Here is a 57,671-nt window from a genome sequence, read left to right on the forward strand (position 1 = left end):
GCCCTTCAGAGGTAAGTCGATTCCCATGAACCGCACCGGCCGCACCCTTGCACTGGGCTGCCTGTTGCTTCTTCAGCCCCTGCTCGCGCACGCACAAGCAGGCGGCAACTCGTTGTTAATCCCAGCGATGGGTCGCTGCACCCTCAATACCCAGCCGCAAGACCTGGAACAGGCGCTCGCCGCCTGCCAGAAAGCGTCGGAAGAAGGGGATGCGCAAGCGCAATACGAGTTGGGTGAGTTCTACTACGAAGGCAAAAACACGCCGCGCGACCTCAATCAAGCCCTGAGCTATTTCGAAAAAGCCTCGCTGCAAGGCCACGCCCAGGCACAATTCAAACTCGGCACCATGTTCTTCCACGGCGAAGGCGTGCCGGCCAATAACGTTCAGGCGTACATCCTGCTGAAGATGGCGGCGGTCAACGGCGCCGAAGAGGCCCTGGACACCGCCGACGAAGTCACCGAAAAGATGCCCCGCGAAGAACTGGAGCTTGCTACCCAGGTGCTCGGGCAAATCTTCCGTAAATACTTGATGGAATTGCAGAGCGCCGATGGGCGTACGCCGTTCGCGCCACTGCCCTGACTTCCGTGTTGTTCTGACTGGCCCAATCGCGAGCAAGCTCGCTCCCACATCCGACTGCATTCCCATATGAGAACTCGGTCAACTGTGGGAGCGAGCTTGCTCGCGATTGGGGGCGACCCGGTCTTGAGCCTTACTTCTCAGGCATCGGCATCGGAAACGGCATGACATTGCCGACCGCGCCACGGGCTTCGCTGATTTTCGGTGTTCCCATTCGCTCGACTTCATCGATACGCACGATCGAATGCATCGGCACAAAACTGCGCACTACGCCTTCGAACTGAGCCTTGAGCTTTTCTTCGCTCGGATCGACGACCACTTGCGTGCGCTCGCCAAAGACGAACTCTTCCACTTCCAGAAAGCCCCACAGATCACTTTGATAGATCTGCTTGGCGTACATTTCGAACACCTGGCCCTGATTGAGGAAAATCACCTTGTAGATTGGAGCTTCACGTTTGGTCATGGTGGGCGAAACACATCGGGGGATAAAAATGAGGGCGCGAACTATAGCATAGCCATCGGACGCGCAGCGGTAGGAACCTGGGTACATGTTCCCTATAATGCGCGGTTCTTTGAATCACGTGATGACTCTATTCCATGGCCAAGAAGCTTTACATCGAAACCCACGGTTGCCAGATGAACGAGTACGACAGCTCGCGCATGGTCGATCTGCTGGGCGAACATCAGGCCCTGGAAGTCACCGCTCGCGCTGAAGACGCCGACGTGATCCTGCTCAACACCTGCTCGATTCGTGAACGTGCCCAGGATCGTGTCTACTCCCAGCTCGGCCGCTGGCGCGAACTGAAGCTGGCCAACCCGGACATGGTGATCGCCGTCGGCGGTTGCGTGGCCAGCCAGGAAGGCGCGGCCATTCGCGATCGCGCACCGTACGTCGACGTTGTCTTCGGCCCGCAGACCCTGCACCGCCTGCCGGAAATGATCGACGCCGCGCGCATCAGCAAGCTGCCGCAAGTCGACGTCTCGTTCCCGGAAATCGAAAAGTTCGACCACTTGCCCGAGCCCCGCATCGACGGCCCGAGCGCTTACGTGTCGGTGATGGAAGGTTGCAGCAAGTACTGCACGTTCTGCGTGGTGCCCTACACCCGCGGTGAAGAGGTCAGCCGGCCGTTCGACGACGTGATTGCCGAGATCATTCACCTGGCCGAAAACGGCGTGCGGGAAGTGACGCTGCTGGGGCAGAACGTCAACGGCTATCGCGGCCTCACCCATGACGGGCGCCTGGCCGACCTGGCCGAGCTGATCCGCGTGGTCGCCGCGGTCGATGGCATCGACCGCATCCGCTACACCACGTCGCACCCGCTGGAGTTCTCCGACAGCCTGATCCAGGCCCACGCCGACGTGCCGGAGCTGGTCAAGCACCTGCACTTGCCGGTGCAATCGGGTTCGGACCGCATCCTCGCGGCGATGAAACGCAACCACACCGCGCTTGAATACAAATCCAAACTGCGCAAACTGCGCGCCGCCGTGCCAGGAATCTGCATCAGCTCGGACTTCATCGTCGGCTTCCCCGGCGAGACCGAAAAAGACTTCGAGCAAACCATGAAGCTGATTGCCGACGTCGGCTTCGACTTTTCCTACTCGTTCGTCTACAGCCAGCGCCCGGGCACACCGGCCGCCGATCTGGCCGACGACACTCCGGAAGAGCTGAAGAAAGAACGCCTGAATGCCCTGCAGCATCGCTTGAACCAGCAAGGTTTCGAGATCAGCCGACAAATGGTCGGCTCGATCCAGCGAATCCTGGTGACCGATTACTCGAAAAAAGACCCGGGCGAGCTCCAAGGCCGGACCGAGAATAATCGTATCGTCAACTTCCGCTGCGACAATCCGACCCTGATCGGCCAGTTCGCGGACGTGCACATCGATGCCGCGCAGCCGCACTCGCTGCGGGGCTCGCTGATCCAGTAACACTGCATTCCACTGTGGGAGCGAGCTTGCTCGCGATAGCGTCAGGCCAGACAACTCATATGTTGAATGTCAGGCCGTCATCGCGAGCAAGCTCGCTCCCACAGGGACTGCGTACGACGTTGGTTATTTAAGAGCTTTCGCACCCACGCCACTGGCGCTATCCTTGAACTCATCACCATTGCCCCAGGGCGGCTAAATACGACCTTGAACGCACCCATAGAACCACATCGTTTCATCCTCGAGCCTTTTGAAGCTCGCCGCTTCGCCAATCTGTGCGGGCAATTCGACGAGCATTTGCGCTTGATCGAACAGCGCCTGACCATCGAGATCCGCAATCGCGGAAACCAGTTCGAGCTGATCGGCGAACCCAAACACACCACCTCCGCGGAAAACCTCCTGCGCCGCCTGTACCGGGAAACCAAGGGTACCGAGCTGTCGCCGGACATGGTGCACCTGTTCCTGCAGGAATCGGCCGTCGAGCAGCTGGACAACCACTCCCCCGCCGAACCGTCCGTGGCCCTGCGCACCAAGAAAGGCATGATTCGCCCCCGCGGCTTGAATCAGCTGCGCTACGTGAAGGAAATCCTCGGTAACGATATCAACTTCGGCATCGGCCCGGCCGGTACCGGCAAGACCTACCTGGCTGTCGCCTGCGCGGTGGACGCACTGGAGCGCGAGCAGATTCGCCGCATCCTGCTGGTTCGTCCGGCGGTCGAGGCGGGTGAAAAACTCGGCTTCCTGCCCGGCGACCTGTCGCAAAAAATCGACCCGTACCTGCGCCCGCTCTACGACGCGCTCTACGAAATGCTCGGCTTCGAATACGTCGCCAAGCTGATCGAGCGCCAGGTGATCGAAGTCGCGCCGCTGGCCTACATGCGCGGCCGCACGCTGAACAACAGCTTCATCATTCTCGACGAAAGCCAGAACACCACGGTCGAGCAAATGAAGATGTTCCTGACCCGGATCGGCTTCGGCTCCACGGCCGTCATCACCGGGGACATCACCCAGGTCGACCTGCCACGCGGCACCAAGTCCGGCCTGCACCACGTGATTGAAGTGCTCAAGGATGTGCCGGGGATCAGCTTCACCCACTTCCAGCCCAAGGACGTCGTGCGCCACCCACTGGTACAGCGCATCGTCGAAGCCTACGAGCGCTTCGAAACCAAAGCGGCCGATGATGCCGCCGCCAAGGATAGCCGCCGCGATGCTTGAGCTTGACCTGCAAATCGCTACCGAAGCCTGCGCCCCCAGCGAGGCCGAGTTCCGCCAGTGGTGCGAACTGGCCCTGCGCCAGCGCACCGCCGACTCGGAGATGACCATTCGTCTGGTCGACGAAGCCGAAGGACGCGAGCTGAACCACACCTGGCGGCAAAAGGACTACGCAACTAACGTCTTGTCATTCCCGGCCGACGTGCCGGATGAGTTCCTCGACATCCCGCTGCTGGGCGATCTGGTGATCTGCGTGGCCGTGGTCGAGCGCGAAGCCGCTGAACAGGGCAAGGAGCTCAAGGCCCATTGGGCGCATCTGGTGATTCACGGCTGCTTGCATCTGCTTGGTTACGACCATATTGATGACGAAGAAGCCGAAGAAATGGAAGCACTGGAACGAACGTTGCTTGCAGAACTGGGCTTTCCCGATCCGTACGCGGACGACGAAACCGACGCATTCCCTACCGAAACAACAAAGGATTCAGAGTAATCGCTATGAGCGAAGATCGATCGAGCAACGGGCAGAAGTCATGGCTGGGTAAACTCACCCAGGCTTTTGCCCACGAGCCGAAAAACCGCCAGGAGCTGCTGGAGCTGCTGCGCGATGCACACCAGAACAAACTGCTGGACAGTGAAGCGCTGGCCATCGTCGAAGGCGCCATCCAGGTGGCTGACTTGCAGGTCCGGGACATCATGGTCCCGCGCTCGCAGATGGTCAGCATCAAGGCGACCCAGACACCCCGCGAGTTCCTGCCTGCCGTGGTCGACTCGGCCCACTCCCGCTACCCGGTGATCGGCGAAAGCCATGATGACGTGATGGGCGTGTTGCTGGCCAAGGACTTGCTGCCGTTGATCCTCAGGGAGAACGGCGACAGCTTCAACATCAAGGACCTCCTGCGCCCAGCCACCTTCGTGCCGGAGTCCAAGCGCCTTAACGTGCTGCTGCGCGAGTTTCGCGCCAACCACAACCACATGGCCATCGTCATTGACGAGTACGGTGGCGTGGCAGGCCTGGTGACCATCGAAGACGTGCTGGAACAGATCGTCGGCGACATCGAAGACGAACACGACGTCGAAGAAGACAGCTACATCAAGCCGCTGCCCAGCGGTGATTTCCTGATCAAGGCCCTGACACCGATCGAGAACTTCAACGAGTTTTTCGACAGCGAGTTCTCCGACGACGAATTCGACACCGTTGGCGGCCTGGTGATGAGCGCGTTCGGGCATTTGCCAAAACGTAACGAAATCACTGAAATCGGCCCGTACCGCTTCCGCATCCTGAACGCCGACAGCCGTCGGATTCACTTGCTTCGCCTGACGCCCATTGCTCGCTAAGGATTGAAATGCGCTGGACAACCCGCCCCGGCTGGCCCGGTAACCTGCTGGCCGTGGCGGCCGGTGCAATCACCACACTGGCCCTGGCGCCGTTCGATATCTGGCCCCTGGCACTGCTCGCCGTCGGCCTGTTCTATGCAGGCCTGCGCGAGCTGAGCCCACGTCAGGCACTAGGGCGCGGCTGGTTTTTCGGTTTCGGCCTGTTCGGTGCCGGCACCAGCTGGATCTACTACAGCATTCACCACTTCGGCGGCGCGTCGGTATTGCTGGCCGGTTTCCTGATGCTGCTCTTCACGGCGGCAATTGCCTGGTTCTTTGCCCTGCCCGCCTGGATATGGGCGCGCTGGCTACGCCGAAATGAAGCGCCGCTGGCCGACGCCCTGGCCTTCGCAGCGCTGTGGGTCGGCCAGGAAGCCTTCCGCGGCTGGTTCCTGACAGGCTTCCCGTGGCTGTATTCCGGGTACAGCCAGCTCGATGGCCCACTGGCCGGGCTCGCGCCTGTCGGCGGGATGTGGCTGATTTCCTTCACCCTGGCCCTGACAGCTGCATTGATCTACAACGGCTTTCGCCTGGTTCGCACGGGGCGCAAAGGCTTCATCGCAGCCGGTGCATTGCTGCTGGTCGGGCCATGGCTGCTCGGCATGGCCCTCAAACATCATGCCTGGACCAGCCCTTCAGGCCCGCCACTGAGCGTCGCCGCCGTTCAGGGCAACATCGAACAAAGCATGAAGTGGGACCCGACGCAGCTCAACGCGCAACTGGCGCTGTATCGCGACATGAGTTTCAGCTCCAGGCGAGTCGACCTTCTCATCTGGCCGGAAACGGCGATCCCGGTGCTCAAGGAGTCCGCCGAGGGCTACCTGAACATGATGGGCAGCTTCGCGGCCGAGCGTAAATCGGCGCTGATTACCGGCGTCCCGGTCCGCATGGAGGTCCACCACGAGAAGCGCTTCTTCAATGGCATCACCGTTGTCGGCGAAGGCGACGGCACCTACCTCAAGCAAAAACTGGTGCCGTTTGGTGAATATGTTCCGCTGGAGGATCTGTTGCGCGGGCTGATCGCCTTCTTCGATCTGCCGATGTCGGACTTCGCCCGCGGACCATCTGACCAGCCGCTGCTGCAAGCCAAGGGTTATCAGATCGCGCCGTACATCTGTTATGAAGTGGTGTACCCGGAATTCGCCGCCAGCCTCGCCGCCCGCAGCGACCTGTTGCTGACCATCAGCAACGACACCTGGTTCGGCACCTCCATCGGTCCGCTGCAACACCTGCAGATGGCGCAGATGCGTGCGCTGGAGGCCGGCCGCTGGATGATCCGCGCCACCAACAACGGCGTCTCCGGCCTGATCAACCCGTTCGGTCAGATTACCGATCAGATCCCGCAGTTCGAACGCGGCATCCTGTATGGCGAAGTGGTGCCGATGCACAACCTCACGCCGTACCTGGAATGGCGTTCGTGGCCATTGCTCATTCTCTGCGTGTTGTTGTTTGGCTGGGCGCTGGTTGCGAGCCGGATGGCGAAGACTGTCTGAAATCATTTGTGGCGAGGGAGCTTGCTCCCTCGCCACAGGGATTAGCGCTCAACGATAGAACAACGAATAACCGATCTGCCCCACCGCCTCGTTCATCAACTGCCCGTTCTGCCAGATCGCCTTGTACTCCGGCATCCAGCCTCCCAGTGGCCGCGCATTGTCGCCGCTCAGAAACCCTACCGGCGCCGGCACCACCTCAAACCCGGCCTTGCGGAAGCTCCAGACCGCTCGTGGCATATGCCCGGCATGAGTCACGAGCACCACACGTTTGATGCCCTGTGGTAGCAACACCTGGGCGCTGAACTGCGCATTTTCCCAGGTCGTGCGGCTGTGCCCTTCCTGCCAGCGCACGGTCACGCCAAAATCGTCGCGCAAGGAATCAGCCATCATCTGCGCTTCGCTTGGCGGAGTGCCGTAATGCAAGCCGCCGCTGGTCAGTACCGGCAGGCCGGAAGCCTTGGTCAGTCGCGCGGCAAAGCGCTGGCGCTCCAGGCCTACACCCGTGGGCTGGTCGGCACCCCAGGCCACGTCACCGCGCTCGCGCCCGGAACCAAGGACGACGATGGCGTCCGCGCGCTGCCCCAGCACTGCCCATTCGTCGCGGGCCAGCGGTGGCTCGCGCTCGAGCAGGCGGGCACTCCACTGCACCACCACCGGCAGGCTCATCAGCCAAAGACCACCCAGCCCCAGTGCAAAGCACACACCGGCGAGCCTTGGCCTTGAGCGGCGCAACCACCAGGCAAGCAAAAGCAGCAGCAATAGAATGCCGGGGGGCAAAAGAAGTTGTTTTACAAAGTAACGAAAAGGCATCGAGCATCTCCTGGAGATGCCCGAAGCCTAAGTGGGTTAGCGCAATGCGACAATCAATACAGAAGAACTATGCTTCAAAAAACCATTGAGCACGGCTCTGCGTCTTATTTGAACTGCAAAGACCGGACCTTTACCGCGTCTCTGCCGGGAACCTTGTCCTTGAGCCAGATGATCTTGGCCGAACGTGGTGCGTCGAGTTGCTTTATCGCCTCTGACAAGCATCCGTGCGTCTCACGCTCACTGCGATCCAGATACGCCTTGATCAATGCAAACTCTGCGGAGCTCAGGCCACGCAGTTCCAGTTCCAGAGGGCGTACGTCGCGCAACCGGCCAGCAGTTCTTGCCGCTTCCAAGGCCAGGGCCAAACGATCGATCAGCCTTTCGTACAGCTCCGGTTTTGTAGCTTTTTGCTGTGACTCAACCATCCCTCACCTCATTGGAAGATAAGACCTACTCCCCAGTTAGAGCTTAGCTTCCATGAACAAACCGGCTGAGCGCCGCGACCAACGGCCCTCGCGGCGGTTTTTGCGGGACGCGCGGCAGCAATCAGGGTTTCCCTCGGTAGAGCGCGGTCATGTATGCTACGGCGCTTCCTGTAACTCCACTTCCAGCTCGGCTGGACATCGAAAACGCCAATGCGGCGTGATCAGCGTCCAGCGTTGCATTGAAGAGGATTAGGCCACCCCTATTCAGTTCAAAAGTAGCCATGCACGAACAATATCAGCCCCGTGAAATCGAAGCCGCCGCCCAGTCGTTCTGGAACGAGCAAAAGTCCTTTGAAGTCAGCGAACAGCCAGGCAAGGAGACTTACTACTGCCTGTCGATGTTCCCTTACCCCAGCGGCAAGCTACACATGGGGCACGTGCGCAACTACACCATCGGCGACGTGATCTCCCGCTACCAGCGCATGCAAGGCAAGAACGTTCTGCAACCCATGGGTTGGGACGCCTTCGGCATGCCGGCGGAAAACGCCGCGATGAAGAACAACGTAGCGCCCGCCAAGTGGACCTACGAAAACATTGCCTACATGAAATCCCAGCTGCGCAGCCTGGGCCTGGCGGTGGACTGGTCGCGTGAAGTGACCACCTGCAAGCCCGATTACTACCGCTGGGAACAATGGCTGTTCACCCGCCTGTTCGAAAAAGGCGTGATCTACAAAAAAAGCGGCACCGTGAACTGGGACCCGGTCGACCAGACCGTCCTGGCCAACGAACAGGTGATCGACGGTCGCGGCTGGCGTTCCGGCGCGCTGATCGAAAAGCGCGAAATCCCGATGTACTACTTCAAGATCACCGCCTACGCGGATGAACTGCTGGAGAGCCTGGACGAACTGACTGGCTGGCCTGAACAGGTCAAGACCATGCAGCGCAACTGGATCGGCAAGTCCCGCGGCATGGAAGTGCAGTTCCCGTACAACGTCGATTCCATCGGCGAAGCGGGCGCGCTGAAAGTCTTCACCACCCGTCCGGACACCCTGATGGGCGCGACCTACGTCGCCGTCGCCGCCGAGCACCACCTGGCTACCCTGGCCGCACAGAACAACCCTGAGCTGCAAGCGTTCATCGCTGAATGCAAGGGCGGCAGCGTTGCGGAAGCCGACGTTGCGACTCAAGAGAAAAAAGGCCTGCCGACCGGCCTGTTCGTTGAGCACCCACTGACCGGTGAAAAGCTACCGGTATGGGTCGCCAACTACGTGCTGATGCATTACGGCGACGGCGCGGTCATGGCTGTTCCTGCCCACGACGAGCGCGATTTCGAATTCGCCCACAAATACAACCTGCCGGTCAAATCCGTGGTGCGCACCAGCTCCGGTGACAGCAACCCGGCGCCATGGCAAGACGCCTACGGCGAGTACGGCACGCTGATCAATTCCGGCGAGTTCGACGGCCTGGACTTCGCGGGCGCCTTCGACGCTATCGAAGTCGCGCTGATCAAGAAAGAACTGGGCGCCTCGCGTACCCAGTTCCGTCTGCGCGACTGGGGCATCAGCCGCCAGCGCTACTGGGGCTGCCCGATCCCGATCATCCACTGCGGCACCTGCGGTGACGTGCCGGTACCGGAAGATCAACTGCCTGTCGTGCTGCCGGAAGACGTCGTACCCGATGGCGCCGGTTCGCCACTGGCGCGCATGCCCGAGTTCTACGAGTGCAGCTGCCCTAAATGCGGCCAGCCTGCCAAGCGTGAAACCGACACCATGGACACCTTCGTCGAGTCCTCGTGGTACTACGCCCGCTACGCCTCGCCGCACTTTGAAGGCGGCCTGGTGGAAAAATCGGCGGCCGACCACTGGCTGCCGGTGGATCAGTACATCGGCGGTATCGAACACGCGATTCTTCACCTGCTCTATGCGCGCTTCTTCCACAAGCTGATGCGCGACGAAGGCCTGGTGAGCTCCAACGAGCCGTTCAAGAACCTGCTGACCCAAGGCATGGTGATCGCCGAGACTTACTATCGCCGCGAAGCCAATGGCGCTTACACCTGGTTCAACCCGGCGGACGTCGAGCTTGAGCGTGACAGCAAGGCCAAGGTCATCAGCGCCAAGTTGAAAGCAGACGGCTTGCCGGTGGAAATCGGTGGCACCGAGAAGATGGCCAAGTCGAAAAACAACGGCGTCGACCCACAGTCGATGATCGACCAGTTCGGCGCAGACACCTGCCGCCTGTTCATGATGTTCGCCTCGCCACCTGACATGAGCGCGGAATGGTCCGACTCCGGCGTCGAAGGTTCGCACCGTTTCCTCAAGCGCGTCTGGCGCCTGGCTCAAGCCCACGTCACTCAGGGCCTGCCGGGCAAACTGGACGTCGCCAGCCTGAATGACGAGCAGAAAGCCGTTCGTCGCTCGATCCACCTGGCCATCAAGCAGGCCAGCCAGGACGTCGGCCAGAACCACAAGTTCAACACCGCCATCGCTCAGGTGATGACGCTGATGAACGTACTGGAAAAAGCCGCACAAGCCACCGACCAGGATCGCGCACTGATTCACGAAGGCCTGGAAACCGTGACTCTGTTGCTGGCTCCGATCACGCCGCACATCAGCCACGAGCTGTGGAATCAACTGGGTCACGCCGATCCTGTGATCGACGCCGGTTGGCCGGTGGTGGATGACAGTGCGTTGGTACAGGACAGCCTGCAACTGGTGATTCAGGTCAACGGCAAGCTGCGTGGCCACATCGAAATGCCGGCCAGCGCCAGCCGTGAAGAAGTCGAAGCCGCCGCCCGTGCCAACGAGAACGTGCTGCGCTTCGTCGACGGTCTGACCATTCGTAAAGTGATCGTAGTGCCCGGGAAACTGGTCAATATCGTCGCCAGCTAATTGGATCAGGCGCCAGGTGAGCCTGGCGCCGAGTAAAACCTTTCGGGCCGCTTGATCGGCCCACATGGTTTCAAGGGGAGCAACAAGATGATCAAACGCAATCTGCTGGTGATGGGCCTCGCGGTTCTGCTGAGCGCCTGCGGTTTCCAGCTGCGCGGCACCGGCACCAATGAACTGGCGATCAAGGAACTCGACCTGAGCGCCCGTAACGCTTATGGCCCAACCGTTACCCAGTTGCGTCAGGTACTGATTGGCAGCGGCGTCAAGGTCTATACCGGCGCTCCTTACAAGCTGGTACTGACCAATGAACAGGAAAGCCAGCGCATCCTCACCTACGCAGGTGCCGGTCGTGCCGGCGAGTACCAAGTCACCACCGTGTTGAGCTACGACATCCGTGGTCGCGGCGATCTGCCCCTGTTGAGCGACAAGCTTGAAGTGCAGAAGATCTATATGCACGACGGCAACAACTTGGTGGGCTCTGACCAAGAAGCTGAAACGGCCCGGACAGAAGGCCGCCGGGAGTTGGTTCAACGCATGATGCTGCGCCTGGAACAACTGAGCCCCACCCAACTGGACCAGTTGCAGCAGACTGCCGAAGCCAGGGCCAAGGCTGACGCCGCGGCGCTGGAAGCGGCAAAGAAGGCTGAAGCGGATACCCCGCGTCAGTCGCCTGTCGAACTGCCACAGCAGTAAGACTTACGGGGCGCCTGTGCGCCCCGTTCGCCATCTCTTATGAAGCTCGCCCCCGCCCAACTCGCCAAACACCTGCAAGGCGCCCTTGCGCCGGTCTATATCATCAGCGGCGATGACCCGTTGTTGTGCCAGGAGGCGGCCGATGCTGTTCGCACTGCCGCCCGCCAGCAGGGATTCGATGAACGCCAGGTGTTTGCCGCCGACGCCAGTTTCGACTGGGGGACGCTGCTGCAAGCCGGTGCCAGCATGTCGCTGTTCGCCGAAAAGCGCCTGCTGGAACTGCGCCTGCCGTCCGGCAAACCCGGCGACAAGGGCGCTGCCGCGCTGATCGAGTACTGCTCGCGCCCGGCCGACGACACCGTGCTGCTGATCAGCTTGCCGAAACTCGATGGCAGCGCACAGAAAACCAAGTGGGGCAAGGCGCTGGTCGAAGGACAACAGACCCAGTTCGTGCAGATCTGGCCGGTCGATGTCGCCCAACTGCCAAACTGGATCCGCCAACGTTTGTCCCAGGTCGGGCTTTCCGCCAGCCAGGACGCCGTTGAGCTGATCGCGGCACGGGTCGAGGGCAACTTGCTGGCCGCCGCCCAGGAAATCGAAAAGCTCAAACTGATGGCCGAAGGGGGTCAGATCACCGTTGAAACCGTGCAGGCTGCGGTGGCCGACAGTGCGCGCTTCGACGTCTTTGGCCTGACCGATGCGGTTCTCAATGGTGAAGCAGCCCATGCCTTGCGCATGCTCGAAGGGTTGCGCGGCGAAGGCGTCGAGCCGCCGGTGATTCTCTGGGCCCTGGCCCGAGAGTTGCGCCTGCTGGCCAATATTTCGCTGCAATACAGTCAGGGCACGCCACTGGACAAGGCTTTCAGCCAGGCCAAACCTCCGGTCTGGGACAAACGAAAACCCTTGATGAACAAAGCCCTGCAACGCTACTCGGCGCAACGCTGGGCGCAATTGCTGCTCGAAGCACAGCGCATCGACGCGCAGATCAAGGGCCAGGCGGCCGGTTCGCCGTGGATGAGCCTGAGCCGGCTGACGTTGTTGATGGCCGGGCAACGCTTAACCCTACCCGCTGAGTAACCCCCCCCTGTACGAGCGAGCTTGCTCGCGATGGTCGTTAACGATAACGCAGACTTTCTGATTTAACGCAGCGCCCTCAAGTGCTTCGCGAGCAAGCTCGCTCCTACAAAGAACGGCGCTTTTTCCGACAGCCACCGGGACTAGACAGCCCCTCAACTTCGGCCGATGATTTGCCCCGCAAAAACCACTCACTTGCGAGGCACCATCATGAGCAAAAAGCCATCAAAGCATGGCCCCAACAAGGCCAAATCCATCATCGCCCAGCCATTGTTCCGCAGCCGCCAGGAGCGCCCCACCAAGGGCAAAGGCAGCTACCGCCGCGAAGCCTTCCAGTCTGACAGCTGGGAGGCTTCTTACTTTCTGGCTGCGTAAAGCAGAACCCCCCTTCAACATGTTAAGGTCTGTACCTGATTCGTATTCCCTGGACCCGTGCATGCCTTTTTGTCTTCCCCATCGTTGGCACTTACGCCAATTGATCGCTGCCTCCAGCCTTGTTTTGCTTGTCGCCTGTGCGGAAAAACCGACCGCAGCCGACGCTCAGCCGCTTCAGACACTTCCTGTCGCTACCGCCCCGGCGGTTGTTCCGCCGGTGGTTCCGACGGGTGAGAACCTCGACATCCAGCCTACCCAGACATTTGCCGAATGGCAGGCGGGTTTCCGCAAGGATGCCCTGGCCGCCGGTATCCGCGCCGATCTGTTTGATCGCGCTTTCGCCAATGTCAGCTTCGACCCCAGTGTGATTCGTGCCGATCGCAGCCAACCGGAATTCGCAAAACCGGTGTGGGAATACCTCGATGGCGCGTTGTCGCCGCTGCGGGTACGCAAAGGCCAGTCACTGATCGACCAGTACGCCGACATCCTGCAAGGCATCGAGCAGCGTTATGGCGTTGATCGTCAGGCGCTGGTGGCCGTGTGGGGCATGGAAAGCAATTTTGGCCAGTTCCAGGGCAGCAAGTCGGTGATCAACTCGCTGGCGACCCTGGCCTACGAAGGCCGCCGTCCCGGCTTCGCCCACGCGCAATTGATCGCGGCCCTGCAAATCCTGCAACAAGGCGACATCGAACCCGAAAAGATGCTCGGTTCCTGGGCCGGCGCCATGGGCCAGACCCAGTTCATCCCGACCACCTACAACACCCACGCCGTCGATTTCGACGGCGACGGCCGTCGCGATATCTGGAGCAGTTCGGCTGATGCCCTGGCCTCGACCGCGCATTACCTGCAAAGCTCCGGCTGGCAGAGAGGTCAGCCGTGGGGCTTTGAAGTCCAGCTGCCGAGCGGCTTCAACTACGTACTGGCCGATGGCACGATTCGCAAGAGTGTTGCCGAGTGGCGCCAACTGGGCGTTACGCTGCCCAACGGTGGCCAGGTCCCGGCAGGCTCGGAGCAACTGTCTGCGGCACTGCTATTGCCGGCTGGCTACCGCGGCCCGGCGTTCCTTGTGCTCGACAACTTTCGTGCGATTCTCAAGTACAACAATTCGTCGTCCTATGCCCTGGGGGTGAGCCTGTTGTCCGAACGCTTCAATGGCGCAGGCTTGATCAGCGGTACGTGGCCAAAGGATGACCTGCCTCTGAGCCGTACCGAGCGGATCGAGCTGCAAAGCCTATTGAGCGCGCAAAACTATGACGCCGGCACCGCCGACGGGATCATCGGCGCCAACACCCGCAAGGCTATCCGCAGCGCCCAACAGTCGTTTGGCTGGCCGGCAGATGGGTATCCGACGCACAAGTTGCTCGAAGGACTGCGTAACCGCTAAAAGCATCGCGGGCAAGCCCGCTCCCACAGGTTCAGGGGCGTTCACATGATTTGTGTACGACGCGGACACTGTGGGAGCGGGCTTGCCCGCGAAGACTGACTGACAGGCGATAAAAATCTAGCGCCTGGCCACCACATCCTGCTCCAGCATCAATTCCTTGTTTCCGGCATCCAGCCTGACCAGCGCCCCCATGGGTAACGTCAGGTTCGGGTCGCAATGGCCGCTGCGCCACCCGGACAGCACCGGAATCTTCAATGGCTCGAAGATCTGCTTGAGCAACCTGTCCAGCGCCGCCACCTCAACCCCCGCCACATCCCCGACCAACACGCCGCGCAGCTTGTGCAACGTGCCTGCCAGCCGCAGATGGGTGAGCAACCGGTCGATGCGATACAGCGGCTCGTTGATATCCTCGATCAACAGAATGACGCCCTCGGCGTCAATCTCGTAGGGCGTGCCCATGGTCGCGGCGATCATGGCCAGATTGCCACCGAGCAAGCGCCCGTGAGCCACGCCGGGCTCGATCGTGGTCAGCGGGTAGGCCACCGGATGCGCCAGCACTGTTCCCGCCCTCACCTTCCCTCGCAGCATGTTGAAGAACGAAGACTCGGTAGGTATTTGCTTCTCACCCAGCAGGTCGGCATTGAGCAACGGACCATGAAAGGTCACGAAGCCGGCATAACGACTGATCGCCAAATGCAGCGCAGTGATATCGCTGTAGCCGACGAACGGCTTGGCGTTGTCACGCAGCAAATCAAAATCGATGCGGTCGAGCAGCCGGGGCGTGCCATAACCACCGCGCAGGCAGATGATCGCATCCACCTCGCTGTCGGCGAACGCTGCATGCAGATCGTCGAGTCGCACCTCGTCACTGCCGGCCAGGTAGCCGTTTTTTTCGTAGACCCCGGGAAACACTTTCAGTGAATAACCCCGGGCACGCATCCATTGCACCGCCTTGTCGGTGTCCAGCGGCGCGGGACCGGCGGGTGCGATAACGCCGATCATGCCTTCCGACGGCAGTGCCGGGACGGGAGCATGAGGGCAAAGGGTGAGGGTCGGTCGAGCGGTCATCCGTGAATCTCCCTGCGTGAAAACATCAGCACACAGTAGTCAGGAACGGGGACAAACAGAAGAGGAACCGTTGCCCCGCAGGTTGCAGGAAAAGGCAGCCGTTGTCGTAGGTCAGGCAAAAAAACGCCCGCAAGGCTTTGAAACCTTGCGGGCGTTTTATGCTTCACAGTCGATCAGGACGACATCAGCTCGGCCTTGACCAGCTTCGCCTGCTCGTCGGCGTGGTACGAGGAGCGAACCAATGGACCGGAAGCGACGTTCTTGAAGCCCATCTTGTAACCTTCCTCGGCGAACCAGGCGAAGGTGTCCGGGTGCACGAAGCGCTGGACTGGCAAGTGGCTTCGCGACGGTTGCAGGTACTGGCCCAGGGTCAGCATGTCGATGTCGTGCTCGCGCATGCGCTTCATGACTTCGATGACTTCTTCGTCGGTCTCGCCCAGACCCAGCATCAGGCCGGACTTGGTCGGAATGTGCGGCATCATCTGCTTGAAGCGTTGCAGCAGGGTCAGCGACCACTGATAGTCCGAACCTGGACGTGCAGCCTTGTACAGACGTGGCACGGTTTCCAGGTTGTGGTTGAACACATCCGGCGGCTCGGCGGCGGTGATTTCCAGCGCGATGTCCATGCGGCCACGGTAGTCCGGGACCAGGGTTTCGAGCTGCACGTTCGGCGACAGCTTGCGGATTTCGCGGATGCAGTCGGCAAAGTGCTGGGCACCGCCGTCACGCAGGTCGTCGCGGTCCACCGAAGTGATCACCACGTACTTCAGGCGCAGGTCGGCGATGGCAATGGCCAGGCTTTCCGGCTCGTTGACGTCCAGCGGCTTTGGACGGCCGTGGCCGACGTCGCAGAACGGGCAGCGACGGGTGCAGATGTCACCCATGATCATGAAGGTCGCGGTGCCGCCGGAGAAGCACTCGCCCAGGTTCGGGCAGGACGCCTCTTCGCACACGCTGTGCAACTTGTGTTTGCGCAACAGGGCCTTGATGCGGTCGACTTCCGGCGAAACCGGGATGCGGACGCGAATCCAGTCCGGCTTCTTCGGCAGTTCGGTGGTCGGAATGATCTTCACCGGGATGCGTGCAACCTTTTCGGCGCCGCGCAGCTTGACGCCGGCTTCAACCTTGGGACGCGGGGCCGGGCGCTCGGTGACATCGAGCGTCGGGATCATGGTTTGCACTGCATCAGTAGTCATATCAGTCGATTCCGCCCGTCAGGGTCGTCTGCTCAGCATAGTCGAGGTGTTTGACGAGCTGCGCGCGCAGCCGGGCACTTACCTCGGCAAATTCAATCGATCCTGCGTGATCGCTCAGCTGGGTCATCGCCAGCCCGGCGTAGCCGCAGGGATTAATCCGTCGAAACGGTTCCAGGTTCATGTCCACGTTCAAGGCCAGGCCATGAAAGGAACAGCCGTGGCGGATCCGAAGACCCAGGGAGGCGATTTTCGCCCCGTCGACGTAGACACCCGGCGCATCGGGCTTGGCCACGGCGGTGACACCGTAACTGGCCAGCAGCTCGATCAGGCATTGCTCCATCCGGCTGACCAGATCGCGCACGCCAAACCCGAGCTTGCGCACGTCCAGCAGCAGATAAGCCACCAGTTGGCCGGGGCCGTGGTAGGTCACCTGACCACCACGGTCGACCTGCACCACCGGAATATCACCGGGAAGCAGCAGATGCTCGGCCTTGCCGGCCTGGCCCTGGGTGAACACCGCAGGGTGTTCGACCAGCCAGATCTCGTCGGCGGCATCGTTGCCGCGTTCGTTGGTGAAGCGTTGCATGGCATGCCAGACCGGCTCGTAAGCCATCTGGCCGAGTTCGCGAAAGCCCAGCACACCGGACATCACAGCACCATGTGCACGAAACCGGTTGCCCGCAGTTCGCTGTTGATGTTGTACAGCTGGTCCTGGTCGGTCGCAACGATGTGCAACTGAATGGTGGTGTATTTGCCGTTGCTGCTCTGGCGCTCATCAACACGCTCATCGTTGATCGTTGCATATTTGCGGACGATGTCGATGATTCTGTCCTTGTTGCCCACGCCGGTGTCGCTGATCACCTTAACCGGGTAATCATTGGCAGGGAACTCGATCTTTGGCGCCTTTACTTCGGTATCGGTCATGGCGTAACGGCCTCGTAAGCGTAAGCCGTGGCGACGGGCATGGCTGCGCGCCAGATCAGCGCGGAGCCATGCAGGTGCACACTAAATTCAGTTGAACAAGCCGTAGAAGAATAGACGGATGCTATCCCACATGCGGCGGAAGATACCACCTTCCTCGACAGCGTCCAGAGCGATCAGATCGGCGCTGTGCACCACCTTGTCGTCCAGTTTCACTTCGACTTTACCGATCACGTCGCCCTTGGCGATTGGCGCGATCAGTTGCGGGTTCATGGTCATGCTGGCAGCGAGCTTTTTCAGCTGGCCTTTTGGCAGGGTCATGGTCAGGTCTTGCGCCAGGCCAGCCTTGATCTGGTTGGTGGAGCCTTTCCAGACTGGAGCCTGAGCCAGCTCGGTGCCCTTCTGATAGAAGGTCTGGGTTTCGAAGAAACGGAAACCGTAGGTCAGCAGCTTCTGGGTTTCGGCGGCACGGGCCACTTCGCTGTTGGTGCCGAAGACCACGGCGATCAGACGCATGCCATCACGTACGGCCGAAGACACCATGCAATAGCCGGCTTCGTCGGTATGACCGGTTTTCAGGCCGTCGACGGTCTTGTCGCGCCACAGCAGCAGGTTGCGGTTCGGTTGCTTGATGCCGTTCCAGAAGAACTCTTTCTGCGAGTAGATCGCGTAGTGAGCCGGGTCTTCGTGGATGATCGCGCGAGCCAGTACGGCCATGTCGTGAGCCGACGAGTAGTGCTCAGGGTTCGGCAGACCGGTCGGGTTCATGAAGTGGCTGTTGGTCATGCCCAGGTCGCCAACGGTTTTGTTCATCATGTCGGCGAACGCGTCTTCGCTACCGGCGATGTGCTCGGAGAGCGCAACGCTGGCGTCGTTGCCCGACTGGATGATGATGCCGTGCAACAGGTCGCTGACAGTCACCTGCGAGCCGACCTTGATGAACATCCGCGAACCGCCGGTACGCCAGGCGTTTTCGCTGACGGTCACCGGATCGTTTTCGCCGATCTGGCCACGACGGATTTCCAGAGTCGCGATGTACGCGGTCATCAGCTTGGTCAGGCTGGCCGGCGGCAGACGCTGGTCACCGTTGTTCTCGACCAGCACGTTGCCGCTGCTGGCATCCATGAGCACATAGGCCTTGGCGGCCAGTTGTGGTGGCGAAGGCATCATCTCGACCGCGAACGCGGCGGGTGAGAGAAGCAGCGGGACTAGCAGGAACAGGCGTTTGGCAAAGGTGGTGATGTTCATCCGTCTCTCGAAATCGCTAATGGAAACTTGCCCAAGGGCAAAACTAATCAAATGACTTTCTAACGAGTCATCGCGTGTTCAGTTGCTCACTCAGTCACCCTTGCCGGGCTTTTGTTCTTCAACGAGTCAACAACCTGGTTCGCCCCCCAATACCGCAGACGAACCGTCAATCAAGCTCTACGTATTACTCCGTGACCACACTCGGCGAACCGAGATTGGCCAGGCGCACACTGTTCTGCACCTGCTGGATTTCACCCGGCGAACCGATTGGCCCCATGCGCACCCGATGCAGGGTCTGCTGATTGCGCACGATCGAGCTGATGAACACCGGAGCGCTCACCATCCCGCTGAGCTTCGATCTCAGGAGTTCTGCAGCGTCCGGGTTGGCGAACGCGCCCACCTGCAGATACTGGCCAGAGGCTGCTACAGAAGCGTTTTTTTTTGCATCGAGCTGCACGGGCACCACCGCGGCGGCGTGTTGCTGCGGCGGAGGCGTCCATTGCTCGACGGTGCCGGCCGAAGCCGTGATCACCGGGGCGCTATTCTGCGCGACTTTCGGTTCGTTGAGCATTAATGGTGCCGGACGGCCCTTGGCAGCCCACCATTGCTGCGGATCGATGCCTTCGACCTTGACCCGCGCGGTGCCGGTTTCGGCGTAACCGAGTTTCTTGGCGGCCGCGTAGGACAAGTCGATGATCCGGTCCGAATAGAACGGCCCGCGATCGTTGACGCGCAGGATCACCGACTTGTTGTTATCCAGATTGGTCACCCGAACGTAACTTGGCAGTGGCAGAGTCTTGTGGGCAGCGCTCATGCCGTACAGGTCATACACTTCGCCGTTGGCGGTGTTCTGACCGTGAAACTTGGTGCCGTACCAGGACGCCGTGCCCGACTGCACGTAGGTCTTTGACTCCTGCAGCGGAAAGTAGGTTTTGCCCAGTACCGAGTAGGGAGCGGCCTTGTACGGGCCGGTGTGCAGGGTCGGCGTGGCGTCCGGGATACGCGAAACATCGACATCCCACCATGGCGCGCCATCCTTGTGGGCGCGGTTTATGTCCAGCCCCGGCGTCGTGCGCACAGCGGTGCTGCTGGTCTTCTGGGCCGGCGCACGGCTGGTCGAACAACTGGCGACCAGCATTGCCAACGCGGCGAATGCCATCAGCTTCAGGGGTTTATTGATAGGCAATGCCCGCATTACTTGACGCCCCGTGCTTGGACCAGCTGCTCAGACAGTTGATGTACGGCCATGGCGTACATCACGCTGCGGTTATATCGCGTGATCGCGTAAAAATTCTTCAGGCCCATCCAGTACTCGGAGCCATTGTCGCCTTCCAGGCGGAAAGCAGTAACCGGCATATCATCGCGCAGCGCATCATGACTTGACCACCCCAGGGCTCGCAACTCCCCGACGGTTTTCGTCGGTTCGATACCGGTGGTCAAACCTTCGTCGACCTGATCGCCACGGACATCGCCGCGACTGACTACCGGTTCGCCGGCGACCCAGCCATGGCGCTTGAAGTAACTGGCAACACTGCCAATGGCATCATCCGGATTGGTCCAGATGTTGATATGGCCATCACCGTCGAAATCCACTGCATAAGCGCGGAAACTGCTCGGCATGAACTGCGGCAATCCCATTGCGCCAGCGTAGGAGCCTTTGAGCGTCAGCGGATCGACCTGCTCTTCGCGGGCCAGTAGCAGGAACTCACGCAACTCCTTGCGGAAAAACTCGGCACGGGGAGGATAGTCGAAACCCAGGGTCGACAAGGCATCGATCACCCGGAAATTTCCGGTATTACGGCCGAAAAAGGTTTCAACACCGATGATCGAGACAATCACCTGGGCCGGCACGCCGTATTCCTGCTCGGCACGAGCCAACACCGCTTCGTGCTGACGCCAGAAATCCACACCCCGGGCTATGCGCGCATCGGTGATGAACATCGGGCGATACTCGCTCCACTGCTTGACCCGTTCGGCAGGTTTGGAGATGGCGTCCAGAATCGACTGCTTGCGCTCGGCTTCGCGGAACACACCCATCAATTGTTCACCGGCGAAACCGTAGTCGCGGGTCATTTCACCGACGAATTCGGCCACCTGGGGTGAGCCTTCGTAGTCGCCGGCCAACGCGTCCGGCATGGTGCCAAGGATGCTTACCAGGCTGACCCATGGCGCGTATCGAGTCGCCCAGCCACGCATTACTTGCATTGAAAATTTCACCTTATTCAAACCTGCGCGATCCACTTGCGATGGGTATGGATCGACATCAAAACCCCAAACGCTGACAGTAGCGTCACCAGCGAAGTTCCTCCGTAGCTAATGAACGGCAACGGCACCCCCACCACCGGCAACAGGCCACTGACCATACCGATGTTGACGAAAACATAAACAAAAAACGTCATGGTCAGGCTGCCCGCGAGCAACTTGCCGAACAATGTCTGCGCCTGGGCGGTAATCACCAGGCCGCGGCCGATCAACAGCAGGTAGATCAGCAACAGCGCGCAGATCCCCACCAGGCCGAACTCTTCACCCAATACGGCAATGATGAAGTCGGTATGGCTTTCCGGCAGGAAGTCCAGGTGCGACTGGGTGCCCAGCAACCAGCCCTTGCCGAACACCCCACCGGAGCCGATGGCGGCCTTGGACTGGATGATGTTCCAACCGGTGCCTAGCGGGTCACTTTCCGGGTCGAGGAACGTGAGGACGCGCTGCTTCTGGTAATCGTGCATAACGAAATACCACATGGCCACGGACACCGGCACGGCGGCAGCGAGCACGCTGAGGATCCAGCGCCAGCGCAGGCCACCCATGAACAGCACGAAGGCGCCCCCCGCCAGAATCAGCAATGAAGTGCCAAGGTCGGGCTGACGCACGATCAGGATGAATGGCAAGCCGATCAGGAACAGGCTCACCCCCACATGCTTGAGTTGTGGCGGCAAGGTGCGCTTGGACAGGTACCAGGCGATGGTCGCCGGCATCAGGATCTTCATGAACTCCGAAGGCTGGAAGCGGATCACCCCGGGAATGTTGATCCAGCGAGTAGCGCCCATGGCGTTGTGACCCATGACGTCGACGACTACCAGCAACAGCACGCCGATCACATAACCCACCGGGACCCAGCGGGCCATGAAGCGTGGCTCGAACTGGGCGATGACGATCATCGACACCAGGCCAATGCCGAAAGAAGTGGCTTGTTTGGCCAGCAGATCCCAGCTTTTGCCACTGGCCGAATAGAGTACGAACAGGCTGCCGGCCGCCAGGGTCAGCAGCAGGATCAGCAACGGGCCGTCGATGTGCAGGCGTTGCAGCAGCGTCGCACGGCGACGCATCACATCCTCACTGGAGAGCATGCGATCGAAGTTATTCATCACGGGCGGTAGCCTCTGCACTGATAGGGCTGGCGTATTCGGGCTTCAACCGACCGTCCTGGTCCAGGAGCCAGGCATCCATGATTTGGCGCACCACTGGCGCGGCGACGCCGGAGCCGGACTCGCCGTTCTCGACCATCACCGACACCACGATTTTCGGGTCGTCGGCCGGCGCGAAACCGACGAACAGGGCGTGGTCGCGATGGCGCTCCTGAACCTTGGAACGGTCATACTTCTCACCCTGTTTGATCGCGACCACCTGGGCCGTACCCGACTTGCCGGCGATCCGGTATTGCGCGCCGATCGAGGCTTTGCGCGCCGTACCACGGGCACCATGCATAACCTGCTGCATGCCGTGGTTGACCCTGGTCCAGTCCGAGGGGTCGCGCAGGATGATGTCCGGCATCGGATTCTCATCCACCGGCTTCACGCCCTCGATGGTCTTGGCCAGGTGCGGACGGTTCCAGACGCCTTTGTTGGCGACCAGAGCGGTGGCCTGGGCCAGTTGCAACGGGGTCGACTGCATATAGCCCTGGCCGATCCCCAGAATCAGCGTTTCGCCCGGGAACCACGCCTGCCGGCGGGTCGCACGTTTCCATTCGCGGGACGGCATCAGCCCCGGCGACTCTTCGAACATGTCCAGGGAGACTTTCTGGCCGATGCCGAACTTGGTCATGTATGCCGACAGCCGATCGATCCCCAGCTTGTGGGCCAGGTCATAGAAGTAGGTGTCGTTGGAACGCATGATCGCCGTATCGAGGTCGACGAAACCGTCACCGGTGCGATTCCAGTTACGGTATTTGTGATCGTAGTTGGGCAGCATGTAGTAACCCGGGTCGAACACTCGCGACGACGCCGTCACCACGCCCGCGTCCAGACCGGCAATCGCCACCGCGGGCTTGATGGTCGAACCCGGCGGGTACAGGCCACGCAGCACGCGGTTGAACAGCGGCCGGTCGATGGAGTCGCGCAGCTCGGAATAGGCCTTGAAGCTGATGCCGGTGACGAACAGGTTCGGGTCGAAACTCGGTTGGCTGACCATCGCCAGCACTTCGCCGGTTTTCGGGTCCAGCGCTACTACCGCGCCACGACGACCACCGAGCGCAGCTTCGGCGGCTTCCTGCAATTTGATGTCCAGGCTCAGGACGATGTCCTTGCCGGGAATCGGATCGGTACGCTTGAGCACGCGCAGTACGCGGCCCCTGGCGTTGGTCTCGACTTCCTCGTAACCCACCTGGCCGTGCAATTCAGGCTCGTAGAAACGCTCGATGCCGGTTTTGCCGATGTGGTGGGTGCCGCTGTAATTGACCGGGTCCAGCGACTTGAGCTCTTTCTCGTTGATCCGCCCCATGTAGCCCACCGAGTGAGCAAAGTGCGCCCCTTGGGGATAGTGACGAACCAACTGCGCGACCACTTCCACGCCCGGCAGGCGGAACTGGTTAACGGCGATCCGGGCGATCTGCTCTTCGCTCAGCTCAAACAGGATCGGCACCGGCTCGAACGGCCGGCGCCCCTGACGCATGCGCTTCTCGAAGATCACCCGGTCCTCGGGCGTCAGTTCCAGCACTTCGACGATCACGTCGAGCACCTGCTGCCAGTCGCCGGAACGCTCGCGGGTCATGCTCAGGCTGAAACTCGGCCGGTTATCGGCAATAACCACGCCGTTGCGGTCGAAAATCAGCCCGCGAGTCGGTGGAATCGGCTGCACGTGGACGCGGTTGTTTTCCGACAGGGTCGAGTGGTACTCGTACTGGATCACCTGCAGGAAATACAGACGCGCGATCAGCACCGCAATCAGCGCCACCACTGCAATGGCCCCGAACACGACGCGACCACGCACCAGACGGGCGTCTTTTTCGTGGTCCTTGATGCGGATCGGCTGGGACATGAGGGCAGAACTACTTGTGGTAAGGGTGACCGGACAACACGGTCCAGGCACGGTACATCTGTTCGCCGATCAGGATCCGCACCAGCGGGTGCGGCAAGGTCAGCGGCGACAACGACCAGCGCTGGTCGGCCCGGGCACAGACTTCCGGCGCCAGCCCTTCGGGGCCACCGACCATGAAGTTGACAGTGCGCGAGTCCAGCCGCCAGCGATCGAGCTCGACCGCCAGTTGCTCGGTACTCCAGGGCTTGCCATGGACTTCGAGAGTGACAATCCGCTCGTTCGGCCCGACCTTGGCCAGCATGGCTTCGCCTTCCTGACGGATGAAACGGGCCACGTCGGCGTTCTTGCCACGGGTATTGAGCGGAATTTCCACCAGTTCCAGCGCCAGCTCGGACGGAAGACGCTTGGCATATTCATGCCAGCCCTCTTCCACCCACTTGGGCATGCGTGAACCGACGGCGATCAGTCGCAGTCGCACAGCGGTCCCTTATTCCTGGTCTTTGTTGAGCTTGTTGAAGTGCTCGTGACCAACTTCAGGGCTGTGGTGCTTGCCATCGGCCGCACGGCTCTGCTCGGCACCTTTCCACAGGCGCTCCAGGTCGTAGAACTGACGGGCGTTGGAGGTCATCATGTGAACGATCACGTCGTCCATGTCCAACAGCACCCAGTCGCTGTCGCCCTTGCCTTCTTCACCCAGCGGCTTGATACCCAGGGCTTTGACGGCCTCGCGAACCTTGTCCAGCATCGCGCCGATCTGGCGGTTGGAGGTACCGGTGGCGATGATCATGTAGTCAGTGATGCTCTGCTTGTCGCGAACATCAATCACCAGCACGTCCTGGGCCTTGACATCTTCAAGGGCGGCTACGGCGATCTTGACCAGCTCGTCGCCTTTAGGCGGCTCGGCGGCGAGGACCTTTTCCGGCAGCGGGGCACTCTTGAATGTGCCTTTGCGTTTTACTTTGCTTTCGTTGTTGCTCGTCATATAAAACTCGTTTTGCTCGTTTGTTCGGGCGCTTCAATACACGTTGTTGCCACGTGCCTTGAGGCACTCCCATTCAGTTCGACGCACGGTAGAGTCCGTGCGCATCGATGTAGGCCAGGACCGCGTCGGGCACCAGGAAACGTACCGACTTACCGCTGGCCAGCAGTTGACGGATCTGGGTGGCGGATACCGCGAGCGGTGTCTGCCAGACGAATGCAATCTGTCCGCTCGGCCCTTTGAGGGCCAGCGGGTCGCTCACCGAGCGCGCTGCCAGCAGGTTGCGCAAGGCATCCGGCGGTTCGCTGTCGGCATCCGGGCGTTGCAACACCAGGATATGGCAATGCTGGAGCAACTCTTCCCAGCGGTGCCAAGTGGGCAGGCCGCAAAAAGCGTCCCAGCCCAAAAGCAGAAAAACCTGGTCGGATACGGCCAGTTCGGCGCGCATCAGTTCCAGGGTATCAATGGTGTAGGACGGTTTGTCCCGCTGCAATTCGCGGGCGTCCACCACCAACGGCGCCACACCGGCCACCGCGCACTCGACCATCGCCAGACGGTCTTTTGCCGACACCTGCGGCTTGTCCCGATGGGGCGGCCTGGCACTGGGTGTCAGGCGCAACTCATCGAGCGCAAGTGTTTCGGCGACTTCCAGCGCACCGCGCAAATGGCCGATGTGCACCGGGTCGAACGTTCCGCCCAGCACGCCAATGCGGCGAGGGGCTGGCTCGCTGACGGTGACCGGGGCTGACGGGTCGAAGTCGCCCAAGTCAGACCGGCTCCTGTCCGCGCAACTGCCCGTCGCCGACCACGATGTACTTCTCGCAGGTCAGTCCCTCGAGGCCCACCGGGCCGCGGGCGTGCAGCTTATCAGTAGAAATGCCGATCTCGGCACCCAATCCGTATTCGAAGCCATCGGCGAAGCATGTCGGGGTATTGATCATCACCGACGAGGAGTCGACCTCAGCCACGAAACGCCGGGTGTCGCCCTGGTGTTCGCTGACAATCGAATCGGTGTGATGGGAACCGTAATGATTGATGTGCTCGATGGCCTGTCCCAGTCCGTCGACCACGCGGATCGACAAAATCGCCGCCAGGTACTCGGTGCTCCAGTCTTCTTCGGTAGCGGCCACGGCGTCGATGATTGCCCGGGTACGCTCGCAGCCGCGCAGTTCGACGCCTTTTTCGCGGAACTGTACCGCCATCGCCGGCAGGAACTCCCTGGCGACGGTTTGATCGACCAGCAGCGTTTCCATGGCACCGCAGATGCCATAACGGTAAGTCTTGGCATTGAACGCGATGCGCTGGGCCTTGGCCAGATCGGCGTGTTCACTCACGTAAACGTGGCAGATGCCGTCCAGGTGCTTGATCACCGGGACACGGGCATCACGGCTGACGCGCTCGATCAGGCCACGACCGCCGCGCGGCACGATGACATCAACGTATTCAGGCATGGTGATCAGCGCGCCGACGGCAGCACGATCGGTGGTTTCGACCACTTGCACCACCGCGGCCGGCAGATCGGCCTCGGCCAGGCCACGCTGAATGCAGGCGGCGATGGCGCGATTGGAATGAATGGCCTCGGAACCGCCACGCAGGATGGTCGCGTTACCGGACTTCAGGCACAGACTGGCCGCATCGATGGTCACGTTCGGTCGCGACTCGTAGATGATTCCGATCACGCCCAGTGGCACGCGCATCTTGCCGACCTGAATACCGGAGGGGCGGAAACTCATGTCACGGATAGCGCCGACCGGGTCCGGCAGGGCCGCCACCTGACGCAGGCCGACGATCATGCCGTCGATACGCGCCGGGGTCAGTGCCAGGCGCTCAAGCAGGGCCGGCTCAAGACCATTGGCGCGACCGGCAGCCAAATCCTGTTCATTGGCCGCCGTCAGCTCGGCGCGGGCAGCGTCCAGCGCGTTGGCGGCGGCCTGCAGGGCGCGGTTTTTCTGCGCGGTACTGGCACGGCCGATCACGCGGGAAGCTTCGCGGGCGGCGCGACCCAGGCGGGTCATGTAGTCAAGAACGGACTCAGTCATGGTCTGGCGTGGTCTTTGATTAGGTCTTGGTAAAGAGTAAAGCGACAGATTATAGCTGTCGCGCCCACCGACTAACAGCGGTGACGGGCGGATGGTCGAAATGGAGGGCAAATTGCCGATGTTCAGCCGGGATTAAGCTGCAAATTGTTATCATCACGACTCATTCAGCCCTGACAAATGCCGGTCATCATGTCCAATCTGACTGTTCGAGCGTCCGCCGCGAGCCTGCCCACGGGTCTCCCGGACGCGTTTTTCGACCGTGACGCGCAAATTCTGGCCCGGGATTTACTGGGCAAAGTCATTCGCCATCGAGTGGGCGACCTGTGGCTCAGCGCCCGAATTATCGAGACCGAGGCCTACTACTGCGCGGAAAAAGGCAGCCACGCATCCCTCGGCTATACAGAAAAGCGTAAGGCTTTGTTTCTGGATGGTGGCCACATCTATATGTATTACGCTCGGGGCGGCGACTCACTGAACTTCAGTGCTCAGGGGCCGGGAAACGCGGTACTGATCAAATCCGCCTACCCGTGGGTCGATCAATTGAGCGGGCCGGCCAGCCTGGCGCAGATGCTACTGAACAATCCCGATTCCCAGGGCCACCCTCGCCCGTCACAAAAACTCTGTGCCGGGCAAACCCTGCTCTGCAAGGCGCTGGGCCTGAAAGTGCCGGTATGGGACGCCAAACGCTTCGACCATGAAGTGCTGCTGGTAGAACACGTCGGGCAGACGCCTGCCCACATCATCCAGACCACGCGTCTGGGCATTCCCCACGGGCGCGATGAACACCTGATGTACCGCTTCGTCGATGCGGCCTACGCGGCTTATTGCACGCGCAACCCGCTACGACGGGGACAGGTCGAAGGTCGCGATTATTTTGTACTGTCCTGAGACCGATCCGGATTTTGAAACTGAAGGAATCTTCTGTAGGAGCGAGCCTGCTCGCGATGAGGTCAGCACAATCAACATCACCGTTGACTCAAAGTGCGCTATCGCGAGCAGGCTCGCGCCTACAAGTAGAAAATTGAACATTTGATGGAGTGGTTTTTATGGGCCCATGGCTCGATAGCGTGACCGGATGGTTGGCGGCCAACCCGCAATGGCTGGCGGCAGCGGTATTCATCGTGGCCTTTGTGGAATGCCTGGCGATTGCCGGGCTGATCGTTCCCGGCACGGTGCTGCTGTTCGCCGTGGCGGTACTGGCAGGCAGTGGCGCACTGACGCTCAGTGAGACGCTCTTGCTGGGTTTCGTCGCTGGGGTGCTGGGTGACGTCATTTCGTATTTTCTGGGACGGCACTTCCATCAGAACATCCGGCGCCTGCCGGGCTTGCGCCATCATCCGGAATGGATCGCCGGAGCCGAGTCATACTTCCAGCGCTACGGCATCGCCAGCCTGCTGGTTGGGCGCTTTATCGGCCCCTTGCGGCCAATGCTGCCGATGGTGGCCGGAATGTGCGACATGCCTTTCCCGCGCTTCTTCGCTGTCAGCCTGTTGGCCGGCGCGGGTTGGTCGTTGGCTTATCTGATGCCTGGCTGGGCCACGGGCGCGGCAATCCGCTTGCCATTGCCCGAAGGCTTCTGGCTCCAGGCCGGAGTTGTTGTCGGCAGCATTGCTGTGATGGTCGGCTTGAGCGCAACCAGTAGCCTGCGCCGGCATCGCAATGCCACGATGTTCATCACCGGCATGAGTTTTCTGATTCTGGCAGGGTTGTTTATCGGCTATTCGCATCTGAGCGCGCTCGATCAGGGCGTGATGACACTGGTGCAAGAGCATCGCAATCCGATGCTCGATGAAGTAGCCGTAGTCTTCACACTGATCGGCGAATTCCGCAACATGCTGGTGTTCAGTGCTTTGCTCGTAGCGCTATTGGTAATCGCCAGGCAATGGCCGCAAGCGATCTTCGCCTGCAGCACCCTGCTCTGCACGGCACTGGCCAACACCGCGACCAAACACTTCTTCGCTCGCGTACGTCCGGAAGTCCTGAGCGATCCACTGACCAGTTACAGCATGCCAAGTGGTCACGCCTCGGGTTCTTTCGCGCTGTTTCTAACCCTCGCCGTACTTGCCGGGCGTGGACAACCGCCACGGATGCGATTGACCTGGTTACTACTGGGTTGCATTCCAGCCTTGGCGATTGCCCTCTCCAGGGTTTACCTCGGCGCACATTGGCCGACGGATGTATTGGCAGGTGCAATGCTGGCGGCCTGTGTCTGCGCAGCCAGCCTCTGGCTGAATCAACGTCAGGCACCACTGAACGCAATGCCGCCCAAGGTCTGGTGGCTGCTGCTACCGGCGTTAGTGGCCCTGTTCGGTTTCTTCGTATTGCGGCACTTGCCCCATACGATGTTGCGGTATGCCTACTAAAAAGAGTGCAGTTTTATCTCGGTCTCTCATAAAAAAAGAACCCCGACCAATATGACGGGGTTCTTTTTGAATGCGTTCAGCTAATTGCAATCAGGCACGTTGACGTTTACGCATTTCCAGAATCAGTGCATCAGCGAGCCGGCTTGCTGCAATTGCAGTATCCTCGAAGGGCTGACCAAAACTTGCATGTTTGAGCAGGTAACCTACAGCGGCCGCTTCCCATGCCGCCCACTCATTGGTGAAAATAGTCATCATTGAAATCCTTTTGATATTTTGAAGTGACCCGCTTTATGCGGGCAACCCCAAACTAATCAAAACACCGGTACCCAGCAATGCTGGCAATCGAGTGCAATGTTTGCCAAATGCTGCTCAGGTAAACAGCTCCCCCTGCAACTCATCCAGTAACGCCTGAATCGCACTCAGTCGCTGCTGCGGATCATCTAATTGCAGCAGGTCGAACTAGCCCGCTCGAAGATCGCGATTACTTTGTGTTGAGCTGACTGAGTCGGACCTGAAGTAAATCGAATCCTGTGGGGCGGGCCTGCCCGCGAAGGCGGAGAGTCAGGCGATATCAGTATCGACTGAAAGAGCCTCTTCGCGGGCAAGCCGCTCCCACAGGGTGTTATGGAGTTCTTGAAGCCTGCGTTCATCCCTTGGCGCAAATGGAACATCAGCCCACAAAACGTCATTCAAGGAATCGCTTTACCATCAACTACCAAACAACCATATTACGACTTAGCTTCCGAATGGAAAGCTTGGCAGTTCCGAACCTTCCGTGCCGCGATACTTCGCAACGGCTGAATCGGCATTTTTGGCAACGCGGCCGGCAATGACAACATAGTCTTCAAGTTTCCAATGAACCTCAGTCGAAAACTTGATCATAGCGTCCCCTACATAACTATCCCAAAGCCGCTGCTCATAATTATCACGATCACCATTCAGGCCCGAACGACGCACCAGGATCAACGCATTGGCCGCATTGGCTGCAGAGTCCGCGGCAAACTGAACTTCGCCCTGCGGTGATTGCGCAGAAACATAGTTGACCATAATTCGAGAAAAGCACAACTCCCACAAAGCACGCTCGGCACCAGTAAAATTCTTCACAATAACAGCTCCTTATATATGTAACGCCCGCCTCATGCAGACGCAGCAAATATAATCACCACCGCGTGAACACTCAATACAAACCATCACTTTTAGTTATTAGAAATAAATACAGACTCAGCCGACTGAACCTAAAATAAACCTCAAAAACAATGCCATTAAAAATAACATACAGCCAAGCCATCGGAAGTTCGCCAAAATCACTCAGGCAAACAACTCCCCCTGCAACTCATCCAGCAACGCCTGAATCGCATCCAGTCGTTGCTGCGGATCATCAAGTTGCAGCAGGTCGATCTTGTCCAGTTCCGCGAAAGGCAACAGGTACGCCAATTGATTGGCCAGTGATTGTTGCCCGGTCGCCTCAGTGCCCATGTTCAACGCTTCGACCATCGGGTGCTCAGCCAAGGCCTTGAGCAACGCAACCAGGTCGGCATCTTCGTCCTGCAAGGGTTGCTCGGGTTCGTCTTCCAGCCACTCGACCTCGGCGACGGTCAACTGATCGCGCTGGACTTCCGTTCGTAATACATGGAAACGCCGTCCGCCCTGAACCCGAATCCCCAGCAGGCCGTTGTCCTGTTGCTTGAAATCGGTGATCAGCGCCTCACACCCGACCAAGGCGTAACCCGCCGGGGCGATCCCGACTTCCTCACCCTCGAGGATGCACACCACGCCGAAACCGCCGCCCTGCTTCATGCAGCGGCCGATCATGTCCAGATAGCGCGCCTCGAAGATCTGCAAGTCGAGGATGCAGCCTGGAAACAGCACTGTATTGAGCGGAAAAAGCGGCAGACTCATAGACATTTCCTTACACCACCATCGACACCGCCAACGGCAGGAGCACCGCCGTGGCCACACCCATCAGGCTCATCGCCAGCGCCGCGAAGGCGCCGCACTCTTCACTTTCCTGCATCGCCACTGCCGTGCCGACCGCGTGGGCCGTCATGCCCAGTGCCATACCCCTGGCTTCCGGGCTATGCACGCCCAGCCGGGTCAACAACGCCGGGCCGAAAATCGCGCCGATCACACCCGTAATCAAGACGAACACTGCTGCCAGCGCCGCGACACCACCGATCTGCTCGGCCACCAACATAGCGATAGGCGAAGTCACCGATTTCGGCGCCATGGTCATCAGGATCATGTGCTCGGCACCGAACGACCAGCCCAGCAACACGCCCATCCCCGTGGCCACCACCCCGCCTATCACCAGCGTAGTAAATATCGGCCAGAACAACTGCCGAATCCGTCGCAGGTTGAGATAAAGCGGCACCGCCAGTGCGACAGTGGCCGGGCCGAGCAGGATGCTGAGAATCTCGGTGCTCTTGCGGTACTCGGCATAGGTCAGGCCGCAGCCCACCAGCACGCCGATCACCAACAACATGGAGACCAACACCGGCTGCAAAAAGATCCAGCGGGTTTTCTCGAATGCCGCCAGGACGAGTTGATAGGCGCCAAGAGTAATGCCGATACCAAACAGGGGATGATGAATCACCGACGTCCAGGCGCCGTGCCAGTCGAAGATCATTGGCTGTCCTCGGAGTGAGCGTGCCCCTTGACCATACGATGCATCAGCACCCCGGCGAAAGCCATGGAAAGCAGCAGCGACAATACCAGCGCACCGACAATGGCCCAGAAATCCGCCGCGATGTCAGCGGCGTAGACCATCACGCCCACAGCCGGCGGCACCAGCAACAGGGGCAGGTAACGCAACAGGCTACTGGCCGCCAGGTTCAGCGGCTCGCCAACCTGCCCGCGACAGATGAGGTACACCAGCAACAGCAGCAACCCCACAATCGGCCCCGGCAGCACCGGCAAGAACAAATGATTGAGCGCAGTGCCGAGCAATTGGAACAGCACCAGCCACGTCAGGCCCCGTAACAACATCAAAGTTCTCCCGCAAAATCCATCACCCGCATTGGCCGGGCATTATAAGCATGCTCGCGCTATAGACCGGCATTCGCCAAAAGCATTGTCAGTTGACCGCTGCGTTTGGCCATGTTGATCTAAAGTAGTAAGCCGGGAGGTCAGATCCCCGCAAGCCAAAACTATAAAACCGATGAACCCAAGGAGAGTCTCAATGCCCTATGTTCCAGTTGCGGAGCTCAAAGATTATGTCGGCAAGGAACTTGGACGTTCCGAATGGCTCACTATCGATCAGGACCGCATCAACCTGTTCGCCGAAGCCACAGGGGATTTTCAGTTCATCCACGTCGACCCGGTCAAGGCCGCGCAAACGCCATTTGGCAGCACCATCGCTCACGGCTTCCTGTCGTTGTCGCTGATCCCGAAACTGATGGAAGACATCCTCGTCATGCCCGAAGGCTTGAAGATGGTGGTCAACTACGGACTCGACAGCGTGCGCTTCATCCAGCCGGTCAAGGTCAACTCGAAAGTGCGCCTGAAAGTCGACCTGACCGAAGTCATCGAGAAGAAACCCGGCCAATGGCTGCTCAAGGCCACCACCACCCTGGAAATCGAAGGTTCGGACAAACCGGCGTACATCGCCGAACCCCTGTCTCTGTGCTTCGTATAAACCTTGCCGGATGCGAAGCAGCTCATGCTGTTTCGCGCCCTCACGCGGTACCTCACCCTATATTAAGGACACATAGCTGCGGCATACTCCCTCGCCTAATTGCCCGGAATCCGCTATGCGCCCACTTGCACTCCTTGCCTTGACCTTGATGCTCACCGCTTGCGGCGACGGCGAATCGCCATTTCCTCCTGACGCCCGCCTGCCGGACGGCGGACGTTATCGCGGTGACCTGGTCAATGGCTTGCTGCAAGGCAAGGGGCGTATCGACTACCCGAACGGCAGCTGGTACGCCGGCGAATTCGACAAGGGCCAGTGGCAGGGCCAGGGCGAATGGCATGGCAGCAATGGCGAAGTCTATCGCGGTCAGTTCAATCAGGGACTGTTCGACGGCCAGGGGGCATTGACCACCAACGCCAGCAGCTACAGCGGCGGCTTCAAGGCCGGCCGGCGCAACGGCGAAGGTACCCTCAAAGAAAACGGCATGAGCTATCGCGGAGAGTTCAAGGCCGATCAATACGCTGGCCTGGGTCGCCTCGAACTCGAAGACGGCAGTTCCTATCAGGGCCAGTTCGCCCACGGTAAACCCAATGGCGAAGGCCAGCGCGGCGACGGTAACGGCAATCAGTTCACCGGGCACTTCGTCGACGGCCAGCTGGAAGGCAACGGGACTTTCAACAGCGCCGACGGCGACATCTATGTCGGCAGCTTCAAGAACAATCAACTGCACGGCAAGGGCCGCTACGAAAACGCCGACGGCGATGTCTGGCTGGGACAGTTCAAGGAAGGCTCGCTGAACGGCAAGGGCGAGTTGATCGGCACTGACGGCAGCCACTACATCGGCCAGTTCAATGACTGGCGTTTTTCCGGCCAGGGCCGCCTGAACCTGTCCGACGGCAGCTTTTACACCGGCCAGTTCGACAACGACAGTTACCAAGGGCGCGGCACATTGGTGTTGACCGATGGCACCGTACTTAGCGGCACCTGGATCAACGGCCAGCGCGTACGCGACACCGAGGGCAAATTATTGCCCGACACCCTGGAACTCGGCCTGCTGGCTCAGGGCCGCCTGCTCGACGCAGCGCTGGCCAACGTTCCACACTCGACGCCGGCGGTGGAGCTGTATTCGTTGACCCTGGGGGGTGATGGCAAGCAAAGCGTGTTTCTGCGCGAATCCGACTACGTCGCCAACATGCTCACCACCCGTTTTCGCACCCTTGGTCAGATCCGCCTGGTGAACCATCGTGACCACCTCGCCGACCGCCCGATGGCTACCCGGGAAAACCTGCGCCGGGCTGCCCTGACGCTGGCCGAACGCAGCGGTCCGGAAGACCTGATTTTCATCTACCTGACCAGCCACGGCACCAGCGAACACGAACTGGTGCTTGACCAGCCACGCATGGAATTGGCCGATCTGCCAGCCGACGAATTGGCCGCTGTTCTCGCCCCCCTGAAAAACCGCGACAAGATCATCGTGATTTCGTCCTGCTACTCCGGCGGTTTCATTCCCGCCCTCAAGGATGAGCGGACCCTGATCATGACGGCCTCGCGGGCCGACCGAGTGTCCTTCGGTTGCTCGGAGGAAGCCAACTTCACTTATTTCGGAGATGCCCTGTTCGCCCAGGCCCTGAACCAGACCGATGACCTGGAACAAGCCTTCAAACTGGCCAAGGCCAACGTCGCCGAACGTGAGCTGGCGGACGGTTTCGAAGCGTCCGAACCACAGATCTGGGCACCGAAAACCGTCCTCTCGCATTGGCAACTCCTGCGCAAACAGCAGGCACGAAAAGCGCTGCAAAGTGCGTCCATCGAAAGCAAGGATGCAAACAGCAACTAAGCTGAATAGTATCAAGGGAGAAACACTATGTACTTGACGCCTCAGCACGTATTGCTTGCCGGAGCCACCGGCCTGACCGGTGAACATCTGCTTGATCGCCTGCTTAACGAGCCGACGATTACACGGGTATTGGCCCCCTCACGCAGGCCATTGGCCGAGCACCCGCACCTTGAAAACCCCGTCGGCGACCCGGCGGAGTTTCTGCCGCAGCTGAACGGCCGTGTCGACATCGCCTACTGCTGCCTGGGCACCACCATCAAACAGGCAGGCTCGGAACAGGCGTTCCGCGCGGTGGACCTGGACATGGTCGTGGCCTTTGCCAAACGCGCACGGGAGATGGGCGCACGACACCTGATCGTGATCAGTGCCTTGGGAGCCGATCGCAGATCCTCGATTCTCTACAACCGGGTCAAAGGCGAGATGGAGTACGCACTGCGCGCGCAGGACTGGCCGCAGCTGACCATCTGCCGCCCTTCGCTGTTGCTGGGTGATCGCACCGAGCCGCGACTGGGCGAGAAAGTCGCCGGCCCGTTATCTCGGCTGATTCCTGGCAAATACCATGGTATCGAAGCCTGCCAACTGGCTCGCGCGATGTGGCGCCTGGCGCTGGAAGAGCAGGACGGGATCAGGATTGTCGAGTCGGATGAGCTGAGGAAGTTGGGCAAGTAAACCGCGAACCTGTGGCGATGGGGCTTGCCCCCCTCGCCACAACGCTCTCTTACAATCCACCCGTCGCCTGAAAACTCACCCCTATCACCGTCAGCAACGACAGCGGCAACAGCAGCGTGTCGAGCAACGCACTGGCCGGCAGATCAACACCCGGATAGCTCGGTGCTTCGGCGCCGAACCGGTCCATCGCACAGCACCCACCGTTCATTGCGTACAAATCCAGGCGAGTCCCGGCGTACACCACCGGCGCCCCCGGCTTGGCCGCATCGAGGGTGCGCGCCGTGGCGCACCCGGCCAATTGCAGCGCCAGCACCATCACCAGTAGCTTATTCATCGCTGGTCAGATGATGCTCGCCCCAGCGCGGCAACATGTCCTGAGGAATATTGAGCACGTTAAGGATCCGCGCCACGACAAAGTCGATCAGGTCATCGATGGTTTGCGGTTGATGATAGAAGCCCGGCGAGGCCGGCAGAATCGTCACGCCCATGTTCGACAACTTGAGCATGTTCTCCAGATGGATGCTCGAATACGGCGCTTCACGGGGCACCAGGATCAACTGCCGACGTTCTTTGAGCGTCACGTCGGCGGCACGCTCGATCAGGTTGTTGCAGGCACCGGTGGCAATAGCCGACAGAGTGCCGGTGGAACACGGCACCACCACCATCGCCGCCGGCGAACCGGAGCCCGAAGCCACCGGCGACATCCAGTCTTCCTTGCCATACACGCGAATCTGCCCGGCGGCAGCCCCCGTGTATTCGGTGAGGAACGCCTGCATCATCTGCGGCTTGGCCGGCAGCGTGACGTCGGTTTCGGTGGCCATCACCAATTGCGCCGCCTTGGAAATCAGGAAGTGCACTTCACGATCTTCCCGCACCAGGCAGTCGAGCAGGCGCAAACCGTACTGAGCACCGGAAGCGCCGGTCATCGCCAGGGTGATGCGGTCCGGGCCGTTGTTCATTTGAGCGCCTCGGCGAGTTTGCCGTGCAGGCCGCCGAAGCCGCCGTTGCTCATGATCACCACGTGAGTGCCTGGTTGCGCCTGACTCTTCACGCGTTCGATGATGCCTTCCAGGGAGTCGCTGACAATCGACGGCACGGTGCACAGCGCCGCCGTGGCCGCCAAGTCCCAGCCGAGGTTGGCCGGGGCGTACCAGATCACCTGATCGGCATCGACCACGCTTTCCGGCAATCCGTCGCGGTGCGCGCCAAGCTTCATGGAGTTGGAACGCGGCTCGATGATCGCGATCAACGGCGCATCGCCGATGCGTTTGCGCAGGCCATCCAGCGTGGTGGCAATGGCGGTCGGGTGGTGAGCGAAGTCGTCATAAATGGTGACGCCACCCACTTCCGCGACTTTTTCCATCCGGCGCTTCACGCTTTTGAAGGCGCTCAACGCGGCGATGCCCATGGACGGCACGACGCCGACGTGGCGCGCCGCGGCCAGGGTAGCCAGTGCGTTGGCGACGTTGTGCTGACCGGTCATGTCCCACTCGACCACGCCTTGGGAAACACCTTCAAACATCACCTCGAAGGCCGAGCCGTCTTCGCTGAGCAACTTGACCTGCCACTGGCCGCCGGCACCCGTGGTCTGCACCGGAGTCCAGCAGCCCATCTCGATGACACGCTGCAGCGCCGGCTCGGTGGTCGGATGAATCACCAGGCCTTCGCTCGGAATGGTCCGCACCAAGTGATGGAACTGCCGCTCGATGGCCGGCAGGTCCGGGAAGATGTCCGCGTGATCGAATTCGAGATTGTTCAGGATTGCCGTGCGCGGGCGGTAGTGCACGAACTTGGAGCGCTTGTCGAAAAAGGCGCTGTCGTATTCGTCGGCTTCGATGACGAAGAACGGCGTGCCACCCAGGCGCGCCGACACCGAGAAATTCTGCGGCACGCCACCGATCAGGAAGCCCGGACTCATGCCCGCGTGTTCCAGCACCCAGGCCAACATGCTGCTGGTGGTGGTCTTGCCGTGCGTACCGGCAACCGCCAGTACCCAGCGACCTTGCAGCACGTGATCGGCCAGCCATTGTGGGCCGGAGACGTAGGGCAGGCCTTTGTTCAGCACGTACTCCACAGCCGGGTTGCCCCGGGACATGGCGTTGCCGATCACCACCAGATCAGGGGCCGGATCGAGTTGCGCCGGGTCGTAGCCTTGGGTCAATTCAATGCCCTGGGCTTCCAGCTGAGTGCTCATCGGCGGATAGACGTTGGCATCGGAGCCCGTCACGTGATGGCCCAGCTCTTTGGCCAGAACCGCCATTGACCCCATGAAAGTGCCGCAGATACCAAGAATATGAATGTGCATAGTCGACCTCGTAAAACTTGGTCGCAGGTTAGCTTAGGGAGGGGAAAATCGCACCTGATGTTTCAGAGTTGAGGGCGCCTTCGCGAGCAAGCCCTCTCCCACAGGGACCGCGTGTACCCTGTGGGAGCGGGCTTGCTCGCGAATGGTTCAACGCGGTTTACCGGGCGATACCGTGCTTGCGCAGCTTGCGATAAAGGGTATTGCGACTGACCCCCAACTGCTCCGCTGTGTGCGTCATATGCCAGCGCGTCTGCTCCAGCGCCGTGAGTAGCGCCAGCCGCTCGGCATCTTCCAGCGGATGCTCCGAAGCTTCTTCAATCGTCGACACTACCGGCCGCGCCTGGCGAATCATCGCCGGCAAATCCTCCAGGCCGATCCGCCCGTCCTCACACAGTGCTGCCAACGTACGCAGCACATTTCGCAACTGCCGCACGTTACCCGGCCAGGCGAACCCCAATAAGGCCTCCCGCGCCGGCCCGTCGATCAATACGGTTTCTCCGCCCGCCTCCTCGGCCAGCAAAAAGTCGAGCAACCGGGATTTGTCGCTACGATCACGCAAGGCTGGCAACGCGACTTCCAGCCCGTTGAGCCGGTAATACAAATCCTCACGGAAGCTGCCGTCCTGCACACGATCCAGCAACTTACGGTGAGTGGCACTGATGATCCGCACATTCACCGATTCCGGCTCGCCGCCGATCGGCACCACTTGCCGGTCTTCGAGCACCCTCAGCAAGCGCGTCTGCAAGGCCAGTGGCATGTCACCGATTTCATCGAGGAACAAGGTCCCGCCATCGGCTTGTTGCAACTTGCCGCGCATCCCCTCCTTGCGTGCACCGGTAAAGCTGCCGCCGCGATATCCGAACAGCTCGCTTTCGATCAGGCTTTCGGGAATGGCCGCGCAATTGAGGGCGACAAAGGCTTTCTCCGCCCGCTGGCTGGCGTGGTGCACCGCTTTGGCAAAGGCCTCCTTGCCGGACCCGGTTTCACCGTTGATCAGCAGCGGTACGTCGCGCTCGTAGACGCGCAAGGCTTTGCGGAAGTCCGCCTGCAACGTTGCGTCATCCAGGCAAATGCCCGACAGGCGCGGTGCTTGTGCAACCTTGGCCGCTGGCACCAACGGAGTTGGCAGCGGCCGCCGTGCCTCACCGCGCAATACCGCAAACAGCTTGCGACCATCACGGGTGCGCAACGGCCAACTGGCGGCGGCATTGGTGCTCGCGCGACCGAGCAACTCATCGAGCGAGCAATCGAAAAACGCCTCCACCGGCTTACCCAGCAAGCCGCCGCGAATATGTCCCAGCAGGTTCAGCGCACTCTGGTTGACCGCGCAAATGCGCCCTTCCCCGTCGAACGCCAGCAGCCCTTCGCTGAACAAACCGACGGACTCGGCTTGCAAGTGAAAACGCAACAACCATTGGTTGTCGAAGCAGCGCAGGAAGTAGCAGCTCTCGATCATCTTCGCCGACAGGTTGACCAGTGCCATGGTGTGGAACTGGCTTTGCCGCGACACATCGCGCCGCGCCGACGACACGTCGAGCACCGCCAGCAATTCGCCATGGGGATCGAAGACCGGGCTCGCCGAGCAGGTCAGGCCGGTGTGGCGGCCGCGAAAGTGTTCGTCCTGATGGATGGTCAGCGACTGACGCTCCACCAGACAGGTGCCGATACCGTTAGTGCCTTCGCAGGCCTCGCTCCAGTCGGCCCCGAGCCAAAGGCCGGCGCGCTCGAAGATCTGTCGTTCGGCGGGCGCGGTGACGCAGTTGAGGATCACACCGCGGGCGTCGGTCAGCAGCACTGCATGGCCGGCGCCGGAGAGCTGTTGATGCAGGCTGGTCATTTCATTGCCGGCGATGTGCAGCACTTGCTGCAAGCGCTCCCGGCTTTCCAGGACACGGCCATGTTCCAGCACCGTCGGCGCGATGCTCAGGGCCGGATCGAGGTGATAGTCCTCAAGGCAGCGCAGCCAGGAACGGGCGATGGACGGATCGCTACCCGGACCGTGCAGGTGGGTCTTGCCCTGGGTCACCGTCAATACTTGCTGGGCATGGCGACTCAAATGGTTGTCGTGCATTTCTTATTATTCTCCCCGGGGCTCGGCGACCCGTGCATGAGGTGATGCCGAGCATCCTCCAGCCCGGCCCGCATTGCAATGCCTGCAAGACCGGTTGGTCACAAGCTGTGCCACAAAGGGTACAAAGTGTCACCCAGGCTGTACCGAAAGCGTCACAGGCGCTACCCGCCCGTCCGACAAAAACCTCGCAAGGCCTTGATTTACCTGACATGCAAGGCACTGGCCCGCCCCTTGCTCTACGCTTAAAGCAAGCGCACATGCGCGACTCCCTATAAGCACAAAAGCAAGGAGAGACCACCATGCGTTACGCTCACCCCGGTACTGAAGGCGCTATCGTTTCGTTCAAAGCCAAATACGGTAACTACATCGGCGGCGAGTTCGTCGCGCCTGTCAAAGGTCAGTACTTCACCAATACCTCGCCAGTGAATGGCCAACCGATTGCCGAATTCCCCCGCTCCACGGCCGAAGACATCGACAAGGCCCTGGACGCTGCCCACGCGGCGGCCGATGCCTGGGGCGCCACGTCCGCCCAGGCACGCTCGCTGGTGCTGCTGAAAATCGCCGACCGCATCGAACAGAACCTCGAACTGCTGGCAATCACCGAATCCTGGGATAACGGCAAAGCCGTTCGCGAAACCCTCAACGCCGACATCCCTCTGGCCGCCGACCACTTCCGCTACTTCGCCGGTTGCATCCGCGCCCAGGAAGGCAGCGCCGCCGAAATCGACGGCAACACCGTGGCCTATCACATCCATGAACCGCTGGGCGTGGTCGGGCAGATCATTCCGTGGAACTTCCCGATCCTGATGGCCGCCTGGAAACTCGCCCCGGCGCTGGCTGCCGGCAACTGCGTGGTGCTCAAACCCGCCGAGCAAACCCCGCTGGGCATCACCGTGCTGGTCGAACTGATCGGCGACCTGCTGCCACCGGGCGTGCTGAACATCGTGCAAGGCTTCGGCAAAGAAGCCGGCGAAGCCCTGGCCACCAGCAAACGCATCGCCAAGATTGCCTTCACCGGCTCGACCCCGGTCGGCTCGCACATCATGAAATGCGCGGCCGAAAACATCATTCCGTCCACCGTGGAGCTGGGTGGCAAGTCGCCGAACATCTTCTTCGAAGACATCATGAAAGCCGAACCGTCCTTCATCGAGAAGGCCGCCGAAGGCTTGGTGCTGGCATTCTTCAACCAGGGCGAAGTCTGCACCTGCCCTTCCCGGGCGCTGGTGCAAGAGTCGATCTACGACGAGTTCATGGCCGTCGTGATGAAAAAAGTCCTGCAAATCAAACGTGGCGACCCGCTGGACACCGACACCATGGTCGGCGCCCAGGCGTCCGAACAGCAATTCGACAAAATCCTTTCGTACCTGGAAATCGCCAAGGGCGAAGGCGCCGAGTTGCTGACCGGCGGCAAGGTGGAAAAACTCGAGGGCAACCTGGCGAGCGGGTATTACATCCAGCCGACGCTGCTCAAGGGCACCAACAAAATGCGCGTGTTCCAGGAAGAAATCTTCGGTCCGGTGGTGAGCATCACCACCTTCAAGGACGAAGCCGAAGCCCTGGCCATCGCCAACGACACCGAGTTCGGCCTGGGTGCCGGCCTCTGGACCCGCGACATCAACCGCGCCTACCGCATGGGCCGCGCCATCAAGGCCGGTCGGGTGTGGACCAACTGCTACCACCTGTACCCGGCGCACGCCGCGTTCGGCGGGTACAAGAAGTCCGGTGTCGGTCGTGAAACCCACAAGATGATGCTCGACCACTATCAGCAGACCAAAAACCTGCTGGTGAGCTACGACATCAATCCGCTGGGCTTCTTCTAAAACCGGGGGCGACACAGTTAACTCTGTGTCGCCCTTTCTACCGCCTTCGCGAGCAAGCCCGCTCCCACAGGTTTTTGTGGTGAATCCAGCTGTTGAGACCTGACACAGAACCCTGTGGGAGCGAGCTTGCTCGCGATAGCGACTTAAATGACACAACACAAAAGGCTGGCCGCTCTGGCACGGGCCTTGCGTACCCGTCATTCAGGAATTGCACCCAACCCGTCGCACCCGAAAGTCCAAAAGATCGAACAATAAAAATTAGAGAGGACTTATGACTATTTCTTCCACACAGCTCAAACCCACACTCGGCACCCTGCATTTATGGGGCATTGCCGTCGGCCTGGTGATTTCCGGCGAGTACTTCGGCTGGAGTTACGGCTGGGGCACCGCAGGCACATTGGGTTTTCTCGTCACCGCGTTGATGGTGGCGACGATGTACACCTGCTTCATCTTCAGTTTTACCGAACTGACGACGGCGATTCCCCACGCTGGCGGACCGTTTGCCTACAGCCGCCGGGCCTTTGGTGAGAAAGGCGGGTTGATCGCCGGCATCGCCACCCTGATCGAATTCGTCTTTGCGCCACCGGCCATCGCCATGGCCATCGGTGCCTACCTCAATGTGCAATACCCGGAACTGGACCCGAAGATCGCCGCCGTTGGCGCCTATTTCGTGTTCATGGGCCTGAATATCCTAGGTGTCAGCATCGCGGCCACCTTCGAGTTGGTGGTCACCGTGCTGGCAGTCGCTGAGTTGCTTGTATTCATGGGCGTGGTCGCCCCAGGCTTCAGCTTCAGCAACTTCGTGCTCAATGGCTGGTCGGGTTCGAACGAGTTCACGATGGGCTCGATTCCCGGGATTTTTGCGGCGATCCCCTTTGCGATCTGGTTCTTCCTCGCCATCGAAGGCGCGGCCATGGCCGCCGAGGAAGCCAAGGACCCGAAACGCACGATCCCCAGAGCCTATGTCAGCGGCATTCTGACCCTGGTGTTCCTGGCCATCGGCGTGATGGTGATGGCCGGCGGCGTCGGCGACTGGCGTCAACTGTCGAACATCAACGATCCGCTGCCCCAGGCGATGAAAGCCGTGGTCGGCGATAATTCGACCTGGATGCACATGCTGGTATGGATCGGTCTGTTCGGTCTGGTGGCAAGTTTCCACGGGATCATTCTTGGCTATTCCCGGCAGTTCTTCGCCCTGGCTCGCGCCGGTTACTTGCCCAAGGGGCTGGCCAAACTCTCGCGCTTCCAGACGCCGCATCGGGCGATTCTGGCCGGCGGCGTGATCGGCATCGCGGCGATCTACAGCGACGGTCTGGTCAACCTGCAAGGCATGAGCCTGACGGCTGCGATGATCACCATGTCGGTATTCGGCGCCATCGTGATGTACATCATCAGTATGCTGAGCCTGTTCAAGCTGCGTAAGACCGAACCGAACCTGGAGCGCACCTTCCGCGCGCCGGGCTATCCGATCGTGCCGGGGATCGCGCTGTTCCTGGCGGTGGTGTGCCTGGTGGCGATGGCCTGGTTCAACACCTTGATCGGCCTGGTTTTCCTCGGCTTTATGGTTGCCGGGTACCTGTACTTCCAGTTGACTGCCAAGCAACGTTCCGAGGCACCGGCAGACGCTATGCTCGAAGGTATCTGAATGCACCGGCACCGGGATTTTTGCCGGTGCCTGCCTTATCAAAGTGCACAGAGGCTCCATGTGGGAGCGAGCTTGCTCGCGATAGCGGATATTCATTCGACACATGCGTTGGATTTAAAACCGTCATCGCGAGCAAGCTCGCTCCCACAGGGATTGACAGTGTTAGCTAGAGAACAGGAGGACTCCGCCCCATGGCCGTATATGCCCATTCCGTCGGCGCCCAGACCTATCGCTTCGACAGCCTCAAGGATGTGATGGCCAAGGCCAGCCCAGCGCGTTCCGGGGATTTTCTGGCCGGTGTCGCGGCCCTCAATGACGGCGAGCGCGTCGCGGCACAGATGACTTTGGCCGATATTCCGCTATCCCACTTCCTGCAAGATGTTTTGATTCCCTATGAGTCCGATGAAGTCACCCGCCTGATCATCGACACCCACGACAAACAAGCCTTCTCGGTCGTCAGCCACCTTACCGTCGGCGGCTTTCGCGATTGGCTGCTCAGCGATGCCGCCGACGAGCAGGTTCTGCGCGCCCTCGCCCCCGGCCTGACCCCGGAAATGGTTGCCGCCGTGTCGAAGATCATGCGCGTGCAGGATCTGGTGCTGGTGGCGCAGAAAATCCGTGTGGTCACGAAATTCCGCGGCACCCTCGGCCTGCGTGGGCGACTGTCCACGCGCCTGCAACCGAACCACCCCACCGACGAACCGGCCGGTATCGCCGCAAGCATTCTCGACGGCCTGCTGCACGGCAACGGCGATGCCATGATCGGCATCAACCCGGCCACCGACAGCATCGCCTCGATTTGCGCCATGCTGGAAATGCTCGACGCGATCATCCAGCGCTACGAAATCCCGACCCAGGCGTGCGTGCTGACCCATGTCACCACGTCGATCGAAGCGATCAATCGCGGCGTCCCATTGGACCTGGTGTTCCAGTCGATCGCCGGCACCGAAGCGGCCAACGCCAGTTTCGGCATCAACCTCAGTATATTGCAGGAAGGTTACGACGCAGGTTTGAGCCTCAATCGCGGCACGCTGGGCCAGAACCTGATGTACTTCGAAACCGGCCAGGGCAGTGCCCTGTCGGCCAACGCCCATCACGGCGTTGATCAGCAAACCTGCGAAACCCGGGCCTACGCCGTGGCGCGGCATTTCAAACCGTTTCTGGTGAACACCGTCGTCGGCTTCATCGGCCCGGAATACCTGTACAACGGCAAACAGATCATCCGCGCCGGCCTCGAAGACCACTTCTGCGGCAAATTGCTCGGTGTGCCCATGGGTTGCGACATCTGCTACACCAACCACGCCGAAGCCGACCAGGACGACATGGACACCCTGCTGACCCTGCTGGGCGTCGCCGGGATCAACTTCATCATGGGCATCCCCGGCTCCGACGACATCATGCTCAACTACCAGACCACTTCGTTCCACGATGCGCTCTACACCCGACAGACCCTGGGGTTGAAGCCCGCACCGGAATTCGAACAGTGGCTGGCGAGAATGGGCATCTTCACTCAAGCCGATGGCAGGGTTCTCTTCGGCGACAGCCTGCCGCCAGCCTTCCGGCAGGCCTTGGCGCAACTGGGATGAGCATTGACATGGATAAATTACCCTTCGATCCACACAACCCTTGGCTGGAGCTACGACGCCTGACGCCGGCGCGAATTGCCCTGGGCCGCACCGGCACCAGCATTCCCACCCGCGCACAACTGGACTTCCAATACGCCCACGCTCAAGCGCGGGATGCAGTGCACTTGCCGTTTGACCATGCCTCCCTCAGCGCGCAATTGGCCGAACGTGATCGCGAGTGCCTTTTGCTGCACAGTGCGGCGACGGATCGCAACACGTACCTGCAACGCCCCGACCTTGGGCGAAAACTCAGTGATGCCTCGGCGCAGGCCCTGCGTGATTACGCGGTGGCTCATCCGGGAGGCGTGGACCTGGTGATCGTGGTCGCCGACGGCCTGTCGGCATTGGCCGTTCATCGCCATACCCTGCCGTTTCTGGCGCGCTTCGAAGAGCAAATGACCGGCGACGGCTGGACTGTTGCGCCAGTCGTACTCGTAGAACAGGGCCGGGTGGCCGTCGCCGATGAGATCGGTGAGTTGCTTGGCGCAAAAATGACCGTGATCCTCATCGGCGAACGCCCTGGCCTCAGCTCCCCGGACAGCCTGGGATTATATTTCACCTACAATCCCAAGGTCGGCCTTACCGATGCCTACCGTAATTGCATCTCCAATGTCCGGCTCGAAGGCCTGAGCTACGGCATGGCGGCACACCGATTGCTGTATTTGATGCGCGAAGCCTGCCGGCGGCAGTTGTCAGGGGTCAATCTGAAGGACGAAGCGCAGGTTCAGACACTGGACTCGGACACGGGAGGCGACATGAAAGGAAATTTCCTGCTCGGACCGCCGAATGCCTGAACCGCTTGCGCATTGCACATTCGTACCAGTTTCAGGCAGGATCGTTGCGCGGCCGCCAAGGGTTTCCCATCGCCGTCAGAGACGTAAGACAGCCACTTGAAGACGAGACCTACCATGCGGATTATTCAAGCGACCCTCGAACACCTGGACCTGCTGACACCCTTGTTCGTCAAATATCGCGAGTTTTATGGTTCCCTGCCGTATCCGGACTCGTCCCGGGCGTTCCTCGAGAAACGCCTGCGTCGCAAGGAGTCGGTGATCTACCTGGCGCTGTCCGATGATGACAGCAACAAACTGATGGGTTTCTGCCAGCTGTACCCGAGCTTCTCTTCGCTTTCGCTCAAGCGTGTATGGATCCTCAACGATATTTATGTCGCCGAAGACGCCCGCCGCCAGCTGGTGGCCGACAACCTGATCCGCACCGCAAAAAAAATGGCCAAGGAAACCAATGCCGTGCGCATGCGTGTTTCCACCAGCAGCAACAACGAAGTCGCGCAGAAAACCTACGAGTCCATCGGATTCAAGGAAGACACCGAATTCAAGAACTACGTGCTGCCGATCAGCGACGAACTCTGAATCACCTGCACCCTGCTCGCGATGGCATCGACTGGATTACACTGGTCCAACGAAGTAACGGCATCGTGAGCAGGCTCGCTCCCACCTGTTCGTTATCAAACATCAGCCCTGTCATGACATTCCCCGCTACAATCTCGACGCGATTTTCACCACTCGCCTCGTATAATCCCGATATTCCCGGCTTGTAAGAAAAACTACCCCTATCCGTAGTCTTACGCGAAGTCATCCGCACAGGTCTGCTGAGTCGGGCCGTCACCACAGGTGCTTTCCATGGATTTCAACCCGATCGACATTGTCCTGCATCTCGACGTCTACCTCGACATGCTTGTAACCAACTACGGGGCATGGATCTACGCCATTCTGTTCATGGTGATCTTCTGTGAAACCGGCCTTGTGGTCATGCCCTTCCTGCCGGGCGACTCCCTGCTGTTCATCGCTGGCGCCGTGGCGGCCGGTGGCGGCATGGATCCGGTACTGCTCGCCGGCCTGCTGATGCTGGCGGCGATCCTGGGCGACAGCACCAACTACATCATCGGACGAACGGCAGGTGAAAAGCTGTTCAGCAATCCGGACTCGAAGATCTTCCGTCGTGACTACCTGCAACAAACCCACGACTTCTACGACAAGCACGGCGGCAAAACCGTGACCCTGGCGCGCTTCCTGCCGATCATCCGTACTTTTGCACCGTTCGTCGCCGGCGTGGGGAGAATGCCTTATCCGCGTTTCTTTGCCTTCAGCGTGCTGGGCACCATCCTATGGGTCGGCGGCCTGGTGACGCTCGGTTACTTCTTCGGCAACGTGCCGTTCATCAAGAAGAACCTGTCGCTACTGGTAGTCGGCATCATCTTGCTCTCGCTGGTGCCGATGATCATTGGCATGGTGCGTAACCGCCTTGCCGGTTCGAATTCCAAAGCCGAATCGCGCTGACACGATGTGGTCCCTGAGCGCCTGGCGTCGCAGGCGCACCCTGGCAAAACACCCGATTGCCGACGACATGTGGCAACGGGTGCGCCATCACTTGAGTTTTCTCGACGGCATCAGCGCCGCCGAAGACCAATGGCTGCGCGAAGCCTGCGTACTGTTCCTCGAAGACAAGCACCTGAGCGCCCTGCCCGGCGTCGAACTGCATCAGGAACAACGCCTGCTGCTCGCCGCCCAGGCGCAATTGCCGCTGCTGCACCTCGGCGACCTGAACTGGTATCAGGGCTTCCACGAAATCATCCTCTACCCAGACGACTTCCTCAGCCCCCAGCGCCATCGCGATGCCAGCGGTGTCGAACACGAATGGGACGGTGAGCACAGTGGTGAAGCCTGGCAGCAAGGCCCGATCATCCTCGCCTGGCCCGGCGTAATGGCCAGCGGAGGCTGGGAAGGCTACAACCTGGTGATCCACGAACTGGCGCACAAGCTCGACATGCTCAACGGCGTCGCCAACGGCCTGCCGCCGCTGCATGCCGACATGCGCGTCAGCGACTGGGCCAACGTCATGCAAGAGGCCTACGACGACCTCGACCGGCAACTGGAACGTAATCCCGATGCCGAAACCGCCATCGATCCGTATGCCGCCGAAAATCCTGCCGAGTTCTTCGCCGTCACCAGCGAATACTTCTTCAGCGCCCCGGATTTGCTGCACGAGGCTTATCCACAGGTGTACCAGCAGTTGAAGCTGTTCTATCGCCAGGATCCGCTGGCGAGGTTGAAGCAACTTCAGGCGCATGACCCTGTCTATCAGGCACACCAGTGAGCGCCATACGACTTCTGGTCCATGGCGTCGACACAGGAATATGCCTATAATCGCCGCCACTTTTTGGTCAATCCGGCCAAGTGTTTTTGGTCAACTAACGGGGGCAACGCCCAATGAGCTACAGCAAGATTCCGGCTGGCAAAGACCTGCCGAACGACATCTACGTCGCGATCGAGATCCCGGCCAACCACGCGCCGATCAAATACGAAATCGACAAAGACAGCGATTGCCTGTTCGTTGACCGTTTCATGGCCACCCCAATGTTCTACCCGGCCAACTACGGTTACATCCCGAACACCCTGGCTGACGACGGTGATCCCCTCGACGTGCTGGTCGTAACCCCTTACCCGGTTGCTCCAGGTTCGGTAATCCGCGCCCGTCCGGTCGGCATCCTGAACATGACCGACGACGGCGGCGGCGATGCCAAAGTCATCGCAGTCCCACACGACAAGCTGTCCCAGCTGTACGTCGACGTGAAGGAATACACCGACCTGCCAGCGCTGCTGATCCAGCAGATCGAGCACTTCTTCGCGAACTACAAAGATCTCGAAAAAGGCAAATGGGTGAAGATCGAAGGCTGGGCCGGCGCAGACGCCGCCCGCGAAGCGATCACCAAGTCGGTTGCTGCCTACAAAGGCTAAGCCCGGCTGCAGGCTTTTAGCTGCAAGTGGCAAGAAAAACCCCGGATGATCCGGGGTTTTTTGTGGGTGCCAGATAAGCACACCAAACACTACGTTTAAACAGGCATTCCCATGGTTTTTGTCTGTTTAAAATTCCCCAAGTGCGTCTTACATCCGGTCGTAAATTTCCCGCGAAATTTGAACGAGGCGTTTATTCAATCCCTTGTTAGCCGCCAGTAGACTCGCGTTCATGAAAAAGAACACTAGCGGCCCACGCTTCAAAGCGCTCCTCGAAGCAGCGAACATCACGACCACCGGATTTGCCGAATTCCTGGATACGGCTCCGCAAAATGTACATAACTGGTACACCCGCGGTGTGCCTGCCCATTGCATGGAAGAAGTCGCCAGAAAACTCTCCGTCAGCAGCGACTGGCTGAAAACCGGCGAAGGCTCGAAAGACGCCCAACACCTGCGCCTGCTCGACGAGTCCGGCAACACCTTCGACGCCCAGACCATCCGCGGTGTCTACACGGTCATAGAGCCTGTCGACGTCGAACTGCCATTCCTCAAAGAAGCTGTCACCGCCCCGGGATCCAACAAAACCCATGTCATAGAAGACCCCGAGAAATCCATCCGCCTGCCCCGCAGCCACCTCGACTCCCTGGAAATCAACCACGCCGACGCCATCTGCACCCTGATGAGCGGCAATAGCATGGGTGAGAAAATCGAGGATGGTTCGACCCTGGCGATTGACCGTGGCCTGACCCAAATTGTCGATGGCGAGATCTACGCCATCGAACACGACGGCATGCTGCGCATCAAGTACCTGCACCGACTACCGGGCAACTCCCTGCGACTGCGCAGCCACAACCGCGCCGAATACCCGGATGAAATCTTCAGGGCCGCACAGATCGAAGAGCAGAACATCAGGGTGCTGGGCTGGGTGTTCTGGTGGTCGACCCTGAACAAACGACGGCCGACGGTGCCCTTTCTTTAAGCGCTCCGGAACGCCCATCGGCCACCCACCCGGGTGGCCAAAGGCTCTGCCCGGCACTTCCCGCTGGGAATTTCCGTCAAACCTGCGTATGCTGCGCCCCACATTTGTGCATCGACCCGCCCTGCGGCTCAGATGCACTGGCCTGGCAGATGACTTTCTCACCAGGTCCCACAGCCGGACGCAAGATCCGGGTGTACGTTTTGAAGGCTGGCGCGGTTTACCAAAAATGATCCAAGCCAGTCCCCGAGAAGCCGGCCACAAGCCGGCTTTTTAATGCCTGAAAGCCACGTAGAATGCGGGCTTTATGCAACAATCCATCTTTGACCCACACTTTGACCCACACCCAGACGCAGGGTTAGCCGCAGCCAGGCAGCGTGAACCTTTCGTCCTCCTGACAAATCGCGGCCTGTAAAACGTGCCCTCGCGAGCAAGGGTCACGTTGATAGCTTGAGCACTAAATTTCAAAGCAAATTGATACAGCTCCGCTCCGCCGCTGAGTCTCTACAAAGACAATGTAGAGCCCAGTGATATCGCGCGCTTGATAAAACGCATTCGAAACCTCAATCGAAAAATGTCTAGCTGATCGCCACGCTAAAAGATAATCGACAAAAAAGGGAGTCGACTGGAAGAACTGGGGCGTCTGGGAAATGGCAGAAACTCCAGTCTCCTTCTGAGTCTCAGGTCGTGAGAACGGCTGCGACGTCTGATAAAGTCACCGCATGCAGAATCAGGGACTATGGGCCATGGACAAGAAATCGCTTACCGAACGGGACATCTGCACCAAGTTCATCACTCCGGCCATCCAGCAGGCCGGCTGGGACATCCAGAAGCAAGTGCGTGAAGAGGTCAGCTTCACCAAGGGCCGCATCATCGTCCGTGGCAAGCTGCATAGCCGTGGCGAGTCCCGTCGCGCCGACTTCATCCTTTATCACCAGGCCAATCTACCAATTGCAGTCATCGAGGCGAAAGACAACAAGCACTCCGTCGGCTCTGGCATGCAGCAGGCCCTTGGTTATGCCGAAGCGCTGGACGTGCCTTTCGTGTTCTCCAGTAATGGTGATGGTTTTCTGTTCCATGATCACAGCGGTACTGGCGATCAAGTTGAAACCGAACTGAGCCTCGAGCAGTTCCCTAGCCCCGATGAGCTATGGCAGCGCTACTGCCAATGGAAAGGCTTGAACGGTGAGGCCCGCCATAAGGTCGAGTCGCCCTACTACGATGACGGCTCCGGGCGCATGCCTCGTTATTACCAGACCAATGCGATCAACCGTACCGTCGAGGCCGTGGCCAAGGGGCAGTCACGTATCCTGCTAGTGATGGCCACTGGCACCGGCAAGACCTACACCGCCTTTCAGATCATCTGGCGGCTGTGGAAGTCCAAGCAGAAAAAAAGAATCCTCTTTCTGGCCGACCGCAACATCCTGGTCGACCAGACCAAGAACAACGACTTCAAACCCTTCGGCCAGGCGATGACTAAGATTGCCAAACGCCAGATAGATACCTCTTACGAGATTTACCTGTCGCTCTATCAGGCCGTGACGGGCACTGAAGAGGAAATGAACGTCTACAAGCAGTTCTCCCGCGACTTCTTCGACCTGATCGTGATCGACGAATGCCACCGTGGCAGTGCCGCCGAGGACTCCGCCTGGCGCGAGATTCTCGACTACTTCTCCAGTGCCACCCATGTCGGCCTCACCGCCACACCGAAGGAAACCAAAGAAGTGTCCAGCATCACCTACTTCGGTGAGCCGGTGTACAGCTACACCCTCAAGCAGGGCATCGAAGACGGCTTCCTCGCCCCCTATAAAGTGGTGCGCATCGACTTCGACAAGGACCTCCAAGGCTGGCGGCCACCCAAGGGCATGCTCGACAAAAATGGCGAGCTGATCGAAGACCGCATCTACAACCTCAAGGACATGGACCGCACCCTGGTCATCGAGGCGCGCACCCAACTGGTAGCGCAAAAGGTCACCGAATTTCTCAAGGCCACCGATCCATTCCAGAAGACCATCGTCTTCTGCGACGACATCAACCACGCCGAGCGCATGCGCCAGGCGCTGGTCAACCTCAATCCGGAACGCATTGCAGAGAACCGCAAGTACGTCATGCGCATTACAGGGGATGATCAGGAAGGCAAAGCCGAACTAGACAACTTCATCAACCCGGAAGAGCGTTACCCAGTCATTGCCACCACCAGTAAATTGATGACCACCGGCGTCGATGCCCAGACCTGCAAGCTAATCGTGCTCGACCAACACATCAAGTCGATGACCGAGTTCAAGCAGATCATCGGGCGTGGCACCCGCATTAACGAAGACTTCGGCAAGTACTGGTTCACCATCATGGACTTCAAGAAGGCCACCGAGTTGTTTGCCGACCCGGCTTTCGATGGCGACCCTGTGGTGATCTATGCCCCGGAAGGTGAAGACTCTCCCGTGCCACCTGATGGCCTAGCGACGGATGAAGATGGCATCACCGCTGGCAGCACGGCAGAGACCGACGACCTGGAGTTCACCGGTGATGATGAAAAAAAGCGCATCAAATACGTCATCGACAATATCCCGATATACGTCATCGCCGAACGTGTGCAGTACTACGGCCCGGATGGCCGGCTGATTACTGAATCCCTGCACGACTACACCCGTGCCTGCGTGCAAAAGCAGTTCGGTTCACTGGACGACTTTCTGCGGCGCTGGAACGATGCCGATCAGAAGAAGGTCATCATTGAGGAAATGGCCGCCCAAGGTGTGATGTGGGAAGCCTTGGCAGAGGAAGTGGAAAAGAAACAGGGCAAGGCCCTCGACCCGTTCGACCTCGTCTGCCATGTGGCCTTCGACCAGCCAGCGCTGTCCCGTAAGGAACGCGCCGAGCAAGTGATAAAACGAAACTACTTCGGCAAGTATTCAGGCGCCGCACGCCAAGTGATTGAGGCCTTGCTCGATAAATATGCCGACACCGGCATCGTGCATATCGAAGACATCAAGATCCTCCAGCTCGACCCCTTCAGCCAGATCGGTGCGCCAATCGAATTGGTCAAGGCGTTTGGTGGCAAGGCCGGTTACAACAAAGCCATTCATGAACTGGAAGATGAGCTTTACGCCAGTTAAGCTGCCCACCCCTGCATTTTCGGCGCAGGTAGCAACCTACTGCCTGCGCCTTGAACCCTCTGTTTTGCAGTAAGCCAGCGAGATTCTTATGTCCATCAGCAGCATCATCAAATCCATCCAGGACATTATGCGCAAAGACGTGGGTGTCGATGGCGACGCCCAGCGCATCGGCCAGTTGGTCTGGCTGCTGTTCCTGAAAATCTTCGATGACCGCGAGATGGAATGGGAGTTGATGGACGACCACTATCGCTCGCCGATCCCCGATAGCTGCCGCTGGCGCACCTGGGCCGCCGATCCGGAAGGCATGACTGGTGACACGTTGAAGGATTTCGTCGACAACAACCTGTTCCCGCAGCTGCAAAGTCTCCACGAATACAGCACCACGCCATCCGCCTTCGTGGTGCGTAGCGTGTTCGAGGATGCCTACAACTACATGAAGTCGGGCCAGTTGCTGCGCCAGGTGATCAACAAGATTCAGGAAGGAGTAGATTTCAACAAGGCCCAGGAACGCCACGAATTCGGCAACCTCTACGAGCAACTATTGCGCGATCTGCAGAACGCTGGCAATGCCGGCGAGTTCTACACCCCGCGCCCGGTCACCGAATTCATGGTACGCATGGTCGACCCCAAACTGGACGAAAAGGTCATGGACCCGGCCTGCGGCACCGGCGGATTTCTTACCTGCGCCATTGAGCACAAACGCAGCCGCTATGTAAAAACCGCCGAAGACGAGCGCACCCTGCAGGCCAGCATTTTTGGCATAGAGAAAAAGCCGCTGCCGCACTTGTTGGCCACCACCAACATGATCCTCCACGGCATCGAGGTGCCCAGCCAGATCCGCCACGACAACACCCTGAGTAAACCGCTGATCAGCTGGGGGCCGAGTGAGCGCGTACATTGCATCGTCGCCAACCCGCCGTTCGGTGGAATGGAAGAAGACGGCATCGAAACTAACTTCCCCGCCGCCTTCCGTACCCGCGAAACCGCCGACCTGTTCCTGGTGCTCATCATGCAGCTGCTCAAGGATGGTGGTCGTGCCGCTGTGGTGTTGCCCGATGGCTTCTTCTTCGGTGAAGGCATCAAAAGCCGTATCAAAGAAAAGCTGCTGACCGAGTGCAACCTGCACACCATCGTTCGCTTGCCCAATGGAGTGTTCAACCCCTACACCGGCATCAAGACTAACCTGCTGTTCTTCACCAAAGGCACACCGACTAAGCACGTGTGGTTTTACGAACATCAGTACCCGGCTGGGGTGAAGAACTACTCCAAGACTCGCCCTATGCGGGTTGAAGAATTTGCCGTGGAAGAAGCTTGGTGGGGCAGCGAGGCCGATGGTTTTACTGCACGGGTGGAAAATGAATTCGCTTGGAAGGTCAGCGTCGAGGAACTGCAAGCTCGAAACTGGAACCTGGACTGCAAGAACCCGCATATAGGTGAGCTGATCAGCCATAACCCGGATGAGCTGCTACGTGACTACACCAAACTGCAAGGCGAGATCAGCAGTCTGCGTGACCAGCTCAAGGCCGTGCTGGCCGAAGCCTTGGAGCGTCAGGCATGACGGTGTTGCTAACCGAAAATCTGCCACTGCTGGCTGGTGCACCCAATGGCATCAAGAAATTACGCGAGTTGATTCTGGAACTGGCTGTGCGCGGAAAGTTGCTGCCGCAGGATCTCAGTGATGAACCGGCCAGTGTCTTGCTTAAGCGAATATCCGAAGAAAAGGCCATATTGCTGTCCGAGGGCAAGATCAGAAAGCAAAAGGACTTGGGTGATATTGCTGGACCGCTCATTAATTTTCCAGTACCGCAGGGATGGGCAGTTACCACTATCGGTGAGGCAATGATTTGTCGTGATGGTGAAAGAATTCCCGTTTCTCAAGCTGAGCGGGAAGGCCGAGAAAAAATATACGACTACTACGGGGCATCGGGAGTCATCGACAAAATTGACGGCTATCTATTCGATAAACCCCTTCTGTTAGTCGGCGAGGACGGCGCTAACCTCATCAATCGCAGCACTCCGATAGCTTTCATTGCCCGTGGTAGTTATTGGGTCAATAACCATGCGCACGTACTTGACGGTATAAATGAGCAGTTCCTCCGTTACGTAGAGCTTTACTTCAACGCAATTGATCTCAAGCCGTATGTAACCGGGACGGCTCAACCAAAGATGAATCAGGCAAAAATGAATGGAATTCCCCTTCCTCTACCGCCTGAGAGAGAACAACTCCGCATAGTCGCAAAAGTCGTTGAACTTATGGCACTCTGCGACCGCCTGGAGGCCCAGCAGGCCAACGCCGAAAGCGCCCACGCCCGGCTGGTTCAGGAGCTGCTCGACAGCCTGAACCAGGCCAGCGACGCCACCGACTTCGCCACCAGTTGGCAGCGCCTGGCCGAACACTTCCACACCCTGTTCACCACCGAGCACAGTATCGACACCCTCAAACAAACCCTGCTGCAATTGGCCGTGATGGGCAAGCTGGCACCGCAAGATATCAGTGAGGACTCACCAAACTTTCATAGCTTTGGGACTGAAGCACCAAAATTAGCCGATGAAAAAATCGCACTGTATTCAATTCCATCCCAATGGCGCTGGATAAAACTCTGTGATCTTCTCGAAGAGGGACGGGATATCTCATACGGTGTTATTAAGCTTGGAACTGAGCCGAAGCAAGGTGGAGTCCCTACCCTTAGATGCAGCGACGTCAAGCCTGGATATATAGATTTACGAGGCGTCAGAAGAGTGGCGCATGATATCGAGCAAGATTATGTCCGGACACGCCTTCGGGGCGGCGAGATACTTATTAATATCCGAGGAACATTGGGAGGTGTGGCGGTCGTGGACAAAAAGCTTGTGGGCTACAACGTTGCAAGAGAGGTTGCTGTTGTTCCACTTAATCCAGAATTGAATGCCCAATACCTGTCGATAGCAATGCAGTCGAGTTATTTTTGGCGAAGAATAAATCAGCAGCTTCGAGGAATTGCCTATAAGGGCCTTAACCTAGGCGCTTTACGGCTGTTCCCTATTCCTATTCCGCCAGTGGCTGAGCAACACCGAATCGTCACCAAAATAGATCAACTCATGGCCCTCTGCGACCAACTCAAAACTCGCCTGACCCAAGCCCGCCAACTCAACGAACAACTGGCCAGCACCTTGGTCGAGCAGGCTGTCGCCTAAAGCAAGGCTATCAAGGACTTCAGGTAAGGACACCCCAATGCCCATCAAAACGCAGATTTGGACAGTAAACGGCCAGCCTCACCAGCTCAAAGAATGCATTCTGCCCAGCGAGCAGTTGCTGGAGGACATGATCGTCAGCGCGCCACGCGTGCTGTCGGATGAGTGGATGCTGATCGGTCGCCAGGAAAGCACCGGGCTGGGTGGGCGGATCGACCTGCTAGCCATCGCCCCGGATGCCTCGCTGGTACTGATCGAACTTAAGCGTGACCGCACACCTCGTGATGTGGTCGCACAGGCACTGGATTATGCCTCTTGGGTGGAGCGTCTGGCGGCCGAGGATATCGCTGCCATCTACAAACGCTTCAAACAGGATGCAGATCTGGCTGCTGATTTCCGCAAGTACTTCGGCCAGCCGCTGGATGAGGATGCGCTCAACCAGCGCCATCAGATCATCATCGCCGCCTCCGGGCTAGACGCCAGCACCGAACGCATCGTGGCTTACCTCAGCGAGCGGAATATTGCGATCAACGTGCTGTGTTTTCAGGTGTTCCAGCTTGGAGAGCAGCAACTGATCAGTCGCTCCTGGCTAATCGACCCGGCAGAAACCCAGGTCAACGCCAGCAGTGGCACTGCAGGCGGGCAAAGCGAACCCTGGAATGGCGAGTACTACTGCTCCTTCGGCCACAGCGCCAGGCGTACCTGGCAAGATGCGCAGGCATTTGGCTTTATCTGCGGGGGCGGCGGTACTTGGTACAGCAAAAGCCTGAAGATGCTCGCGCCTGGCGACCGGGTATGGGTGAACATCCCGCAGCAAGGCTACGTAGGTGTCGGCCGAGTCACCGGTTTGGCCACCGCTGCAGCGGACTTCACCGTGAAACAAGACGGTATCGATGTGCCGGTCATGCAAGCTGACATACACGGCAACTACCATGCCGAGCACATCAATGACCCTGACAAGTCCGAGTACTTCGTACCGATTGAATGGCTACAAACGGTCCCGGTCGAGCAAGCTGTCAAGGAGGTCGGAATGTTTGGTAACCAGAACACCGTCTGCCGCCCGACCACGCCGAAATGGCGCTGGACGATTGAACGGTTGAAAGAGCGTTTTCCGCAGTACGACAAAAGCTAACCTCTGCACTTGGCTCTGGACTGGAGCGGATGGGCGTTGATGATGGTGAAAGGCCAGAGACTGACAAATCGCAGGCAACAAAAAACCCCTGAGCAGTCTGAGCACCGAAGTGCATCAACGGACAGGGGCAGAGTTGCCGGTGATTGACCGTCAGCCCACAACACGCACGCTGGCGTTCGGGAAGAGCTGTTGCGCAATCGCGCCAGTGACTTCATCCAGCTCGACGCCGGTCAACTGACTGCGAGCTTTCAGGTCGGCGTGCATCAGGCTAAAGAGGTTGCCTATGCCCATGGACTGTTCCAGTACCTTGGCCCATCTACTACCCCCCTACGCGCGTGCGCGCGTACTGGTCTGAAAATCATCAAAATTCGCACGCTTTAGGGCTGACGAAAATCCTCCAACTGTTTCAGATGCGTCGAGGGAACTACTGAAAAATGGTTCTGGGACCGAACCACGTCACGCTCCAGCTTCTCTTCGATAGCCAGACGCACGAACTCCGAACGATTCCCCTTGGCGGGTGCTTGTTATCGAAAGGCTTACCAATGCGATTAGCTCTACCGAAAGGGCCATCATCTGCGCAGCAGCTAAAGCTCATCAATAAGCTCACGGCCATTTGGCATATCTGGAACTAG

Annotated in this window: 55 protein-coding genes; 29 read left to right on the forward strand and 26 right to left on the reverse strand. The window is 59.6% G+C overall.

Annotated features, from left to right (window positions below):
* Positions 1–25: 25 nt before the first annotated feature.
* Positions 26–580 (forward strand): tetratricopeptide repeat protein, encoded by a 555-nt coding sequence (locus PSJE_RS29270; RefSeq protein ID WP_057713169.1) that lies wholly within the window; start codon positions 26–28, stop codon positions 578–580.
* A 130-nt stretch (positions 581–710) separates the two neighbouring features.
* On the opposite strand, the gene PSJE_RS29275 is transcribed toward PSJE_RS29270, so the two are convergent.
* Positions 711–1,040 carry a DUF1820 family protein gene (locus tag PSJE_RS29275; protein ID WP_008052403.1) on the reverse strand — a complete coding sequence of 110 codons (330 nt, stop codon included), beginning with the start codon at positions 1,038–1,040 and terminating at the stop codon, positions 711–713.
* Between the two features lie 134 nt (positions 1,041–1,174).
* Here PSJE_RS29275 and miaB point away from each other — a divergent pair, with 134 nt between their 5' ends.
* From miaB to lnt, 5 genes are all read left to right on the forward strand, one after another.
* A complete protein-coding gene (gene miaB, locus PSJE_RS29280; RefSeq protein ID WP_015096961.1) occupies positions 1,175–2,503 on the forward strand; it encodes a tRNA (N6-isopentenyl adenosine(37)-C2)-methylthiotransferase MiaB in 1,329 nt (442 codons plus the stop codon).
* Between the two features lie 204 nt (positions 2,504–2,707).
* Entirely contained in the window at positions 2,708–3,715 is a 1,008-nt protein-coding gene (locus PSJE_RS29285) for a PhoH family protein (protein WP_008022966.1), read from the forward strand.
* The gene (ybeY, locus tag PSJE_RS29290) at positions 3,708–4,202 is read left to right on the forward strand and encodes an rRNA maturation RNase YbeY (protein ID WP_057713168.1); all 495 of its coding nucleotides are present in this window, start codon (positions 3,708–3,710) and stop codon (positions 4,200–4,202) included. Before PSJE_RS29285 ends, ybeY begins: the two co-directional genes overlap by 8 nt.
* A 5-nt stretch (positions 4,203–4,207) precedes the next feature.
* Positions 4,208–5,047, forward strand: coding sequence for a CorC family transporter (locus PSJE_RS29295; protein WP_046028710.1), 840 nt, complete (start codon positions 4,208–4,210; stop codon positions 5,045–5,047).
* A gap of 8 nt (positions 5,048–5,055) precedes the next feature.
* Complete coding sequence (lnt, locus tag PSJE_RS29300) at positions 5,056–6,579, forward strand: apolipoprotein N-acyltransferase (protein WP_090451586.1); 1,524 nt, start codon at positions 5,056–5,058, stop codon at positions 6,577–6,579.
* Between the two features lie 48 nt (positions 6,580–6,627).
* Here the strand turns inward: lnt and PSJE_RS29305 are convergent, their stop codons facing one another.
* Together PSJE_RS29305 and PSJE_RS29310 are read right to left on the reverse strand one after the other, a co-directional pair.
* A complete protein-coding gene (locus PSJE_RS29305) occupies positions 6,628–7,389 on the reverse strand; it encodes a YdcF family protein (RefSeq protein WP_090451588.1) in 762 nt (253 codons plus the stop codon).
* A gap of 104 nt (positions 7,390–7,493) precedes the next feature.
* Positions 7,494–7,814, reverse strand: a complete 321-nt coding sequence (locus PSJE_RS29310; protein ID WP_057713165.1) for a hypothetical protein — start codon at positions 7,812–7,814, stop codon at positions 7,494–7,496.
* Positions 7,815–8,095: 281 nt separating this feature from the next.
* Between PSJE_RS29310 and leuS the strand changes: the two genes are divergently transcribed.
* From leuS to PSJE_RS29335, 5 genes are all read left to right on the forward strand, one after another.
* A complete protein-coding gene (gene leuS, locus PSJE_RS29315) occupies positions 8,096–10,702 on the forward strand; it encodes a leucine--tRNA ligase (RefSeq protein WP_090451590.1) in 2,607 nt (868 codons plus the stop codon).
* 87 nt (positions 10,703–10,789) lie between these two features.
* Positions 10,790–11,395 (forward strand): LPS-assembly lipoprotein LptE, encoded by a 606-nt coding sequence (locus PSJE_RS29320; protein ID WP_090451707.1) that lies wholly within the window; start codon positions 10,790–10,792, stop codon positions 11,393–11,395.
* A gap of 39 nt (positions 11,396–11,434) precedes the next feature.
* Positions 11,435–12,472, forward strand: coding sequence for a DNA polymerase III subunit delta (holA, locus tag PSJE_RS29325; protein ID WP_090451592.1), 1,038 nt, complete (start codon positions 11,435–11,437; stop codon positions 12,470–12,472).
* 207 nt (positions 12,473–12,679) lie between these two features.
* Positions 12,680–12,844, forward strand: a complete 165-nt coding sequence (gene arfA, locus PSJE_RS29330; RefSeq protein WP_003228536.1) for an alternative ribosome rescue factor ArfA — start codon at positions 12,680–12,682, stop codon at positions 12,842–12,844.
* 61 nt (positions 12,845–12,905) lie between these two features.
* On the forward strand, positions 12,906–14,228 hold the full coding sequence (locus tag PSJE_RS29335) for a lytic murein transglycosylase (RefSeq protein WP_090451593.1): 1,323 nt from the start codon (positions 12,906–12,908) through the stop codon (positions 14,226–14,228).
* Positions 14,229–14,345: 117 nt separating this feature from the next.
* On the opposite strand, the gene PSJE_RS29340 is transcribed toward PSJE_RS29335, so the two are convergent.
* The 13 genes from PSJE_RS29340 to PSJE_RS29400 form a co-directional block, all read right to left on the reverse strand.
* Positions 14,346–15,296 (reverse strand): S66 peptidase family protein, encoded by a 951-nt coding sequence (locus PSJE_RS29340; protein ID WP_057713161.1) that lies wholly within the window; start codon positions 15,294–15,296, stop codon positions 14,346–14,348.
* A 173-nt stretch (positions 15,297–15,469) separates the two neighbouring features.
* Positions 15,470–16,468, reverse strand: a complete 999-nt coding sequence (gene lipA / locus PSJE_RS29345) for a lipoyl synthase (RefSeq protein ID WP_162130289.1) — start codon at positions 16,466–16,468, stop codon at positions 15,470–15,472.
* Between the two features lie 25 nt (positions 16,469–16,493).
* Positions 16,494–17,141 carry a lipoyl(octanoyl) transferase LipB gene (lipB, locus tag PSJE_RS29350; protein ID WP_046041686.1) on the reverse strand — a complete coding sequence of 216 codons (648 nt, stop codon included), beginning with the start codon at positions 17,139–17,141 and terminating at the stop codon, positions 16,494–16,496.
* Positions 17,141–17,416, reverse strand: coding sequence for a DUF493 domain-containing protein (locus PSJE_RS29355; protein WP_008052383.1), 276 nt, complete (start codon positions 17,414–17,416; stop codon positions 17,141–17,143). The genes lipB and PSJE_RS29355 overlap by 1 nt, the downstream gene beginning before the upstream one ends.
* Before the next feature lie 87 nt (positions 17,417–17,503).
* On the reverse strand, positions 17,504–18,661 hold the full coding sequence (locus tag PSJE_RS29360) for a D-alanyl-D-alanine carboxypeptidase family protein (protein WP_057713160.1): 1,158 nt from the start codon (positions 18,659–18,661) through the stop codon (positions 17,504–17,506).
* A gap of 184 nt (positions 18,662–18,845) precedes the next feature.
* Entirely contained in the window at positions 18,846–19,856 is a 1,011-nt protein-coding gene (locus PSJE_RS29365) for a septal ring lytic transglycosylase RlpA family protein (RefSeq protein WP_057713159.1), read from the reverse strand.
* Positions 19,856–20,866: a lytic murein transglycosylase B gene (gene mltB, locus PSJE_RS29370; RefSeq protein WP_057713158.1), complete on the reverse strand. Its 1,011-nt coding sequence runs from the start codon at positions 20,864–20,866 to the stop codon at positions 19,856–19,858. Before mltB ends, PSJE_RS29365 begins: the two co-directional genes overlap by 1 nt.
* Positions 20,867–20,883: 17 nt before the next feature.
* Positions 20,884–21,987 carry a rod shape-determining protein RodA gene (rodA, locus tag PSJE_RS29375; RefSeq protein WP_057716556.1) on the reverse strand — a complete coding sequence of 368 codons (1,104 nt, stop codon included), beginning with the start codon at positions 21,985–21,987 and terminating at the stop codon, positions 20,884–20,886.
* Positions 21,988–22,018: 31 nt separating this feature from the next.
* Positions 22,019–23,914, reverse strand: a complete 1,896-nt coding sequence (gene mrdA, locus PSJE_RS29380; protein WP_057713157.1) for a penicillin-binding protein 2 — start codon at positions 23,912–23,914, stop codon at positions 22,019–22,021.
* A 10-nt stretch (positions 23,915–23,924) separates the two neighbouring features.
* Positions 23,925–24,392 carry a 23S rRNA (pseudouridine(1915)-N(3))-methyltransferase RlmH gene (gene rlmH / locus PSJE_RS29385; protein WP_008052376.1) on the reverse strand — a complete coding sequence of 156 codons (468 nt, stop codon included), beginning with the start codon at positions 24,390–24,392 and terminating at the stop codon, positions 23,925–23,927.
* A gap of 9 nt (positions 24,393–24,401) precedes the next feature.
* On the reverse strand, positions 24,402–24,896 hold the full coding sequence (gene rsfS / locus PSJE_RS29390) for a ribosome silencing factor (protein WP_007975896.1): 495 nt from the start codon (positions 24,894–24,896) through the stop codon (positions 24,402–24,404).
* 73 nt (positions 24,897–24,969) lie between these two features.
* Positions 24,970–25,659, reverse strand: coding sequence for a nicotinate-nucleotide adenylyltransferase (gene nadD, locus PSJE_RS29395; protein ID WP_007975898.1), 690 nt, complete (start codon positions 25,657–25,659; stop codon positions 24,970–24,972).
* A gap of 1 nt (position 25,660) precedes the next feature.
* Positions 25,661–26,932, reverse strand: coding sequence for a glutamate-5-semialdehyde dehydrogenase (locus PSJE_RS29400; RefSeq protein ID WP_090451597.1), 1,272 nt, complete (start codon positions 26,930–26,932; stop codon positions 25,661–25,663).
* A 189-nt stretch (positions 26,933–27,121) separates the two neighbouring features.
* Between PSJE_RS29400 and PSJE_RS29405 the strand changes: the two genes are divergently transcribed.
* Both PSJE_RS29405 and PSJE_RS29410 read left to right on the forward strand, forming a co-directional pair.
* Positions 27,122–27,820, forward strand: coding sequence for a DNA-3-methyladenine glycosylase (locus PSJE_RS29405; RefSeq protein ID WP_057716555.1), 699 nt, complete (start codon positions 27,122–27,124; stop codon positions 27,818–27,820).
* A 158-nt stretch (positions 27,821–27,978) separates the two neighbouring features.
* Positions 27,979–29,295 carry a bifunctional DedA family/phosphatase PAP2 family protein gene (locus PSJE_RS29410; RefSeq protein ID WP_057713155.1) on the forward strand — a complete coding sequence of 439 codons (1,317 nt, stop codon included), beginning with the start codon at positions 27,979–27,981 and terminating at the stop codon, positions 29,293–29,295.
* Positions 29,296–29,385: 90 nt separating this feature from the next.
* Here the strand turns inward: PSJE_RS29410 and PSJE_RS31400 are convergent, their stop codons facing one another.
* The 5 genes from PSJE_RS31400 to PSJE_RS29430 all read right to left on the reverse strand — a co-directional run bounded on the left by PSJE_RS31400 (position 29,386) and on the right by PSJE_RS29430 (position 32,280).
* A complete protein-coding gene (locus tag PSJE_RS31400; RefSeq protein WP_157858919.1) occupies positions 29,386–29,547 on the reverse strand; it encodes a hypothetical protein in 162 nt (53 codons plus the stop codon).
* Positions 29,548–30,030: 483 nt separating this feature from the next.
* Entirely contained in the window at positions 30,031–30,399 is a 369-nt protein-coding gene (locus PSJE_RS29415; RefSeq protein ID WP_090451599.1) for a hypothetical protein, read from the reverse strand.
* A 204-nt stretch (positions 30,400–30,603) separates the two neighbouring features.
* Entirely contained in the window at positions 30,604–31,194 is a 591-nt protein-coding gene (locus tag PSJE_RS29420) for an LON peptidase substrate-binding domain-containing protein (RefSeq protein ID WP_046041675.1), read from the reverse strand.
* Between the two features lie 10 nt (positions 31,195–31,204).
* Positions 31,205–31,921, reverse strand: a complete 717-nt coding sequence (locus tag PSJE_RS29425) for an LrgB family protein (RefSeq protein ID WP_057713153.1) — start codon at positions 31,919–31,921, stop codon at positions 31,205–31,207.
* Positions 31,918–32,280: a CidA/LrgA family protein gene (locus PSJE_RS29430; RefSeq protein ID WP_057713152.1), complete on the reverse strand. Its 363-nt coding sequence runs from the start codon at positions 32,278–32,280 to the stop codon at positions 31,918–31,920. Before PSJE_RS29430 ends, PSJE_RS29425 begins: the two co-directional genes overlap by 4 nt.
* 193 nt (positions 32,281–32,473) lie before the next feature.
* Here PSJE_RS29430 and PSJE_RS29435 point away from each other — a divergent pair, with 193 nt between their 5' ends.
* From PSJE_RS29435 to PSJE_RS29445, 3 genes are all read left to right on the forward strand, one after another.
* Positions 32,474–32,929 (forward strand): MaoC family dehydratase, encoded by a 456-nt coding sequence (locus PSJE_RS29435; RefSeq protein ID WP_046041672.1) that lies wholly within the window; start codon positions 32,474–32,476, stop codon positions 32,927–32,929.
* A 115-nt stretch (positions 32,930–33,044) separates the two neighbouring features.
* Entirely contained in the window at positions 33,045–34,763 is a 1,719-nt protein-coding gene (locus PSJE_RS29440) for a C13 family peptidase (protein WP_090451601.1), read from the forward strand.
* 27 nt (positions 34,764–34,790) lie between these two features.
* Entirely contained in the window at positions 34,791–35,432 is a 642-nt protein-coding gene (locus PSJE_RS29445) for an oxidoreductase (RefSeq protein WP_057713149.1), read from the forward strand.
* Positions 35,433–35,481: 49 nt separating this feature from the next.
* Here PSJE_RS29445 and PSJE_RS29450 read toward each other — a convergent pair whose 3' ends face one another.
* The 4 genes from PSJE_RS29450 to PSJE_RS29465 form a co-directional block, all read right to left on the reverse strand.
* Entirely contained in the window at positions 35,482–35,766 is a 285-nt protein-coding gene (locus PSJE_RS29450) for a YceK/YidQ family lipoprotein (protein WP_090451603.1), read from the reverse strand.
* Positions 35,759–36,391, reverse strand: coding sequence for a flavin prenyltransferase UbiX (gene ubiX / locus PSJE_RS29455; protein WP_057713147.1), 633 nt, complete (start codon positions 36,389–36,391; stop codon positions 35,759–35,761). The genes PSJE_RS29450 and ubiX overlap by 8 nt, the downstream gene beginning before the upstream one ends.
* On the reverse strand, positions 36,388–37,737 hold the full coding sequence (gene mpl, locus PSJE_RS29460; RefSeq protein WP_090451605.1) for a UDP-N-acetylmuramate:L-alanyl-gamma-D-glutamyl-meso-diaminopimelate ligase: 1,350 nt from the start codon (positions 37,735–37,737) through the stop codon (positions 36,388–36,390). Before mpl ends, ubiX begins: the two co-directional genes overlap by 4 nt.
* A 157-nt stretch (positions 37,738–37,894) precedes the next feature.
* Complete coding sequence (locus PSJE_RS29465; RefSeq protein ID WP_090451607.1) at positions 37,895–39,808, reverse strand: sigma-54-dependent Fis family transcriptional regulator; 1,914 nt, start codon at positions 39,806–39,808, stop codon at positions 37,895–37,897.
* Between the two features lie 299 nt (positions 39,809–40,107).
* On the opposite strand from PSJE_RS29465, the gene exaC reads away from it, so the two are divergent.
* The 13 genes from exaC to PSJE_RS29535 all read left to right on the forward strand — a co-directional run bounded on the left by exaC (position 40,108) and on the right by PSJE_RS29535 (position 57,039).
* Positions 40,108–41,628, forward strand: a complete 1,521-nt coding sequence (exaC, locus tag PSJE_RS29470) for an acetaldehyde dehydrogenase ExaC (protein WP_034148108.1) — start codon at positions 40,108–40,110, stop codon at positions 41,626–41,628.
* 271 nt (positions 41,629–41,899) lie between these two features.
* On the forward strand, positions 41,900–43,273 hold the full coding sequence (gene eat / locus PSJE_RS29475) for an ethanolamine permease (protein ID WP_057713144.1): 1,374 nt from the start codon (positions 41,900–41,902) through the stop codon (positions 43,271–43,273).
* A gap of 191 nt (positions 43,274–43,464) precedes the next feature.
* Complete coding sequence (locus tag PSJE_RS29480; RefSeq protein WP_090451609.1) at positions 43,465–44,859, forward strand: ethanolamine ammonia-lyase subunit EutB; 1,395 nt, start codon at positions 43,465–43,467, stop codon at positions 44,857–44,859.
* Between the two features lie 8 nt (positions 44,860–44,867).
* Complete coding sequence (gene eutC / locus PSJE_RS29485; RefSeq protein ID WP_090451709.1) at positions 44,868–45,692, forward strand: ethanolamine ammonia-lyase subunit EutC; 825 nt, start codon at positions 44,868–44,870, stop codon at positions 45,690–45,692.
* 114 nt (positions 45,693–45,806) lie between these two features.
* Positions 45,807–46,268 carry a GNAT family N-acetyltransferase gene (locus PSJE_RS29490; protein WP_007990572.1) on the forward strand — a complete coding sequence of 154 codons (462 nt, stop codon included), beginning with the start codon at positions 45,807–45,809 and terminating at the stop codon, positions 46,266–46,268.
* Between the two features lie 270 nt (positions 46,269–46,538).
* Entirely contained in the window at positions 46,539–47,195 is a 657-nt protein-coding gene (locus tag PSJE_RS29495; RefSeq protein WP_090451611.1) for a DedA family protein, read from the forward strand.
* Between the two features lie 4 nt (positions 47,196–47,199).
* On the forward strand, positions 47,200–48,012 hold the full coding sequence (locus PSJE_RS29500) for a M90 family metallopeptidase (protein WP_090451613.1): 813 nt from the start codon (positions 47,200–47,202) through the stop codon (positions 48,010–48,012).
* Positions 48,013–48,125: 113 nt separating this feature from the next.
* Positions 48,126–48,653, forward strand: coding sequence for an inorganic diphosphatase (gene ppa, locus PSJE_RS29505; protein WP_007990564.1), 528 nt, complete (start codon positions 48,126–48,128; stop codon positions 48,651–48,653).
* Between the two features lie 229 nt (positions 48,654–48,882).
* Positions 48,883–49,629 carry a LexA family transcriptional regulator gene (locus PSJE_RS29510; protein ID WP_057713140.1) on the forward strand — a complete coding sequence of 249 codons (747 nt, stop codon included), beginning with the start codon at positions 48,883–48,885 and terminating at the stop codon, positions 49,627–49,629.
* 743 nt (positions 49,630–50,372) lie between these two features.
* Entirely contained in the window at positions 50,373–52,736 is a 2,364-nt protein-coding gene (gene hsdR / locus PSJE_RS29520) for an EcoAI/FtnUII family type I restriction enzme subunit R (RefSeq protein ID WP_090451615.1), read from the forward strand.
* Positions 52,737–52,824: 88 nt separating this feature from the next.
* Positions 52,825–54,294 (forward strand): type I restriction-modification system subunit M, encoded by a 1,470-nt coding sequence (locus PSJE_RS29525; protein WP_090451617.1) that lies wholly within the window; start codon positions 52,825–52,827, stop codon positions 54,292–54,294.
* Positions 54,291–55,910, forward strand: a complete 1,620-nt coding sequence (locus PSJE_RS29530) for a restriction endonuclease subunit S (protein ID WP_090451619.1) — start codon at positions 54,291–54,293, stop codon at positions 55,908–55,910. The genes PSJE_RS29525 and PSJE_RS29530 overlap by 4 nt, the downstream gene beginning before the upstream one ends.
* Positions 55,911–55,947: 37 nt before the next feature.
* The gene (locus PSJE_RS29535; RefSeq protein ID WP_090451621.1) at positions 55,948–57,039 is read left to right on the forward strand and encodes a PDDEXK family nuclease; all 1,092 of its coding nucleotides are present in this window, start codon (positions 55,948–55,950) and stop codon (positions 57,037–57,039) included.
* 150 nt (positions 57,040–57,189) lie between these two features.
* Here the strand turns inward: PSJE_RS29535 and PSJE_RS31405 are convergent, their stop codons facing one another.
* Positions 57,190–57,330, reverse strand: a complete 141-nt coding sequence (locus tag PSJE_RS31405) for a hypothetical protein (protein WP_159439172.1) — start codon at positions 57,328–57,330, stop codon at positions 57,190–57,192.
* Between the last annotated feature and the right edge of the window lie 341 nt (positions 57,331–57,671).

Source organism: Pseudomonas jessenii (assembly GCF_002236115.1).
Taxonomy (GTDB): domain Bacteria; phylum Pseudomonadota; class Gammaproteobacteria; order Pseudomonadales; family Pseudomonadaceae; genus Aquipseudomonas; species Aquipseudomonas jessenii.

Bases quoted from the DNA above. Each gene is read 5' to 3' on its own strand.
- PSJE_RS29510 (WP_057713140.1), top strand. From the start codon at position 48,883: ATGAAAAAGAACACTAGCGGCCCACGCTTCAAAGCGCTCCTCGAAGCA.
- ubiX (WP_057713147.1), bottom strand. From the start codon at position 36,391: ATGAACAACGGCCCGGACCGCATCACCCTGGCGATGACCGGCGCTTCC.
- PSJE_RS29495 (WP_090451611.1), top strand. From the start codon at position 46,539: ATGGATTTCAACCCGATCGACATTGTCCTGCATCTCGACGTCTACCTC.
- PSJE_RS29295 (WP_046028710.1), top strand. From the start codon at position 4,208: ATGAGCGAAGATCGATCGAGCAACGGGCAGAAGTCATGGCTGGGTAAA.
- PSJE_RS29335 (WP_090451593.1), top strand. From the start codon at position 12,906: ATGCCTTTTTGTCTTCCCCATCGTTGGCACTTACGCCAATTGATCGCT.
- mpl (WP_090451605.1), bottom strand. From the start codon at position 37,737: ATGCACATTCATATTCTTGGTATCTGCGGCACTTTCATGGGGTCAATG.
- exaC (WP_034148108.1), top strand. From the start codon at position 40,108: ATGCGTTACGCTCACCCCGGTACTGAAGGCGCTATCGTTTCGTTCAAA.
- PSJE_RS29445 (WP_057713149.1), top strand. From the start codon at position 34,791: ATGTACTTGACGCCTCAGCACGTATTGCTTGCCGGAGCCACCGGCCTG.
- PSJE_RS29535 (WP_090451621.1), top strand. From the start codon at position 55,948: ATGCCCATCAAAACGCAGATTTGGACAGTAAACGGCCAGCCTCACCAG.
- PSJE_RS29490 (WP_007990572.1), top strand. From the start codon at position 45,807: ATGCGGATTATTCAAGCGACCCTCGAACACCTGGACCTGCTGACACCC.
- PSJE_RS29410 (WP_057713155.1), top strand. From the start codon at position 27,979: ATGGGCCCATGGCTCGATAGCGTGACCGGATGGTTGGCGGCCAACCCG.
- PSJE_RS29305 (WP_090451588.1), bottom strand. From the start codon at position 7,389: ATGCCTTTTCGTTACTTTGTAAAACAACTTCTTTTGCCCCCCGGCATT.
- PSJE_RS29440 (WP_090451601.1), top strand. From the start codon at position 33,045: ATGCGCCCACTTGCACTCCTTGCCTTGACCTTGATGCTCACCGCTTGC.
- leuS (WP_090451590.1), top strand. From the start codon at position 8,096: ATGCACGAACAATATCAGCCCCGTGAAATCGAAGCCGCCGCCCAGTCG.
- PSJE_RS29450 (WP_090451603.1), bottom strand. From the start codon at position 35,766: ATGAATAAGCTACTGGTGATGGTGCTGGCGCTGCAATTGGCCGGGTGC.
- PSJE_RS29270 (WP_057713169.1), top strand. From the start codon at position 26: ATGAACCGCACCGGCCGCACCCTTGCACTGGGCTGCCTGTTGCTTCTT.
- PSJE_RS29320 (WP_090451707.1), top strand. From the start codon at position 10,790: ATGATCAAACGCAATCTGCTGGTGATGGGCCTCGCGGTTCTGCTGAGC.
- PSJE_RS29525 (WP_090451617.1), top strand. From the start codon at position 52,825: ATGTCCATCAGCAGCATCATCAAATCCATCCAGGACATTATGCGCAAA.
- PSJE_RS29340 (WP_057713161.1), bottom strand. From the start codon at position 15,296: ATGACCGCTCGACCGACCCTCACCCTTTGCCCTCATGCTCCCGTCCCG.
- rodA (WP_057716556.1), bottom strand. From the start codon at position 21,987: ATGCGTCGCCGTGCGACGCTGCTGCAACGCCTGCACATCGACGGCCCG.
- PSJE_RS29430 (WP_057713152.1), bottom strand. From the start codon at position 32,280: ATGTTGTTACGGGGCCTGACGTGGCTGGTGCTGTTCCAATTGCTCGGC.
- PSJE_RS29530 (WP_090451619.1), top strand. From the start codon at position 54,291: ATGACGGTGTTGCTAACCGAAAATCTGCCACTGCTGGCTGGTGCACCC.
- mltB (WP_057713158.1), bottom strand. From the start codon at position 20,866: ATGCAAGTAATGCGTGGCTGGGCGACTCGATACGCGCCATGGGTCAGC.
- hsdR (WP_090451615.1), top strand. From the start codon at position 50,373: ATGGACAAGAAATCGCTTACCGAACGGGACATCTGCACCAAGTTCATC.
- PSJE_RS29465 (WP_090451607.1), bottom strand. From the start codon at position 39,808: ATGCACGACAACCATTTGAGTCGCCATGCCCAGCAAGTATTGACGGTG.
- PSJE_RS29435 (WP_046041672.1), top strand. From the start codon at position 32,474: ATGCCCTATGTTCCAGTTGCGGAGCTCAAAGATTATGTCGGCAAGGAA.
- lipB (WP_046041686.1), bottom strand. From the start codon at position 17,141: ATGTCCGGTGTGCTGGGCTTTCGCGAACTCGGCCAGATGGCTTACGAG.
- PSJE_RS29500 (WP_090451613.1), top strand. From the start codon at position 47,200: ATGTGGTCCCTGAGCGCCTGGCGTCGCAGGCGCACCCTGGCAAAACAC.
- lnt (WP_090451586.1), top strand. From the start codon at position 5,056: ATGCGCTGGACAACCCGCCCCGGCTGGCCCGGTAACCTGCTGGCCGTG.
- eutC (WP_090451709.1), top strand. From the start codon at position 44,868: ATGGATAAATTACCCTTCGATCCACACAACCCTTGGCTGGAGCTACGA.
- ybeY (WP_057713168.1), top strand. From the start codon at position 3,708: ATGCTTGAGCTTGACCTGCAAATCGCTACCGAAGCCTGCGCCCCCAGC.
- PSJE_RS31400 (WP_157858919.1), bottom strand. From the start codon at position 29,547: ATGACTATTTTCACCAATGAGTGGGCGGCATGGGAAGCGGCCGCTGTA.
- PSJE_RS29360 (WP_057713160.1), bottom strand. From the start codon at position 18,661: ATGAACATCACCACCTTTGCCAAACGCCTGTTCCTGCTAGTCCCGCTG.
- PSJE_RS29310 (WP_057713165.1), bottom strand. From the start codon at position 7,814: ATGGTTGAGTCACAGCAAAAAGCTACAAAACCGGAGCTGTACGAAAGG.
- PSJE_RS29365 (WP_057713159.1), bottom strand. From the start codon at position 19,856: ATGCGGGCATTGCCTATCAATAAACCCCTGAAGCTGATGGCATTCGCC.
- holA (WP_090451592.1), top strand. From the start codon at position 11,435: ATGAAGCTCGCCCCCGCCCAACTCGCCAAACACCTGCAAGGCGCCCTT.
- miaB (WP_015096961.1), top strand. From the start codon at position 1,175: ATGGCCAAGAAGCTTTACATCGAAACCCACGGTTGCCAGATGAACGAG.
- PSJE_RS29425 (WP_057713153.1), bottom strand. From the start codon at position 31,921: ATGATCTTCGACTGGCACGGCGCCTGGACGTCGGTGATTCATCATCCC.
- PSJE_RS29420 (WP_046041675.1), bottom strand. From the start codon at position 31,194: ATGAGTCTGCCGCTTTTTCCGCTCAATACAGTGCTGTTTCCAGGCTGC.
- lipA (WP_162130289.1), bottom strand. From the start codon at position 16,468: ATGATCCCGACGCTCGATGTCACCGAGCGCCCGGCCCCGCGTCCCAAG.
- PSJE_RS29355 (WP_008052383.1), bottom strand. From the start codon at position 17,416: ATGACCGATACCGAAGTAAAGGCGCCAAAGATCGAGTTCCCTGCCAAT.
- PSJE_RS31405 (WP_159439172.1), bottom strand. From the start codon at position 57,330: ATGGGCATAGGCAACCTCTTTAGCCTGATGCACGCCGACCTGAAAGCT.
- PSJE_RS29400 (WP_090451597.1), bottom strand. From the start codon at position 26,932: ATGACTGAGTCCGTTCTTGACTACATGACCCGCCTGGGTCGCGCCGCC.
- PSJE_RS29480 (WP_090451609.1), top strand. From the start codon at position 43,465: ATGGCCGTATATGCCCATTCCGTCGGCGCCCAGACCTATCGCTTCGAC.
- PSJE_RS29275 (WP_008052403.1), bottom strand. From the start codon at position 1,040: ATGACCAAACGTGAAGCTCCAATCTACAAGGTGATTTTCCTCAATCAG.
- PSJE_RS29405 (WP_057716555.1), top strand. From the start codon at position 27,122: ATGTCCAATCTGACTGTTCGAGCGTCCGCCGCGAGCCTGCCCACGGGT.
- eat (WP_057713144.1), top strand. From the start codon at position 41,900: ATGACTATTTCTTCCACACAGCTCAAACCCACACTCGGCACCCTGCAT.
- rsfS (WP_007975896.1), bottom strand. From the start codon at position 24,896: ATGACGAGCAACAACGAAAGCAAAGTAAAACGCAAAGGCACATTCAAG.
- arfA (WP_003228536.1), top strand. From the start codon at position 12,680: ATGAGCAAAAAGCCATCAAAGCATGGCCCCAACAAGGCCAAATCCATC.
- mrdA (WP_057713157.1), bottom strand. From the start codon at position 23,914: ATGTCCCAGCCGATCCGCATCAAGGACCACGAAAAAGACGCCCGTCTG.
- ppa (WP_007990564.1), top strand. From the start codon at position 48,126: ATGAGCTACAGCAAGATTCCGGCTGGCAAAGACCTGCCGAACGACATC.